Raw genomic sequence first — 57,671 nt, 5'->3', positions numbered from 1 at the left:
GCACAAGGGGTAGCCAGCGATATGGAAATCAATCTCAAAGAAATGTTGAAACTTAAAAATGAACTTTATGAAATCATAGCCAAACACTCTAAACAACCTTTTGCTAAGGTGTATAAAGATTCTGAGCGTGACTATTGGATGATAGCTCACGAAGCTAAAGAGTATGGTATGATAGACGAAGTATTAGAAAGAAAATAATGGCTAAAAAACAAGTAGAATATTGTTCATTCTGCGGTCGTGCAGAACCCGAAACCGAGATGCTTATACGCGGTATGGCTGGTAATATATGCAACTATTGTGTAGAACAAGCCAATATCATTATAGAAGAAGCATTTGGAGCTAAAGCTCAAAAAGAAAAAGAGACCGTATCAGGTGATATGACTCTCAAAACACCTCAAGAAATTAAACAATTCCTCGACCAATATGTGATAGGTCAGGATTTTACTAAAAAAATACTCTCTGTAGCGGTATATAACCACTACAAACGTCTGCAACAACCCAATGCCGATGATGAGGTAGAAATCCAAAAGAGCAACGTGATAATGGTAGGTGAAACAGGTACTGGTAAAACCTTGGTAGCCCGTACTATTGCCAAAATGCTCAATGTGCCTATCGCTATTGTAGATGCTACAGTGCTTACTGAAGCTGGCTACGTGGGTGAAGATGTGGAAAGTATCCTCACACGCCTCTTACAAGCAGCCGACTATGATGTGGAAAAAGCTGAAAGAGGTATTGTGTTTATAGACGAAATCGACAAGATTGCCCGTAAGAGCGACAACCCTTCTATCACTCGTGATGTATCAGGTGAAGGAGTGCAACAAGCGCTGCTTAAACTTCTTGAAGGATCTGTGGTGAACGTACCTCCTAAAGGTGGACGCAAACACCCCGATCAAAAATATATAGAGGTAAATACCGAACATATTTTGTTCATAGCAGGAGGAGCTTTTGATGGTATTGAACGCGTGATTTCTAAACGCCTCAATATGCAATCTGTGGGTTACAATTCGTCCAAAAATACACAAGTAGATAGGAAAAATTTGGTACAGTATATCATACCAAAAGACTTAAAAGATTTTGGTTTAATCCCCGAAATTATAGGTCGTTTGCCAGTGCTTACTTATATGAACCCATTGGATAAGCACACGTTACGTATGATTCTCACCGAACCTAAGAATGCCATTATCAAGCAGTACAAAAAACTCTTTGAAATGGATGGTATCAATTTTGATATAACTGAAGAAGCTCTCGATTTTATTGTCGAAAAAGCCTTAGAGTATAAACTCGGTGCTCGTGGATTGCGTTCACTATGTGAGAATATCCTCACCGATGCAATGTTTGAGCTCCCTAACTCAGGTGTCAAAGAACTGAAAGTTACTAAAGAGTACGCTGAAGAAAAACTCAATAAATCAACTTTGCAAATTGCTTCCTAACTCTTAACTCTTACCTAAATAACAATGGAAAAAACACAAATCATCCGCAATAGTCTACTAAAAGCTGTTTCCTACGAGACCTATCGCAATCTAATAGATAAGTATGAAGCCGAAGGTAAGTCAAGTGGAGAAGAACAGACTGAAGAACGTGTGTATTACACAGCGCTCAACCAAAAACGCTATAAACGTTTGGATAAAACGATAGAAATACCCGAAGAAAAGGCGCAATTCTTTATAAACTACCCTAAAAGCGTTTGCTTGTTGGTGATTACCGAAAGTTGGTGTGGTGATGCAGCTCAAATTGTACCCGTAGTGCATAAAATAGCTGAACTCAACCCTAAAATCACTATGAAACTCGTTTTTAGAGATGAAAATGAAGAGTTGATGAATCTTTTCCTAACCAATGGTGGTAAGGCAATTCCAATAGTAGTGTTCTTAGACTTAGAGGATAAGGTGTTGGCACATTGGGGCTCTCGTCCGTCAGTGGCTACCAAAATGGTAGAAGAAGAAAAAGCTAAAAATGGCAAACTTTCTCCTGAGTTCAAAGAAGAACTACAAAGATGGTACAACCAAGATAAAGGTGCTACCATTGTAGATGATTTCAAGAAGATTTTAGAAACTATATAATAATAATTTTAATATGAAAAAACTTACTTTTGTTGCAATAGCTGCATTGTCTTTCTTTTCAGCTACAGCCCAAGAAGGAACTTCTACACGCACTACTACGCGTTCTACAACTCAAACGACTTCTATAGAAGTAGTACAAGAGGAAAAAATCCCTACTACACTATCTGAACAGTTTCAGTATATGGTCGATAAGTCGAACTCTTACGAGAGATTTAAACTGATTGATAAAACTAAATTGGCTGTTTTTCAACGCAGTATGAATGATAGTATCAACAGTGTGAAGTCTCGACTTGAAGCAGAAAAGCAAACAGTAAAAACACACGAAAATACTATCAAAACCCTCAACGATAATATCACAGAGCTACAAACAACACTTGATGAAACTAAAAACCAAAAAGATAGTATGAACTTCTTTGGTGCTTTGCTTTCCAAAGGTCTGTATAATACTATTATGTGGGGAATAGTGTTAGTTTTGGCGGTGTTACTCATTTTCTATATCTATAGATATGCTAACGGAAATGTAGTTACTAAAAAATCTATCAGTGACTTAGCTGAATTACAAGAAGAATACGAAAACTATCGCAAAGCAGCTATTGAGCGTGAACAAAAAGTGCGTCGCCAGTTGCAAGACGAAATAAATAAACACCGTTAAACCGATGCGTATTGATATCATATCAGTAGTCCCCGAAATAATGGAGAGCCCCTTTGCCTACTCTATTATGAAGCGTGCTATTGATAAACAATTAGTGGAAGTGCATTTCCACAATCTTCACGACTATGCTAATAATGCTTATCGTCAAGTAGATGATTATCAGTTTGGTGGAGGAGCAGGAATGGTGTTGATGATAGAACCTATTGATAAGTGTATTTCAGCCTTAAAAGCTGAAAGAGATTATGACGAGGTAATATTCCTCACCCCCGATGGCGATACACTCCAACAAAAGATGGCTAATCAGCTTTCGTTAGCTGAAAATATTATTATTTTATGTGGGCACTTCAAAGGGGTAGACCAGCGTGTGCGCGACCATTTTATCACTAAAGAAATCTCCATAGGCGACTATGTGCTTTCAGGGGGAGAATTAGGGGCAGCTGTGCTCTGCGATGCAATTATTCGTCTCATCCCTGGTGTTCTCTCCGATGAAACTTCAGCCCTTACTGATTCGTTTCAAGACAATTTGTTAGCACCTCCAGTCTATACGCGTCCAGCTAACTACAAAGGTTGGGAAGTACCCGAAATCCTCACCAGCGGTAATACACCTAAAATAGAACAATGGCGTGAAGATATGGCTTATAAACACACTAAAGCCAAACGCCCTGATTTGTTGGAGTAAAAAATAATCCTTATGAATAAAAACTTAGCTTACACTTATGGAGCTTCTGATGTCTCTCTTTTAGGAGAAACAATCGACCAGAACCTCCGCCGAACAGTAGAAAAATTTCCTCATAAAGAGGCGCTTATCTCCGTACATCAAAACTATAGAGTTACTTACACTGAATTTTATGAGCAAGTAACAGCAGTAGCCAAAGGGCTCATTGCTTTAGGTGCAAAGCCAAGTGATAGAGTAGGTATTTGGTCTCCTAACTGCTATGAGTGGACACTCTTGCAATATGCTACTGCCAAAATAGGCGTGATAATGGTGAATATCAATCCTGCTTATCGTACCAGTGAACTGATTTATGTAATCAACCAATCAGGAATATCATTTATTTTTGCAGCTCCTGAGTTTAAGAGTAGTAACTATAAAAAAATGATTGATGATGCGCGTGAATTTACTGAAACCCTTAGAAAAGAAGTCTATTGGGGAGATAGCTGGGAGCGTTTCTTAGAGAATGGTAAAAAAGTTACAGACGAGAAATTACTTTCTTTTGAAGAAAAAGTACAGTTCGACGATCCTGTAAATATACAGTATACTTCAGGTACTACAGGCAACCCCAAAGGAGTTACTCTTTCCCATCACAATATCCTCAATAATGCCTATTTTATTGGTATCCGTATGAATTATACCGAGAAGGATAGGGTGTGTATTCCAGTGCCTTTTTACCATTGTTTTGGGATGGTAATCGGAAATCTCGCTTGCACAGTTCACGGGGCTACAATGGTAATCCCTAACGATAGTTTTGATGCTACCAAAACTCTTGAAGCGGTAGAAAAGGAAAAGTGTACATCGCTTTATGGAGTGCCAACAATGTTCATTTCAGAACTCTATATATTAGACAAACATCCTTACGATTTGTCGAGTTTGCGCACAGGTGTAATGGCAGGAGCTTTGTGTCCTCCAGAGATTATGAAACGCGTGAAAGAGCAAATGAATATGCACGAAATCACGATATGTTATGGTATGACCGAAACCTCTCCTGTATCTACACAAACCAAAATAGGAGCACCTTTCGAGAAACAAATTCACTCAGTGGGTACTATCCACGACCATTTGGAGATTAAAATTATCAATCCTGAGACTAAAGCAATTGTAAAACGTGGAGAAAGTGGAGAACTCTGTACACGTGGCTATTCAGTGATGTTGAAGTATTGGAATAGTCCGCAGGCTACACAACAGGTAATAGATGAACAACGCTGGATGCACTCAGGTGATTTGGCGATGATGGATGAAGATGGTTATATCCACATTTCAGGTCGTATCAAAGATTTGATTATTCGCGGAGGTGAGAACATTTCTCCTAAAGAAATAGAGGACTTCCTCTACACGTATGAAGGGGTGATGGATGCTCAAGTTATTGGAGTACCAAGCAAGAAATACGGTGAAGAAGTAATGGCTTGGATCAAAACTAAAGAAGGAGTAACCCTCACTGAACAAGAACTCCACGATTTCTGTAAAGGTCGTATTGCCCACTATAAAGTACCTCGTTATTGGAAGTTTGTCGAGGAATTTCCAATGACTATCTCGGGTAAAATACGCAAGGTGGAAATGCGTGAAATATCCGCAAGAGAACTTGGTTTAGATACCGAAGAAGAATTATAGATAAAAAGGATCAATAGTTTTTGTAACTAAACTATTTGCTATCAAGAGTTGGTTTTCTGGTAAAGCCAACTCTTTATTTTTGGTAATCAAATCATCGGCTTGGGCAATGAGGGCGTAGAGATAATCAGTGATAGAATGTACCCAGCAGCTGATAGGTATTTTGGCAATAGCACGCAATTGGCGGAGGAGTACAATCATTTCAAAGCTATTCGCAGGACTATCTACTAAAATGCGCAGTTTGTCGTTAAAAGGTAACTCTCTGATAAAATCTTGTTGAGTACTGTTTTCTAAAAGAAGGGAAGCAGGAATATAAGTGTATGTTTCTTCACAAGTAAGTACTTGAGGTAGTTCTTCAAAAGTACTAACAACCATTAGTTCATCGGTGATAATGCGCAAAGGGGGCACTTCTTTTAAATACCCCATTGCGTGAAATCCGCGTTCATAAGGTGGCACGCCAGCTATGGCATTATGCGTTTCTGTCATAGTCTTCTTGTTTTAAGCGTTTTTCAAAAGGTTCCCACAAGCGTTTGAGCTCTAATACTTCAGATGATTTTTTTTTGCTAAAAGGATAGAAATCCCAATCTTTACGGCTGTATAAATCTATGGGAGGTAAAGAAGCGCACTGCTCATTAAAAAGTGCTTGCTCTCGTTGTGATTTCTGTTTTATGTCCTTTATCAAGCTAAAGTTTTTTGTGATAGCAGAAAGTCCGCCCTTTTTTGTAATCTGGTCTAGCATCACAAGGGCTTTTTTGTACATTTCATAACTGAGACTTTCTATAGCATACATCCCATTAAGCAGAGTAGCGTTGCGTGTAGCTGTGATGTTTTGAATGGTTGCTACATTCGCTTTTTCAGTATTTAGATTGTTATTTTTAAAGAAAAGAGGATTTTTAGGCAGTAGATAATCAGCACCTCCTAACACGGCAGCTTCATAAGCTAATTGTACATAGTTTTCGTTGTACGATGATTTCAGTAGCGATAAACCTCTACTTGATACTTCAGCGATAAGGCAAAGGGGTAGGGTAGGGGCTTGCTCACTTAGTAACCGGCGAAAAGCACGCAATTTAGCTATTTCTAATAAAAAAGTGCCTCCTACTGCTACTTTTACATTGAGTACATCAGCAGTGTGAGGATTTTCTTTGATTTGGGCTACCCCAAAGGCAATTTGTTGCACCATCGAGGCGCCTGCTTTTTGGTAAATTGTAGTGTTAATAGCAAATGAGTTAGTAAATAAATACTGCAAGTTTGCAGGTAGCCATTCTTCTACTTCTTTTTGAGTAAATTTAGGATGTATATCCAACAAAAAGAAAGATACCGATTGGTCTTGCCAAAAAGCGATACGCTTGAGTGTTGCTTCTTTATCAGATATGAAAAGAGGGACAGCTACTTGCGTTTTAGTGTTGATAGCATAAGGACTTTTTATATTTTCAGCAGTGTAAAAAGGCAAAATAGGAATATCTTCTGCTGAAGTGAATATAAGCGACTCGTAGTCTCTTCCCTCCAGCAGATATTGCAATTGTTGTTTCCATTGTTTTGCAACGATATCCATTCCTATTTATCTATTACCTAACACCTATTGTCTGTCGCTCTATCCTTTTGCTTTTTCGTTGGGGCGCAACACCATACGATATGATTGGTCTTTACTGATATAATAACCTACCCAGTTGTACAAAGCTCTCATTTTGTTACGGAAGTTTACCAGTGACATAATGTGTATAAATGCCCATATAGCCCACGCGATAAAGCCTTTGAGGAAGATATTCTTAGGCAAATCGGCAACGGCTTGGTTGCGACCAATGATTGCCATTGAACCTTTATCTACATAACTGAAAGGGGTAGGGTTTACAAAATCTTTATTGAAGTTCTTTCCTAAGTTGTTTGCTTGTTGTATGGCTACTTGCGCAAGCTGTGGGTGACCTTCAGGGAAGTTGGGGTCGGCAGTCATAATGCTTGAGTCGCCTACTGCATAGATGTTATCAAAGCCCTCCATTTTGTTATAAGCATCAGTTTTCATACGTCGTCCGCGACCTAAGTATTGTTTATCGTCAATTCCTTTAAAGGCTTTAGCCGAAATTCCTGCTGCCCATATCAGGTTGCGCGCATCGAGTATAGTGCCGTCCGAAAGGTGTACTTCGTCATTTACAAAATCGGTTACGAGTACTCCTAATTTGAGTTTTACCCCTTTTTTAAGCAAAGATTTTTCGGTATATTCTTGCGCTTTTTTACTCATTGGGGCAAGTACAGTATCTTGTCCGTCGATGAGGTAGATGTCGCCTAAATCATCATAAGTGAGTTCAGGGTAATCTTTGCGCATAATGTTCTGTTTCATTTCAGCAAAAATACCTGAAAGTTCTACTCCAGTAGGTCCTGCTCCTGCAATGGCAAAAGAGAGCAATTTGCGGCGTAATTCTTTATCTTGAGTACGGGTAGCACGCTCTAAGCGGGTGTATACTAAGTTGCGGAGCATCAAAGCATCACCTACGGTTTTCATAGGCATAGCTTTTTCTTCTACATTCTTGTTGCCAAAGAAGTTAGATTCTGCTCCCGTAGCCATTACTAATATGTCGTACTGCAATTCGCCATTGCTCAAAATAATTTTGTTTTCTGAAGGAACGACTTCTTGCAAAGTAGCCATCCTAAAACGTGCGTTTTTATACTTTCGGAATAAGCGACGGAAAGGGTAAGAAATGGATGAAGGCTCCATAAATCCTGCTGCCAATTGGTATAATAAGGGTGGAAAGAAGTTGTAGTTATTCATATCCACCAAGGTAATTTTATATTTTCCAGAGCGGTTTAGTTCTTTTACTAACTCTAAGCCAGCAAAACCACCGCCTACAATCACAATATGTTTTTTGTTTTCCATAATGATTATTGCTAATTAGTCAATTTGCCAATTTGGTAAAGACTAATTGTTGTTTCTTTTTATTATTTTGATTATTAAATATTAAACTGATTTTTTACTTTTCGCTGTTTTCTTCTTCTTCTTCTTCTTTTGGGAAAATCTCAATTTTGGGCTCTTTGATAGTTTCTTTGTTAGACAAGCTGCGTTCTAACGACAAAAGTAAACTTGGTAAGAGCAATAAGTTGGTCATCATTGCAAAGAGCAAAGTAGCCGATATGAGTCCGCCGAGGGCTTTGGTACCCCCAAAGCTGGAGAGCAAAAATACTGAGAAACCGCAGAGTAGTACAATAGAAGTGTAGAACATACTTACCCCTGTTTCGCGCAAAGCAGCATATACTGATTTGCTAATCTTCCAATTGCGCGCTACCAATTCCAAGCGGTATTTAGCCAAGAAGTGAATGGTATCATCTACCGAAATACCAAAGGCAATACTGAACACAAGGATAGTAGAAGGCTTGAGCGGAATACCAAAATAGCCCATCAGTCCTGCGGTGATGAGTAGCGGTAATAGGTTAGGAATGAGCGAAACTACTATCATTTTGAATGAACGGAACATATACGCCATAATGAGTGCAATGAGCAAAATGGCTAAGGCTAATGACCAAATCAGGTTGGTAGCCAAATAGCTTGTTCCTTTGGTAAATAAATAGGCTTTTCCTGTTATTTTTACATCAAAACGATCACTAGGGAAGAGCTTTTGGGCTTTGGTGTAGATGTTTTCCTCTATTTGTTGCATCTTTTCAGTACCAATATCCTTCATAAAGGTAGTGATACGTGCTGTTTGCCCTAAAGAATCTATATAAGCAGAAAGCATATTGGCATTGCCTTTAGAGTTCTTTACATACGAAAGAATGAAATTTTGCTCTTGAGTAGTAGGTAAACTGTAATATTTAGGGTTGCCGTTGTAATAGGCTTGTTTGGCGTATTTTACTAAGTTTACTAAGGATAGAGGTTTTGATATTTCAGGGATTTCCTCAATATGAGTGCAGAGTTCATCAATGCGTTTGAGGTTAGCTAATTTAGTAACGCCATTTTTTTGTTTAGTATTAATGGTGATTTCCAAAGGCATAATCCCTCCATAATTTTTCTCAAAGAAGCCAATATCATCAAAGAAAGCAGCTGATTTAGGCATATCTTCAATGAGACTCCCTGAAATTTTAATTTTGTAAATGCCTATGATACTGAGAATAAGCAACGCAATAGCGCTTGTAAATACCGCAATGCGATGGTGTTTAACTGTATTTTCAATGAATTTGATGAGTCCGCCAATCCAGTTGCGGTGCAAATGCCTAAGGTGTTTTTCCTTAGGAATACTCATATAGCTATAAATAATGGGGATAACTAATAGTGAGATGAAGAAAATAGATACTACATTGATAGAAGCAATCACCCCAAACTGCTTGAGCAAAGTACTTTCAGTAAAAATGAAGGTAGCAAAACCGATAGCAGTAGTGAGATTGGTGAGCAGGGTTACATTCCCCACATTACGGATAACCCTAATAAGCGACTTGGCTTGGTTGCCGTGTTTACTAATTTCTTGCTGATATTTATTGATGAGAAACACACAGTTAGGGATGCCAATTACAATCACTAACGGTGGAATCAATCCTGTGAGAATAGTAATTTCGTAACCGAAAAGCCCCAAAAATCCAAATACCCACATTACCGCAATAGATACAACGCTCATAGAGATAAACATTGCTCTGAACGAACGGAAGAAGAAAAAGAAAATGGCTGAGGTAGAAAGTAAGGCAGCCAAGATAAATAGCCCTATCTCATCCATTATATTTTGAGCGCTAAGGGTACGAATATAAGGCATACCCGAAGTGTGCACTTTGAGTCCAGTTTGCTGTTCAAATTTTTTGACAATAGGAATGAAATCGTTGAGGATAAAATCCTTGCGAGCTTGTGTATTGACAATTTTCTTGTTCATATACACGGCTGTTTGCAAGGTGTTATTTTTCTTGTTGTAGATAAGACCTTCGTAGAAAGGCAATTTTTCGGAGAGTATTTGCTGGAGACTATCAGCTTGCGCTTGAGTTTTTACTTCTCCTTCAATGAATTTATGAGTAACAAAGCGTTGCTGAGCTGTATCCTTTACCAAAATAGGCAGATTATTAATACAGATAACAGCATCTATTTGCTTAAATTGCTTTAATTCATTACTAAGAGCAATCCATTTGTTGAGCACCTCAGGCGTATAGATTTTTTTATCGTCTAACGCCATTAATATCAAGTTACCTTCTTCGCCAAACTTTTTGAGGAAGTGTTTGTACTCCATATTCACGAGGTGATCATCAGGGAGCATATTCGCCTCGGTGAAGGTAAAGCGAACGTTTTTCCACTGAGAAACTAACCCCCCAGTGATAGCAATTATGAGTAGTAGAAAAGCAATTCGGTTGCGCAATATTAAGCCAGCTATGGTACTCCAAAAACTGGCTTTTATCCATTTAAACATTTGGGTCTCTTCTTTAAATTAGCGCGCAAAAATAAGAATAATTTGCCAATTAGCAAATTTAAGTTACACCTTTCTATCCATTAGCTTTAGAGCAAATTCTTTTAGATAATGACGTTTTTCATCACTGATGGTAAGCTCGGAAAGTGTACTGAGAGCTCTACGGGTAGTATGCTCTATTTCTTGGCGTACAGCTGTAGTTGCACCAGTGGCTTCGAATAATGCTTTTACTGTGTTGATTTTCTGCTGACTATCTTCGGTAGTAGCGTAGTGTTGTAACAGTGTTTTTCGCTGTTGTTCATCGGCTAATTTTAAGGCAGTTAGATAAAGGATTGTCTTCTTATTTTCGATGATATCACCACCTATACGTTTGCCAAAAGACTCATCGCCAAAAGCGTCTAAATAGTCATCTTGCAGTTGGAATGCTAAACCTAATTCTTCGCCAAAAGTATAGATTGGCATTTGATTTTCAGGAGAAGCATTAGCTATGATAACCCCCATTTGTAAAGCAGCCCCTATTAGTACAGCTGTTTTGTAACGTATCATCTGTAAATAATCGGGGATACTTACTTCGGTTTGAGTTTCAAAATCCATATCCCATTGTTGTCCTTCACATACTTTTAAAGCAGTACGTGAAAGTATTTTAGTAAGAAGAGAAAAAACATCAGAAGGATAGTCGTCTAATAATTGATAGGCTTTAACCAGCATTGCATCGCCAGAGAGGATAGCAATATTAGTGTTCCATTTTTTGTGTACAGTAGTCTCTCCACGTCGTAAAGAAGCCTTGTCCATAATATCATCGTGAACGAGGGAAAAATTATGGAACATTTCTATAGCCATAGCTGCATTAAGAGCTTTGTGGTAATCAGCATCAAAAAGATCGGTTGCTATGAGAGTGAGAATGGGGCGCAATCGTTTGCCTCCCAATTGCAAAATGTAACGCATAGGTTCATACAAATTGCGGGGTTCTTTTACAAAAAGTTTAGAGTTGAGATGGTCTAAGAAGGCTTCTCTGTATTGTTCTACTGTTTTCATAGGGCAGATTTTTTTAATTGTTGGATTACTGTTCTCACCGACACAAAACCTATTTTTTCTTCAGGTATTTCTTGAAGTTTGAACCATTCTAAGGCTTTGATTTCGTCGGGGGCAACAATGTGTACTTGTTCTTCAGCTAATTTGCACTCAAAGAAAATATCCATAGTGCGGTAAGGTACGTTTTTGTACAGATAGTTGTTAGGAAAAGTAGTGATAAATCGCAATTGTTCAGGCTTTATAATCATTCCCATTTCTTCTTTTACTTCACGGCAAGCAGCTTCTTGAGCAGTTTCCTCGGGGTCGATAAATCCTCCTGGGAGGTCTAGTTTGCCTTTATCGGGATCCATATTGCGCACTGTAAAGAGTATTTTATCTTGATGGCGAAATACTACAGCTACAGCAGCAGCAATATTATGAAAATAGGTAAAACCACAATCGTGGCAGAGAAAGCGTACGTTGTTAGGAAACTCTATATGAGTAGAAGTACAATTAGGACAATGTTTAAAAATACTTTCCATAAAAAATAGTAATGTATAAAATCAGGCGACAAATATAGTGAAAAAAGTATTATACTCACTATAAAATTTCTTTTTTAGTTGAATTAATATGAAAGAGACTGTCTAAAAAAGTTAAAACTAAACTTTTTAGACAGCCTCTTTCTGTAAGAAAATCTATTTACTAAATATTATTTCTTTTTAGCAGCTTTTTCAGCTTTGGCAGCGTCTTGAGCAGCTTTCATTGCAGCACGAGATACTCTTATTTGGCAAACTACAGTGTTATCTGGGTGCATAATTTTGTAGTTTTCTTGAGCCAATTTAGTAACATATAATTTGTTACCCATTTCCAAACCTGAAATGTTTACAGGAACGAAGTCAGGCAAGTTATCAGGAAGTGCTTTTACTTTGAGTTTGCGGTTAACAATACGCAAAGTACCACCAGCCATAATACCAGGAGAAGTTCCTTCGATTTGGATAGGTACTTCAATAGTAATTTCTTTGTTCTTGTTCAACTGATAGAAATCGATGTGGATGATTTTATCAGTTACAGGGTCAAACTGAATGTCTTGTAGAATGGCATCGTAAGTTTTACCATTTAATTCAATCGCAGCGGTGTATACATTAGGAGTGTACACGATGTTTTTGAATGCTAATTCAGGTGCTGAAAAATGCAGAACATTGTCTCCTCCGTATAGTACGCAAGGAACCTGTCCAGCATTACGTAAGGCTTTGCTAGCTGCTTTGCCCACGCTTTCTCTTTGAGATCCTTTGATTGTAATTGATTTCATTTATTTATATATAGTTATTAAGTTACTTATTTTTAGCTAATCCCTAATTTTTACATTATAAATTTAGAACTGATAGGTTCATTGTGGTGTACTTTGTGCATTACGTCGGCGAATAGTTCAGCACAGCTCAATACTTTTATTTTGCTTGAAGGTTGTTTTAGAGGTATTGAATCAGTTACGATTAATTCTTCTAAAGCTGAATTTTCTATGCGTTCGTGAGCATTACCACTAAGGATAGGGTGAGTAGCAACAGCTCTTACACTTACAGCACCTCTATCTTTCATTAGTTGGGCAGCTTTTACTAAAGTGCCAGCAGTATCAACCATATCATCGACTAATACTACATTTTTACCTTCTACATCTCCAATAAGTTCCATTGTTTCAATCACATTGGCTTGTTTGCGCTGTTTGTAGCAAATTACTACATCACATTTTAAAAACTTAGAATACGCATAGGCTCTTTTAGAACCACCCATATCAGGTGAAGCGATACACAAGTTATTTAAATTCAAACTTTGCAAATAAGGTAAGAAAATACTTGAAGCAAAAAGGTGATCTACGGGGCGTTCAAAGAAACCTTGAATTTGGTCGGCGTGCAAATCCATTGTCATAATACGAGTAGCACCTGCCGCTTGTAAGAGGTTAGCTACCAATTTTGCTCCTATGGGCACTCTAGGTTTATCTTTTCTATCTTGGCGAGCCCAACCGAAGTATGGCATTACCGCAGTGATATGGCGTGCTGAAGCGCGTTTGGCAGCGTCTATCATTAGCAAAAGCTCCATTAAATTATCCGAATTAGGGAAAGTAGAGCATATTAAGAAAACGCGTGCCCCTCTAATTGATTCCTCAAAAGAGGGCTGAAACTCGCCATCACTATAATAAGATAGTTTAACTTCACCGAGCTGAGTGCCGTATTTTTCTGCAATTTTCTCAGCAAGTTCTATGCTTTTAGAACAAGCGAAGATTTTTGAATTAGGGATGGTTTCACTAAACATTTTTATCAGTAAGCATTAAGGTATAAAAACTTCTAATTTTTCAGGGCGCAAAATTACAAATATTAATGATAATAGCAACTATAACCTTAAAAAAATATTCTGTTTATTACTTTTTTTCTTGACTACGACGTTTTTTTTCTGCTCTTAGAAGAGAAAGCTCGCGTCCTGTTTGTCCGGCTACTGAGGTATTTTCTTCAGCTCGACGTATTAAGTAAGGCATCACCTCACGTACAGGTCCGAAAGGTAAGTATTTAGCTACATTATAACCTTCCTTAGAAGCATTGAAACTAATATGATCACTCATTCCGTATAGTTGAGCTATCCATATACGTTTGTCGTTAGGTTGTAATCCTTTTTCTTTCATTAAGTCCATTACAAGAGCAGCACTTTCTTCGTTGTGAGTACCTGCAAAAAGCGCAATTCGGTCGATATGTTCAATGATATATCGTACAACAGCGTTGTAATTATCATCAGTAGCTTGCTTATTAGGACAAATAGGGGTAGGGTAACCTTGTTCGGCTGCACGTTCATTTTCTTTTTCCATATACGCACCCCGTACGATTTTTACACCTATATAGAATCCTTTGTTTACGGCACGTTCATAGAGACCTTTTAAATAAGGTAAACGGTCGTGACGATACATTTGCAAAGTGTTGTATACGATGGGTTCTTCTTTGTTGTACTTTTCCATCATTTCTTCTACAAGGTTATCGGCAGCGGTTTGCATCCAGCTTTCTTCAGCATCTACTAAAATAGGTATTTTGTACTCGTAGGCACGTTTACAAGCAGCATCAAAACGTGCTTTAATACGTTCCCATTCTTTTGCTTCTTCATCAGTGAGGGGTTTATTTTCAGTGAGTTTTTGAAAGATAGCAAAACGTCCAAATCCTGTAGGTTTAAATACTACAATAGGGATGCCTTCGTCGCGGTGGAGATTGCCAAAATCAATGGTTTCCATCGTCTTTTCAAAAGTAGCTTCGATAGAGCTCTCTTCGTCTTTTCCTTCTACAGAGTAATCGAGCACAGAGCCAACGCCTTTTTGGTGCATTTTTTTGATTACAGGTAGACAGTCTTGTTCGGAGATGCCACCACAGAATTGTTTGAAAACTGTGCGCTTGATTAGCCCTTCTACGGGTAGGCGCAGTTTTAGAGAGAAGTTAGTGAGGGCAGTGCCCACACGAGTAAGGGTGTTACTACCTATGAGTTTAAAGAGGCGGTAAGCCCAGTTGAGTTCAGATTGGCTTTTGAGGGCAAAAGCCGTTTGAGTGTCGGAGAAACGTGTACTCATAACAATTTTTCAATTAACAGTTGATGAGGCAAAAGTAATATTTTGCTTTTGATTATGCAAATTTTATTTTCGTTTTCATAAAGAAAGAAAGAGAGGGAAGTTTTTTTTAATTGTTTTTATAGGTTGGATTTTATCAAAGATTTAAATTTAAATAAAATTTATTGTGTTGATAATCAGTATTTTTTTATTGTAATAGCTGCTTATTTTTTAATAAGGGCTTATAGTTTGTATGAAGAGCAAAAAAAATCACTACTTAAAAAAGTAGTGATTTAAAATTGTACTCGGAGCGGGACTTGAACCCGCACAGGCATTACTGCCCACTGGATTTTAAGTCCAGCGTGTCTACCGATTCCACCATCCGAGCTTTTTTATGATAGACATAAAAAAAGAGCGAAAAACGGGGTTCGAACCCGCGACCTCAACCTTGGCAAGGTTGCGCTCTACCAACTGAGCTATTTTCGCTTGTTATTTGTTTCAGTAAATTTGCATTTGAGGAGTTACTTTGTTTCTCATTTGCGGTGCAAAGGTACGACAAATATCTATTCCTGCAAATTTTTGAGCAACTTTTTTTTAACTTTTTTTATATCTTTTTTATAACCTACATTCTTTCAGGTACTTGTATTCCTAACATTTTAAAAGATTCTGCGATGATTTCGCCTATTTTTTTGCTAAGAGCTACTCTAAAATGGCGTTTGTTAGCGTCTTCTTCACCTAAAATGGAAACGTTTTGATAGAATGAATTGAAGTCTTTTACCAAATCGTATACGTAATTAGCAACTACAGCGGGGCTATAGTTATCAGCGGCATCTTGCACAATAGAAGGAAAAAGAGTGATGCTTTTCAGTAAGTTTTTTTCTTTTTCTTGTAGAGCATCAGGTTGTATAACAGTTATTTCTTTGCTATTGTTCGTTTCAGCATATTTACGCAAAATAGATTGGATACGAGCGTATGTGTATTGGATAAACGGACCTGTGTTTCCTTGAAAATCGATAGATTCTTTAGGGTCAAACAAGATGCGTTTTTTAGGATCTACCTTTAATATATAGTATTTCAAGGCTCCTAAGCCAATAGTGTGATACAAATCTTCTTTTTGAGCTTCGGTATAGCCATCGAGTTTGCCGAGTTCCTGTGAAATTACTTTGGCAGTCTGTTCCATTTCAGCAATTAAGTCATCGGCATCTACAACGGTTCCTTCACGGCTTTTCATCTTTCCACTAGGCAAATCTACCATACCATAGCTGAGGTGGTACAAGTGTGAAGCCCAATCGTAACCCAATTTTTTCAAAATAAGAAAAAGTACTTTGAAGTGATAGTCTTGTTCGTTACCCACAGTATAAACCATTCCTTTCACATCGGGATAGTCCTTTACACGTTGGATGGCAGTACCCATATCTTGGGTTATATATACTGAAGTACCATCGGCGCGGAGTACTAATTTCTCATCTAAACCATCGGCGGTGAGATCGCACCAAACAGAGCCATCTTCTTTTTTGAAGAATACCCCTTTTTGTAGACCTTGTTCTACGATGTCTTTTCCTAATAAATAGGTATTGCTTTCGTAGTAGTACGAGTTGAAATCTACTCCTAAATTCTTATAAGTAACCGCAAAACCATCGTATACCCATCCGTTCATTTGTTTCCAAAGTTTCATTACTTCAGGGTTGCCTGCTTCCCATTGGCGAAGCATCTCTTGAGCTGCTACAAATATAGGTGCTTGTTTTTCAGCTTCTTCTTTGGATTTTCCTTGAGCTATTAGTTCTTGTATTTCTTCTTTATACGCTTTATCAAATGCAACATAGTAGTTTCCTACCAGTTTATCTCCTTTTAATCCTGTGTTTTCAGGAGTTTCTCCATTGCCAAAACGTTGCCAAGCTACCATAGATTTGCAAATGTGTATTCCTCTATCGTTGATGATTTGGGTTTTATACACTTTATGTCCGGCAGCTTTTAAGATTTCGGCTACTGAATAACCTAAGAGATTGTTACGGATATGTCCTAAGTGCAAAGGCTTATTAGTGTTAGGAGATGAGTATTCTACTAAAATAGCCTCTTTGCTATTAGGCGTTGCTAATCCAAACTGAGGATTGTCTTTTATTTCTGTTAAAAAGTTGAGGTAATAAGTATCAGCGATAACAAGGTTTAGAAAGCCTTTAATCACATTGAAATCGGTTACTAAATTACCTGCTTTTTCTTTGAGGTAAGTTCCTATTTGTTCGCCTATTTGCACAGGATTGCCTTTGATGTGGCGCAAAAGTGAGAAGACTACGAGGGTCACATCACCTACAAACTCTTTTTTAGTTTGTTGCAATTCTACATTTTCTAAACTTACGTTGTACAGTTCTTGTACGGCTTGTAGTATATGTTGTTTTAGGATGTCATTTAAATTTTGCATATATTAATTTATCAATCTCAAGGGTTATTAACTTTTGTAGCGTATTCTGAAATAACTCGTTTGTCAAAATAAGGTTCTTCATCAATATGTAGTAATACGGGCAAGTTAGTATGGTGTAAAATCACTTCTTCAGTAGATGGGGTAGGGGATCCGCTAAATACTATACTATGAATGTTTAAGCCTCTATTTTTTAGTGTTTCATAAGTGAGTAATGTGTGGTTGATACTACCCAAATAATGACGAGAAACTAAAATGACTTTATCAGTAGGGTGAATTAGATCAAGCATCATATCTTTTTCATTGAGAGGAACATACAATCCACCAGCTGCTTCTATAACAAGTGTATTATTGGTTTCAGGGCGTACAATTTTAGAAAGTTCAATTCGTATACCGTCTAATTGAGCTGAAAGATGTGGACTTGCAGGGGTATGTAGCCCATAGCTATTAGGGTGAAATACAGTGCGTGTATTGCTGATGAGTCGTTTAACCTTGTCAGTATCTGAGTTCTCTAAGTCCCCTGATTGTATAGGTTTCCAATAATCAGCTTGAAAAGCCTCTGTAAGAATTGCTGAAACGATGGTTTTGCCAACTTCGGTGGAGATACCCACCACGAAATAAGTATCTTTCATTTTGAATGGTTTGTTTTGAGAGCGCAAAAGTACAAAGTAATTGGCAAATGAGCAAAAAATAGCGATTAGTTTTTAGTTTTTAAAATCCAAAAATTTTCTTAAAAATATTTGCATAATTATTAAAAACTATCTACTTTTGTGGCGTGAAAATAACCATTGATTGAGTTTTTTATAACTCATCATCTTTAAATAATAGATTATATGAAAGTTACAGTAGTAGGCGCAGGTGCCGTAGGAGCAAGTTGCGCAGAGTACATTGCTATTAAAGACTTCGCGTCTGAAGTAGTATTAATTGACATCAAAGAAGGTTTTGCAGAAGGTAAAGCTATGGATTTGATGCAAACCGCTTCCCTCAATGGGTTTGATACTCGTATTACAGGGGTAACCAATGATTATTCAAAAACTGCAGGCAGTGATGTAGCTGTGATTACCTCTGGTATTCCTCGTAAACCAGGTATGACTCGTGAAGAGCTTATTGGTACCAATGCAAACATTGTAAAATCAGTTGTTGAACAATTGGTGAAATATTCACCTAATGTGATTGTAATTGTAGTGAGCAACCCTATGGACACTATGGCTTATTTGGTACACAAAGCTACTAAATTACCTAAAAACCACATCATCGGTATGGGTGGAGCACTTGATAGCGCACGCTTTAAATACCGTTTGGCAGAAGCGCTTAATAGTCCGATTTCAGACGTAGATGGTATGGTAATCGCTGCTCACAGTGATAGTGGTATGTTGCCTCTTACACGTTTGGCAAGCTATCGCGGAGTGCCAGTAACCGAGTTTTTGAGTGCTGATCGTCTTAACCAAGTAGCTGAAGATACTAAAGTAGGTGGAGCAACCCTTACTAAACTTTTAGGAACTTCAGCTTGGTATGCTCCAGGAGCTGCTGTATCAGCCTTAGTACAAGCAATCGCCTGCGACCAAAAGAAACTTTTCCCTTGCTCAGTATTACTAGAAGGCGAATACGGACAAAAAGATGTGTGCGTAGGGGTTCCTGTAATCATCGGTAGAGATGGTGTTGAAAAAATTGTAGAGGTAAAACTTAACGATGCTGAAAAAGCTAAATTTGCAGAAAGTACTGAAGCAGTACGTGAAGTAAATAAAGCTTTAGCAAGTGTGTTATAGTCTGCCTTAAGACCTTAAAATTAGAATAAAAGCGACTTTTCCGAAAAAAAGTCGCTTTTATTTTATTTGGTATTCCTGTTCTCCGAAGGGGATAATTCACAAAAAATACTTATAACTTTTAAAAATTCTTTTATTTATGAAATATATTCTTGCATTTTTTGTCACTTTTATTGCTACGGCACAACAAACTGATTTTGTGCTCCTCAAAGGTCTTTCTTCCGATTTTGTATTTGATATGAAATATGCAACTCCTGATAACTTTCTTAAACAAGCTGTTTATGAGTGTGGAGAATGCTATCTGCGCAAAAAAACAGCGGAAGCCTTGGTAAAAGCTAATGAGGAGTTTAAAACTTTGGGATATCGCATTAAATTATTTGATTGCTACAGACCTCTTGAAGTACAAAAAAAGATGTGGAAAATACTTCCAGGAACTCATTATGTAGCTAATCCTGCCAAAGGTTCTAAACACAACCGTGGAGCAGCAGTTGATCTCACTTTAGTAGATAAGGATGGTAAAGAATTGGATATGGGGACTCCTTTTGATTTTTTTGGTGAGAAAGCTCATCATACTTGTACCACTCTTCCTAAAAAAGTACTCGAAAATCGCAAGTTGCTAAAAGATATACTCAACAAATACAACTTCAAATCTATTTATTCGGAGTGGTGGCATTACGAATACCGCCCTGAAATGCAATCCAAAGTTGAAAACTTCCAATGGCAATGTGAATAATTACGAATTACGAGGTGTTATTTGAGATTGTTAGGGAGTTCTAAAATCTGTATACTCTTAACTCTAATTGCGTTGTTTATCAAAGCACGAGTATATTCAGGGTAAGGTTGTCCTGCTGCTGGAGCCCCCATATTACATTCACCATCGGAACCCCCTCCACCATTAATCCACAAATAAGCATCGGCGTGTGCCCCAGTAGTTTTGGTAGTGCTACGCGGACCTAAAGCTGCATTGAAGTTGTTGCAAGAGTTATAAGGAGCATTGGCATTCTGGTGTTTAGGACGGTTGATGCCACTGCGACCTGTGTCAATCACGTAATGCACATTTTTAAAACCTTTAGTAGCTAAGTAAGTTACAAATTTTTCAGCTGCTGCTTGTTCTTCGGCAGTACCTCCCAAACCTGAAACATTCAATGCAAAACCTCGCATATATTTTAAACCTCCGTCTATAATAGCAGTAGCAATAGCTTCAGGATTATTAGTAACTAAAGGACCATTCCCTGCGTGGATATAACTCATTACTTTAGGGTTGTTCTTATTTAATTTTTCGGCAGCGTACCTTAGCAATTCAGCACGCTCATTGTATTTAGCCGAGCCTTTTTTATGTCCGCAGTAGTTAATGGCATCGGGTTCTATAATTACTATAGCACGACGTTGCCCAATGATAGCACTCACACGATCAATCCACGCTTTATAAGAAGCCGCATTAGGGTGCCCACCTTTAGAAAATGACCCACAATCACGTTCAGGAATACCATAAAGTACTACTATAGGTGTTTTGTGAGCACGTTCAGCTCCCTCTACAAAGTTTTTCAGCCAACCATTGTTCTTCTCACTATTAGGACTCATACCGTCATACCATCCGCCACAAGGGATACCATACACTTGGTAATAGAGTTTTTTCAGTTCTACGTTAGGTTCTTTCTTTACAGCATTCAAACGAGAAGGTTCTAAATAGAAATCCCAATCATAAGGGATGTTGTTTTGTGGTGGTTGAGGAGGGGTAGGGGGAGTAATAGGAGGACTTGTAGGAGTTTGTGTAGTTGTGCTTTGTGTAGTTGAAGTCTGCGTAGAGGGTTCGTTGTCTTCCCCTGATTTTTCACAGGCGATAATGAGCCATAGAAAAGCTACTAAGGATACTAATTTATTCATAATTTTCTTTTTTTAATGTTTTAAGACTACAAAGGTAGTACTTTATTTTTGATTTTGCAAATTTACTAATCTGTAAATTTGTTATTTTCAAATAAATACTATACCTTTGCCAAAGTTTTTCACTTTTTTACCTAATGAAAAAAACATATATCACTTTTTTAGCATTTTTATGCTGTTTTGTTTTAGGCAATAATTGGTTACAAGCACAAGAGTTAGTGCCCATTCTCAGTCAGGCTCGTTTGCACAAAGATAATTCTAAATCAGGCTTTGATGGACCTTATATTTTTTATACTGATAAAGGAATTGTTGTAAAACAAGTTAGTGAAAAAAAAGGTGTAGTAGCACCCTCTATTCAAACATTTACTAAAGATATAAAAGGTAAAAAATTTACGGCACAACTCAGTGAGAAAGAATCTTTTAGTTTTAAAATAAAAAAAGAACTAAAGAATGAAACAGCTGTGTATAATATGCCTGAAAAACTCATTGCTATTTCGGATATTGAAGGAGAATTTGAGGCTTTTAAGCAGTTTTTGATAGCTAATGGAGTAATGAATGCTAAATACCAATGGAAATATGGTAAGGGGCATTTAGTGACAGTAGGTGATTTTTTTGATCGCGGACTATGGGTTACACAAACACTTTGGCTTATCTATCATTTAGAACAACAAGCTGAAAAAGCAGGAGGTAAAGTACACTTTATACTTGGCAACCACGACTTGATGAATATGAATAACGACTTCCGCTATGTGCGCAAAAAATACTTCCAGAATGCTTCTTTATTACAAGATGAATATCTACACTTCTACAAACCTAATACAGAATTAGGACGCTGGTTGGCTACCAAAAATATCGTTGAAAAAATAGGTGATTATGTGTTTGTACACGCCGGTATTTCTATAGAAATTGCCAATTTAGGACTCACTGTACAAGAACTAAATGATAAAGCTCGTGACTACTATTTTGATAATCTAAAAGCACGAAAACGCAAAGATAGTTTGTATAGTATTCTCTATCAGTTTGGTATAAGTCCTACGTGGTATAGAGGTTGGGGCAAACAGACTATTGATATTACTGAAGCTGAAACTATTTTAGAACGTTGGCAAGTAGGTAAGTTTGTTATAGGGCACACACTTCATAGCGAGGTAACTTACCTGATGAACAAATGCGTTATCGACCTTGATGTAGCTCACGCTAAAGGAGTGATACAAGGTTTGCTGATAGAAAATGGCAACGAATATAAAGTAGATAACCAAGGTAATAAAACAACAATAATAGAAAACGCTTCTATCCCTGAAGACGATGACTAACAAATAAAAACTAACAACAAATGAAAGGAATTATATTAGCAGGAGGTTCAGGTACACGCCTTTACCCTATTACAAAAGGAGTTTCTAAACAATTGCTCCCTATTTATGATAAACCAATGATTTACTACCCACTATCGGTATTGATGTTATCGGGTATTCGTGAGATATTGGTAATTTCTACCCCTCAAGATTTACCAGGTTTTGAGCGTCTATTAGGAGATGGCTCTGATTTTGGCATTCGCCTTAGTTATGCCGAACAACCCAGTCCCGATGGCTTAGCTCAAGCGTTTATCATAGGCGAAGAGTTTATAGGGGATGACGATGTGTGCTTGGTATTAGGAGATAATATTTTCTACGGACAGAGTTTTTCAAAAATGCTTTCTCAAGCAGTAGAAAATGTAACAAAAGAGCGTAAAGCTACTGTTTTTGGCTATTACGTAAAAGACCCTGAACGCTATGGAGTAGCCGAGTTTGATAATGCAGGTAATGTGCTTAGCATTGAGGAAAAACCAGCACACCCTAAATCTAACTATGCAGTAGTAGGGCTTTATTTCTATCCTAATAAGGTGGTGAAAGTAGCTAAAAACATCAAACCTTCAGCTCGTGGAGAATTAGAGATTACTACGGTAAATCAGGAATTTCTGAATGATGGAGAACTAAAAGTACAACTTTTAGGGCGTGGTTTTGCGTGGCTTGATACAGGTACTCACGATTCACTTAGCGAAGCATCTAACTTTGTAGAGACCCTAGAAAAACGCCAAGGACTCAAAATTTCTTGTTTGGAAGAAATAGCCTATCGCAAGGGGTGGATTACCGCCGAAAAACTGCAAGAACTCGCCAAACCAATGCTCAAAAACCAATATGGACAATACCTTTTGCAGATAACAAGTAATAGGTAACAAGTAATATGGCAAAACTAAAAACAGCATATTTCTGTCAGAATTGCGGTGCGCAATATAGCAAATGGCAAGGACAATGTTACACTTGTAAGCAGTGGAATACCATTGTGGAAGAAGTCGTACAGAAAGACACGGCTCCTGCTTGGCAAGAAAAAGAATCTCCTATCAAAAATAAGGCTCCTAAGTACATCCCTATTTCCCAAATCGATACCCAGCAAGAGCCACGCCTCAACAGCAACAATCACGAACTGAACAACGTGCTAGGTGGGGGCATAGTGCCAGGGTCGGTAACGCTTTTAGGCGGGGAACCAGGGATAGGCAAGAGTACACTATTATTGCAAATAGCTCTTAACTTGCCCTATCGTACGCTCTACGTATCGGGGGAGGAAAGTGAGAAACAGATAAAAATGCGCGCTGACCGTATTCCGCATAAGCTCGATAATTGCTTTATTCTCACTGAAACTAAGACGCAAAATATCTTTCAGCAGATAAAAGAACTCTTGCCCGAAATCGTGATTATCGACTCTATCCAAACCCTTCAATCCGATTATATAGAGGCTTCGGCGGGGAGTATTTCTCAAATTAGGGAATGTACTTCTGAACTGATTAAGTTTGCTAAAACTACTCATACCCCTGTAATACTCATTGGACATATCACTAAAGACGGACAAATAGCAGGACCTAAAATATTAGAGCACATGGTGGATACCGTTCTGCAGTTTGAAGGCGATCGCAACCACGTATATCGTATCCTGCGTTCTCTCAAAAATCGTTTTGGTTCTACTTCCGAATTGGGCATTTACGAGATGCTTAGCAACGGATTGCGCGAGGTAAATAACCCTTCAGAAATTCTCATTTCCAAAACCGATGAAACTATTAGTGGTACTTCTATAGCAGCCACCTTAGAAGGTATGCGTCCGCTAATGATTGAAATACAAGCCTTGGTGAGTACAGCGGTTTATGGTACGCCTCAACGCAGTACTACGGGCTTCAATGCCAAACGCCTCAATATGCTTTTGGCAGTGCTTGAAAAACGGGCAGGATTTCGCTTAGGGGCTAAGGACGTCTTCCTAAATATCACGGGGGGCATCACCATCGACGACCCTGCAACCGATTTAGGGGTGGCGATGGCTATACTATCGTCCAACGAAGATATAGCCATTGAAAAAAATGTGTGTTTTGCTGGTGAAGTGGGTTTAGGCGGTGAAATACGCCCTGTACAACGTGTAGAGCAACGCATTACTGAAGCTGAAAAATTAGGATTTAATACGATTTTTGTTTCTAAATACAACAAAATAGCTCTTAAAAATACGAAGATAAAAGTTATAACGGTCGCTAAAATAGAAGATGCGATACAAGAATTATTTGGATAAGAAGAACGCCTTATGTTGAGAAAACTCTTTAAAGATACCATTATTTACGGCATTGCTACTGTACTTCCTCGTGTGCTAACCCTATTGCTCACAAGGCTATACGTAAATAAACTTGATACTGCTGATTTTGGTATCTATTCAGGGTTGTTTGTCTACCTTATCTTGGGGAATGTACTGCTGTCTTATGGTATGGAAACAGCTTTCTTCCGTTTTATGAATAAAGGAGAACAGAAGAAAAAAGTGCAATCTACCGCGCTTACTTCGCTTACTATTAGTTCCTTAGTTTTTTTATTACTAGCTTATCTACTTAGGTATGCTATTGCCTCTTGGCTGAACTATGATGTACAGTATATTGTCTTTGCCATTTATATATTGGTGCTCGATGCCTTAGTGGTCATTCCTTTTGCTTGGCTCAGAAATAAAGGTAAAGCCAAACTCTACGCAATGGTAAAGATAGGGAATACAGCCTTAAATTTAGCGCTTAATATCTATTATCTAAATTATTTGTCTGCTGAAAAACTCGCAACAAACGGTGGTGTATACTACATTTTTTTAGCCAATGTGATTGCTAGTTTAGCGACATTTATTGTGTTGCTACCCATCTACCTCAAAATACGTTTCAAATTCTACTATCCTCTTTGGAAAGAGATGATGATCTACGCTTTTCCCGTACTTTTGGCGGGCATCGCTTTTGCAGTGAACGAGGGTTTTGACCGTGTGTTTTTGCGTATGCTCCTCCCTGCTGATACAGCCGATGGAACGATAGGTATCTACTCGGCTTGCTACAAAATGGGAGTGTTTATGAATCTTTTTGTGACAGCCTATAAACTTGGTATAGAACCTTTCTTTTTCAGTAGTTCCCAAGATAAGAATGCACCTAAAACTTATGCACGTATCACGGAATACTTCATTGTGTGCGGAGGCTTTATCTTGCTCTTTATTACCGTATTCACCGATGTTTTTAAACTTATTTTGATACCTAATAAAGCCTACTGGGATGCGCTCTGGATTGTGCCTATTATCTTGTTAGCCAACCTATGTTTAGGTATTTATCACAGTCTTTCGGTATGGTACAAAGTAACCGATCGCACGAGCTTTGGAGCGATTGTATCCTTGATAGGAATGGCTATCACGGTAGTGTTCAACTTTGCACTTATTCCTTGGCTTAGCTATAAAGGAGCCGCTTTGGCTACCCTCATCACCTATGCTGCAATGATGAGTATTTCGTATTACTACGGACAAAAATACTACCCGGTACCCTACAAAAAAAGGAAGATAAAAATCTTCCTTGGTATGAGTGTACTCTTCTCTTTTATAAATTTCTATGCCTTTGGCAATAGCATTTATATAGGTATTTTGTTTCTGCTTATCTATGGCTATTTAGCGAGCTTTGCAATCAAGCTAAAAGCGTTGCGGTCAAAAGCGTAGCGCGATAGGCAGTTAAAGTTGGTCAAATAGCAACATCATTTCCTCTTCTTTTTGTCGCATTAGCGCACTGTCTTTGGGGGTTTTATCTTTATACCCACAGAGGTGCAACAACCCGTGTGCCAATACTCGCAACAGTTCTCTTTGGAAAGGCACTTTAAAGATTTCGGCGTTTTCCTTTACGCGTTCTACCGAAATATAAATATCCGAATGGAGTACTTTTTCCTCAGTATAATCAAAGGTGATGATATCGGTGAGGGTATCGTGTTGCAAATACTCTACATTTATTTTATGCAAATACTCATCATCGCAAAAAATATAGTTGATATTGCCTGTCTCTTTACCTTCAGATTTAGCAACGCTTTTCACCCAGCGTTTTACCGAATTCTTATTATAAGGGAAGACAAAAGGAGTTTCGTTAAAAAAAGAAGTCATAATCTAACTATTTTTTTCTTTAGGCTTATAGGTGCTGATACCTAATAGCGCATAAATAGGAGAAAAATTGATGAGAATGGTTACCAATAGCAAAATAGAAACGCCTGATAACACCGATGCAATAGTTATAGAAAACTCGTTGAAATACCCCAAAATTGCCGTAATCACGATAATAAGCAAGCGGATATTCTTGTCTAAAGTGCTTATATTTCTTTTCATATAGTTATGTTTTTTAACAATTTGAGGACAAAGGTACAAATAATTTGTAAATTAGCAAATTTGCAATTAGTAAATTCATTAAACTCTTCTATGTGTAAAAAATACAATCTCATTATCAAGTGTTTAATAAAAATGTTACTATTTTTATGGTAAAAAATTAACAGAAAATTTGCACACTACAAATATTTGTTGTAATTATGCACCCTAAAATATAGAAAAGATAAGAAGCGTTAGCTTTTGTCCTGTCGTGCTGGAAACTGGAAACTTTCACTACAACACAGAGCAAAAGGTTTAATGCTCATCGCCTTTATAGGCGTGAGTGAAACCTATTTGTGTTGTAAGGTGATTCCAGTACCTCAGGCGGCAAACAGTGTTACTCACGCTTTTTTTATTGTCTTCTATTTAAATTATATCGCAAAAAGCGTTAGCTTTGTTCTGTTGCCTGAAAACTGGAAATTTTCAAAATTGCAACACAGAATAGGTTAGCCACTCAGTGCAAAGGAAGCACCAAAAAAGTGCTTTCCTTTGCCGTAAGCAACTTCTTCTAAATTTAGAATAAAGTCCTCTTCGCTTTTTTACGTGTATCGTAAACAATTCTAAATAATTATACTAATGAAAAAGATGTTTTTTATAGCAGTAGCTATGTTTGCAATGCTTACCAATGTGAGTTGTGGTAAAGAAACCATTACCGAGCGTATAGAAGTACGCAAAGGCAACCTTATTCACTCTGGTTATGGAGTTCCCTCAGCTTCTTTGGGAGAAATAGGCGATTATTATATCGACCTACAAAACATACATCTCTACGGAGCCAAAACCTCACAAGGCTGGGGTACCCCTATCAACCTAAAAGGTGAAAAAGGCGACCGTGGTGAAAAAGGTTTTATGGGGTGGCAAGGTGATAAAGGTGATAAAGGCGATCGTGGGCAAAAAGGTGACCAAGGTGAAAAAGGTGACCGTGGACAAAAAGGCGACCAAGGCGAGAAAGGTGATCAAGGAGAAAAAGGAGATCGTGGAGAAAAAGGAGATAAAGGCGACAAAGGTGAAAAGGGTGAGATAGGGCAAAAAGGAGACAAAGGAGCTAGCACTGGTGAGAAAGGAGACAAAGGAAAAGATGGCGCTAGAATTTATGGAGGAACCTCTGTACCTAATCCTTCTTTAGGAGTAGAAGGTGATTGGTATATTGATACCTTAAACAAAAAACTCTACGGACCTAAAACTAATAGTGGTTGGGGGCAAGGTGTAAGTATTTTTAACAATTAAACAACAAACACAATGAAAAGAAGTATTATTATAACGGTGTTTTGCACTTGTGTAGCTTTCCTCTTTTGGCAGTGTAACAAAGAAAGCGTTGTAGAAAAAGTAGAGTACCAGCGAGGAAACATAGTACATTATGGCAGTGGAGCTCCTTCTTCTACCATAGGCGAAATAGGGGATTACTATTTTGACCTTTCAGTATCCGATCTCTATGGAGCTAAAACCGAAAGCGGTTGGGGTGATCCTGTTAGCCTAAAAGGAGATCGAGGTGAGCGTGGAGAACAAGGAGCACAAGGAGAGAAAGGTGAAAAAGGAGAAGCAGGTGACAAAGGCGAAAAAGGCGATAAAGGAGCTCAAGGTGATAAAGGACTTATAGGCGACAAAGGGGAACAAGGTAACAAAGGAGAGCACGGAGAAAAAGGTATTAAAGGAGACAAAGGTTACCAAGGAGATCGTGGTGAAAAAGGAGCAACGGGAGATCAAGGAGAGCACGGTGGCACTAAAGGGCAAAAAGGAGCAGATGGAGCACCTGCTACACGTATTCATTTAGGGCAAGGAGCTCCCGATAGCAATATAGGAAACATAGGAGATTGGTATGTAGATAGCCAAAACAAACGTATCTATGGACCTAAAAAATACAATGGTTGGCAAGAGTACATAGATGAATATGAACATTCTATAATTAACAGTTCTGATTATACGCTTAACGAAGATAAAACTGAATTGATACGTTGGAATAATTTGAGAACTACTTTTATAGATATGAATATTATTTCAGACTTTAAAAATGTCAAGATAATAAAAGCAGGGGCTTTTCAAAATTGTAAGAATTTGGTAAATATAAAAATATCTGATAAAGTAACGACTCTTGAAGATTCTTATTATAGAAATTATTATGATCATAAGGAAGGTGTTTTTGATAGTTGTATTTCTTTGAAATCTGTTACTATTCCTAATAGTGTAACAAGTATAGGAAGTAATGTTTTTAGAGGTTGTACTTCTTTAAAAACTGTTACTATACCTAATAGTGTAACAAGTGTAGGAAGTCATGCTTTTAATGGTTGTACTTCTTTAATATCTGTTACTATTGGTAATGGTGTAACAAGTATAGGAAGTAATGCTTTTTGGGGGTGTACTTCTTTAATATCTGTTACTATTGGTAATGGTGTAACAAGTATTGGGTATTCAACTTTTGAGAGATGTACTTCTTTGAAATCTATTACTATTCCTAATAGCGTAACAAGTATAAAAAATTGGGCTTTTAACGGTTGTACTTCTTTAGCATCTGTTACTATTCCTAATAGTTTAACAGATATTTCAGGAGTCTTTGTTGGTTGTACTTCTTTAGCATCTGTTACTATTCCTAATAGTGTAACAAAAATTTCAGGAGCCTTTGGAGGTTGTACTTCTTTAGCATCTGTTACTATTCCTAATAGCGTAACAGATATTTCAGGAGCTTTTAATGGTTGTACTTCTTTAGCATCTGTTACTATTCCTAATAGTGTAACAAGTATTGGGGAGAGTGCTTTTTCAGGTTGTACATCTTTGAAATCTATAGTTATTCCTAATAGTGTAATAAGTATTGAGAAAAATGCTTTTAAAGCTTGTACATCTTTGAAATCTATAGCTATTCCTAATAGTGTAACAAGTATAGGGGAGAGTGCTTTTTCAGGTTGTACATCTTTGAAATCTATAGTTATTCCTAATAGTGTAATAAGTGTTGAGAAAAATGCTTTTAGAGATTGCTCTAACTTAACAACTTTTACACTTCCTGAAAATATTGAAACTATTGAAGAATATGCCTTTTCAGGTACTAAAATAACATCTGTTACAATTCCTAGAAAAGTTAAAAAACTGAGTAATTATGTGTTTTCTAATTGTAGAGCATTAGAAACTGTTACAATACTTTGTGACAATTACAATATTGATAAAGAAGCTTTTGTCAATACTAATGTTAAACAATTAATTTTAGGGAATGAATCAATAAGTTTAATGAGTATTTCTATGGAAAATGTCGAGCATATTATCTTACTTAATGGAGTAGAAAAAATTTATTCTTTTCCGAAAAAATTAAGTAATCTAAAGGAAGTCTCATTTTCTAACACTGTAACACATATTTATAGTCGTGTTTTTAATGGATATAAATCTTTAAAAACTTTAACATTTCCTAGAAGTTTAATATATATTCAAGCTTCCCTTTTTGATGAAAGTGGGGTTGAAACCTTAATTTTTGAGTCTACTATTCCTCCTACTATAGTAGATAATTCCTTTTTCTACAAAAATACAGAAAATAGAATATTAAAAGTTTATGTTCCAGAAGGAAGTGTTTATAGGTATGAAAGAAAATGGAGAGAAACAATTCCTAGATTAGGTAGATATGTCAGAATTTTCTCAAAATAACTATGATTTATATTCTATAACCTATAAGATAATGTATAAAATGAAAGTAGCAATACCCCAAGAAAAAGTAGGTTCGATCTACAAAAGCAGAGAACCTCCAAGAGAAAAAGCTGTAAATACTAAAACTAACTTTTTGAATTGTTTTACAAAAACGTTTAAATACTTTTTAAACTGCTTGTAAAATTTCTAACTGAGTACAAACCATAACAATAAAATAACAAGTATGAAAGTAATACTTATTCAAGGAAAAGCAAATACAGGTAAAACTACATTGTGCAACAGAATAGATGAGTGGTTGCTAAATAATAGAATATATGAACTACAACAATTAATAAATAATAGGAAAAATGGGCAAAATTTTTCTATTAAAGAAATTACTAAAATAGAGGTTATAAAACAGATTTTACCTAATAATGATTTCTATGCTGTATATGATATACAGTTTTCTATAGGAGGGAATAAACGAGTTATTATTAATACTTTGTCAGACTATAATACAATAACTGAGTTTGTAAATTTTTATAATAATAACAAAAATAAAGGTTATGATATATTCATCACTACAATAAGAGATGAAGGTCGTCCCAAAGAAGTTATTGAAGAATTCTGCAAAGAGGAATTGAAAAAAATCAATCCCCCTACACAAACAAAAGAAATTATTGATTTGAATAAAAATCCTATAACAAATGTAGTAGAATCTTATGCAATGTTGTATTATGAGTTCATTCCTTTGTTTGAGAAACTTATCTAAAGCTGTTTTATAACTTGTTTAAACACTTTTTAAACCAACTATAACCCTCGCTGTGCGGAAATGCGGCGGGGGTTTCTTTTGTGCTATAGTGTCTATAAACTTAGAGGGGGTATCAAATACTTTTGTATAAAACTCTTCAAAATTGTTGGTTATCAATATAATCAACTTTGCGAAAGGTCATAAAATTTCATTTTTCACTTTTCACTCTTCATTTAATAGTTCCATTTGAGTCCTAATGAGTAGGTTCTACCTTTTGAAATGCTGGAGTAGAAACTGGTAGTAGGGGTGATGTAGTTGAAAAGGTTGTCAATTCCAGCGGTGAGGGTGAGGTGGTAGGGCAGTTTGGAAAAAACTTGTAACTGCCATATACTATAAGGTTCGTAATAGGTATAGAGTTGGTTGTTGCTGGTGTCGGTTTCGTGAATACGGGTAGCACTTACGTACTTGCCACTAAACACTATATTAGGAATGTATAGAGCGTTGTGTTTGGGTATATATTCAGCTTTTAGGGTAAGAGTATGCGGACGGTTTTCGTTCGCGCTATTGCTAATGTAATAGTACGCATACGAGGCTTTGAAACGCAATGCTTTAGTAGGACGATAAGTAGCTGCGAGTTCAGAGCTTATAATTTGTGTTTTGTCCTTGAAATTGATATAACGGATGGTGTCGCTGGCAACTGTCCAACGATAGTCTATTTTGTCTTTCATCAGTGAGAGTTGCGTCATAGCGGTAATATTTACTTTGGGACTATCAAAATCTACGGAAAAATTAAAATTGTTACTACTTTCGGGTTTGAGGTCTTTGTTACCTATTATTTGGAAACCACCTCCCCAAGGGTGAAACCAATTGGTGTAGAGTTCTTTAAGGGTAGGGGAGCGGAAGCCCGAAGAAAAGCCCCCTCTAAAGGTGAAAGATTCTACTTTTAGCATTCCCGAAAGACGATAGGTAAAATGTTCTTTAAAGAGAGAATGGTAGTCTACACGCACCCCAGTAACCAAAGTAAAGGCGGGAGAGAGCGTCCATTCTTGTTGGGTGAAAAGGGTATAGTTTTGAGCATTTTCTTTAGCTTCAGTACCTGTTTCGTTGAAACGGAAGCTGAGGAGTTCATCTGAAAATATTTCAGCTCCTGCTACTAAGGAATGTTTCGTCCATAACGATTGGTTGTATTGTGCTCCTGCACGTGCTAAAGTGTTCTCGTAATTCTTTTCTTTTTCTTTTAATAAGGGGAAATAGTTAAACTTGTCGTAGCGATCAAAAGCTCCTGAGAGACTTAGTTTTTTGCTTTCGGTGAGAGCTGTATTTAGTTTAGCCGACATAGTATAATTGTAGTAGCGTTCTCTTTTTCTTTCGGCATCACGGTCGCCTTGGTTACGTTCGCTGAAATAGTAGTTAGGTGTAAGAGTAAGGTCGGTTTTAGGAGATAAATTAAAAGAGAGTTTTGGGGTAACCCCATAGGTTGTAAAACCAGCAATGTTCAGTTCACTTTTAGGAGAGGGTTCTGCTACACCATTTTTGTAGGTAATGAGTGGTTCACGATCTTTTAAGAGATAAGGTTCGCGGAAATTATAGAAAGAAGTAAGGCGGATATTGCCCCATCGTTGTTTGCTTCCAATACCTATGTTAGCCCTATGACTTTCAATAGTTTCATACTGATAGCTGAGGTCGCCTTCAAAAGATTTTTTGGCATTTTTAGTAATGATATTGATAACACCTCCCAGTGCATTCGATCCATAGAGAGAAGAACTCGCCCCTTTGATAATTTCAATGCGCTCTATATCCTCCAAGTTGATTCGGTTATAATCGATATTATCAAAAGTTTCACCTGCCATACGCTCACCATCTATTAAGAAAAGCACGTATTTACCTCCAAATCCCATCATATTGATGTTAGGCATTCCCCCATTGTACGTAAAGTTGATACCAGCAAACTCTGTTTCTAAAAACGATTGAAAGTTGATTGCTTGTGATTTACGGATACCTTCAGCAGTTACAACTTGTACTGTAATAGGTACATTTTTTAAGTTTTTTTGAGCACGTGTAGCTGTTACGATCACTTCTTTTAAGTTGATAAGGTCGTTTTGAAGTGTATCGTTTTGAGCGAAGATAAGTGAGGAATATAAAAATATAAAGGCAGCAATATAAAACTTTTGCATATTGGGTAGATTTATAGAAAAGAGGCTGCCTATAGCAGACAGCCTCAGTTATAAAGCTTGTTTTTAAATATTATTTAAACTCGTTTTTATCGTTAGCGATTTGGTATTTAAAGGTTATGTAACCTGTTTCATCTTTGGCATTTTTATAATCAGTAAGTTGGATTTTAACAAATTTACCAGCAGGTGTTTTTACTATATATACCCAATTGTTATAGGTGTAACTAGGGGCAAGTTGATTTCCATTGGGTTTATAGTCCATTGTGAGCCAGCCATTGTTGTGAACGATAGAGGATTTATCTATTTTTGCAACATTAGGCATTCTAGAAATCATATTCCAGAAGTTTTCTCCGTGTGCGCCAGATATTACGCGAGAGGCATTTGTAGTCCCTAATCCTCCTTGATTGTTTTGACCTCTTTCAAAAACATAGATAGAGCCATCTACTGTAAAGGAAGCGGTAGAAGAAGCGGTAGCAACTTTGTCCCAATCGGTTTCATTAGTAGTTAGTGCGCCACCATTACCACTGCCAGAAGTACCGCTGTTAGTTCTTACACTATAACGATTGAAAGCGATATCCCAATCGGTAGTGGTAGGGGTTGCTGTAGTGGAAGTTACTACACCATTTTCAAAAGAAAAGTACACCCATTTGTCATAAGATGAAGCATCAACTTTTTGCTCTTTGTAAGGGAGTTTAGGAGCTTCCGTTTTTTTGTCGTCTTTACTACAAGAAGTAGTAAACATCATTAATCCTGCTATAATTGCAGGGGCTAAAAATTGTAATCTCATATTTTTTAGTTTTTATATGTTTTAATTTTAACGGTGCAAAGATAGTAATTATTTAGAATTATACAAAACAGTTTAGTATTTTATTTTGTAATACAGGGACTAAATTTTTCTATCGATTACGTAATTTACCATTAAGGTAAGAGCTTCTTTATAAGAGGAAGCAGGGAAATCGTTGAGAATATTGAGAGCTTTTTGTTGAAACTCTTTCATTTTGGCAGTAGCATATTCTAATCCGTTGTGAGTTTTCACAAAGGAAATCACTTCTTTTACACGCTTTTTGTCTTTGTTGTATTTCTTTACCGAATTGATGAGCCATTGCTTTTCTTTTTCTGTACAAGTATTGAGTACATAGATAAGAGGGAGGGTCATTTTCTGCTCTTTGATGTCTATACCAGTAGGTTTCCCGATTGCATCTTCGGTATAATCGAAGAGGTCATCTTTTATTTGAAAAGCCATTCCTATATACTCGCCAAAGAGGCGCATTTTTTCTATGAGTTCAGGTTGTTCGGGCTGTACTGAGCAAGCTCCCATTGCACAACAAGCCGCAATGAGGGTCGCTGTTTTTTGACGGATAATTTCGTAGTAAACATCCTCTACAATATCTAACCGGCGCGCTTTTTCTATTTGTAAAAGCTCACCTTCACTCATTTCGCGCACAGCAACTGAGATAATGCGCAATAGATCGAAATCACCATTGTCTATAGAGAGGAGCAAGCCTTTAGAAAGCAGATAATCACCTACTAATACAGCTATTTTGTTTTTCCAAAGTGCATTAATGGAAAAGAAACCACGGCGTTTGTTACTATCGTCTACCACATCATCGTGCACCAAAGTAGCGGTGTGAATGAGTTCTATAACTGAAGCACCCCTATAAGTACGTTCACTTACTTTACTATCATCAGAAAGCATTTTGGCTACTAAGAAAACAAACATAGGTCGCATTTGCTTGCCTTTGCGATTTACTATATAATAGGTGATGCGATTTAGCAAGGCTACTTTAGACGACATTGAATTGCGGAACTTCTGTTCAAAAAGTTCCATTTCTTCGCGTATAGGTTCTTTTATTTGAGCAGTTATTTTCATTTTGTTTTATATAAATAAGGCTTCCTTTTGTAAAAGGAAGCCTTTTAAAACTCTATTCTGTTGGAGAAGTATTTTCAGTTTTTAAAGGAGTTTCCTCTTCATTACTATTGTGAGGGTCTTTAAACTTGCGTTTTCCAAAAATATTCTCAAGGTCATCTCGGAAGATAACTTCACGATCTAATAGCAAGTTAGCCAAAGTGGTGAGTTTATCTTTATTCTCGGTGAGGATATCAATAGCACGTTGGTATTGCTCTTCTATGATTTTAGAAATTTCTTCATCGATGAGGTGAGCTGTTTTCTCACTATACGGTTTGGTAAAACTATAATCGGACTGGGCAGAATCGTAGTAGGTAAGATTGCCAATTTTTTCGTTAAGCCCATAAATAGTTACCATTGCGCGGGCTTGTTTGGTTACTTTTTCGAGGTCGCTGAGAGCACCTGTAGATATTTTATTGAATACTACTTTTTCTGCAGCTCTACCGCCAAGGGCAGCACACATCTCATCGAGTATTTGTTCGGTGCGTACAATTTGTCGCTCTTCCGGTAGATACCAAGCTGCACCGAGTGACTGCCCGCGAGGCACAATAGTTACTTTTACCAATGGAGCAGCGTGTTCTAACAACCAGCTTACGGTAGCGTGACCTGCTTCGTGGAAAGCAATAGCCTCACGTTCTTCAGGGGTAAGGATTTTAGTTTTCTTTTCCAAACCACCTACAATTCTATCTACTGCATCAAGGAACTCTTGTTTGCTCACAGCTGTTTTACCTTTACGCGCTGCAATAAGGGCTGCTTCGTTACAAACGTTGGCAATATCAGCACCTGAGAAACCAGGAGTTTGTTTGGCTAAGAAATCGATATCTAAGGTTTCAGCAGTTTTTATAGGGCGCAAATGTACTTGGAAAATCTGTTTGCGTTCGTTTAGGTTAGGAAGTTCCACATAAATTTGGCGATCGAAACGACCAGCACGCATTAGGGCTTTATCCAAAATATCGGCGCGATTAGTAGCAGCAAGCACAATTACATTGGTGTGAGAGCCAAAGCCATCCATTTCAGTAAGTAATTGGTTGAGCGTATTTTCACGCTCATCGTTAGCACCAGTCATTGCATTTTTACCACGAGCACGACCTATAGCATCAATCTCGTCTATAAAAATAATAGATGGAGATTTTTCTTTAGCTTGCTTGAAGAGGTCGCGCACGCGAGAAGCTCCCACTCCTACGAACATCTCTACAAAATCAGAACCAGACAGAGAGAAGAAAGGTACTTGAGCCTCACCTGCTACCGCTTTAGCAAGGAGTGTTTTACCTGTCCCTGGAGGACCTACAAGCAGAGCTCCACGAGGTATTTTCCCCCCTAATGAGGTATATTTGTCGGGGTTTTTGAGGAAGTCTACAATCTCTTGTACCTCTTCTTTAGCACCTTCTAAACCAGCTACATCTTGGAAAGTTACGCGAGTTTCTTTCTTTTCGTCGAACATACGCGCTTTAGATTTCCCGATACTGAATATTCCACCAGGTCCGCCAGCACCTGCCATACGGCGCATAACAAATATCCATAAACCTATGACAACTATAATAGGCAAGAGAGTGAATAGCAAATCGCCAATTACATTTTGTTGGGTTTTATTCTCACGAGTAGTGCTAAGGTTGTTATCTTTTACAATTTGGTCGAAGCGATTTTCGAAATTGCTCAAGTCACCTAATTCAAAGCGATATTGAGGTACTTCGCCCGCATTAGCCCCCTGCATAAGAGAATTGCCCGTAGGTTTCACCTCTTTGTGTTCTTCTTTTTTAAGGGCATCCTCGGTGAGGTATACATTAGCCTCTTTGCGGTTTAAGATGATGATTTTAGCTACATCACCATTGCTGAGGTATTCCTCAAATTTAGATTGAGGAATTTCTTTAGGTTGAGACCAAAAGCTCGCTCCTGAATAGTAATTGAATCCTATGAGAATGAGCAGTAATACGCCGTATAGCCAGTAGGCTGAAAAGCGATTTCCGTTACTTTTGTTATCCGACATATATTTAATAGTTAGTTTCTAAATTGATAAATTTGGCATCACCCCAAAGACCTTCGAGGTCGTAATGCTCACGTACTTTTGTTTGGAAGATATGAACGACTACATCTACATAATCGATGAGAATCCATTCGGCGTTGGCTTCGCCTTCAACGTGCCAAGGGTGTTGATGTCCATCGGCTTGGCTAACCATTTTTTGGATAGCTCCTGAAATAGCTGATACTTGGGTGTTAGAAGAACCATTACACAAGATAAAATAATCGCATACGGTATTTTCAACCTCGCGTAAATCCATAATAGTGATATCAGTGCCTTTTACTTTTTCTATACCAGCAATAATATTGCTAATAAGCTGGTTTGATGATATTTCTTTATTCAATGTTTTTTGTTTTTATAGTTTAAATTTACAAGTGCTTCTTGAAAGCGCGCAAAGATAATACTTTCCTTTCATAAAAGCAAAAGATTTTAATAGATAGGAAGTAAAAGATAGAAGGTAAGAAGTGAAAAAAGCTGTTTAGTATTATACTAAACAGCTGATTTTGTGATTTTTGATTTTTATATTTCTTTATTAAGATGCTTTGAAACTTTTGAAGAGAGCTTCCATTTTTTCTTTTTCTTCTTCGGCTAAAGCAGCATCCACTAAAATACGTCCGCTATGTTCATCAGTGATGATTTTTTTACGAGAAGCAATTTCCACTTGAACTTGTGGAGGGATAGTGAAGAAAGAACCACCAGAAGCACCGCGCTGGATAGGTACTACTGCCAATTTATTCATTACACTGCTGCGGATGCGTTGGTAGGCTTTTAGCAAACGATCCTCTATTTTAGCTGCATATTCTTCAGCTTTTTCTTTAAGGAAGGCTTCTTCTTTTTCAGTTTCGGCTAATACCGAGTTGAGTTCTGCTTTTTTGTGTTTGAGATGGGCATCGCGTTGGGCTTTGCGTTCGTCTACTTGTTTGATAGCCTCTTTCTTTTGGTCAACTTGCGCTTTACCTTCTTTGATGCGTTTTTCAGCCAACTGTACTTCCAATTCTTGGAATTCAATTTCTTTAGACAAAGAAGTGTACTCGCGGTTGTTGCGGACATTTTTTTGCTGGGTAGTGTACTTTTTGATGAGGGCTTTAGCCTCTTCAATTGTTGCTTTTTTCTCAGCGATACCCGCTTGTAAAGCATCTAATTCTTCTTTGAATTTAGCGTGACGTTTTTTGAGTCCTTCTACCTCATCTTCAAGGTCAGATACCTCTAAAGGTAGTTCGCCACGAGTGTATTGCAACTCGTCAATTTTTGAGTCGATTAGCTGTAAATCGTACAGAGCTCTTAGTTTTTCTTCTACAGTAATATCCACTTTTTGTGCCATATTTACGAATAATATTTGATAGGATTGGTATCCACATTTGATATTGAGAGGGCAAAGGTAGGAAAAATTTTTGAAAGATAGTCAAATAAAAGTGATTTTATGTATTGTTCACTTTCAAAATGACCTATATCGGCAAGGAGAATTTGCCCTTCAGCCTTGAAAAATTCGTGGTATTTGAGGTCGGCTGTTATATAAACATCAGCTTTTGCACGTTTGGCATTTTCTATAGCAAAAGCACCACTTCCACCTAAAACTGCTACTTTTTTTACATCTTTACCAAGCAATGCCGAGTGACGCACTACACTCACTTGCATACGTTCTTTGAGGTAAGCTAAAAAATCTTTTTCGGGCATAGATTTATTAAGTTCACCTATCATTCCCATCCCGATATGTTGGTGTTCATTTTCGAGTGTATATATCTCAAAAGCTACTTCTTCATAAGGGTGATTTTGACGAAGAGCCTGTAATATTTGTCGTTGTAAGTGTTTAGGGAAAATTACTCCTATTTGAGTTTCATCTTCAGTATGGAATACATTAGGTTCGCCAATGGTAGGGTGAGAATCCTCATTCCCTTTATAAGTGCCTTTGCCTTCAAGATTGAAGCTACACTCAGCATAGTTGCCTATATTGCCCGCACCTGCTGCAAAAAGAGCCTTGCGAAGGTTTTCGGCGTCGGATTTTGGTACATAAGTGATAAGTTTTTGAATGGTATGAGGTTGAGGAATGAGAATACGTCTGTTTCGCAATTCTAAACGATTGCAGATAGATGCATTTACTCCTAAGAACTGATTATCAAGAGCCGTGTGCATACTATAGATCGCAATTTGATGCTGAATGGCTTTCATCACCACACGTTCTACATAGTTTTTTCCTGTGAGAGATTTGAGTCCGCTAAAGATAATAGGGTGAAAACTCACAATAAGGTTGCATTTTTTGGCAATAGCCTCATCTACAACTGCTTCGAGAGTATCTAAGGTAATGAGTACCCCTTTTACTTCAGCATTGGCATCACCTACTAATAAACCAACATTGTCAAACCCTTCAGCATATTGCAGAGGAGCGAGTTTTTCTAATTCTTGAATAATGTCTGTTATTTTCATTGCATTCCTAAATGTTTACGCACTTCTTTAACTGTGCTTTCAGTGAATAGTGCTTCTAAGTTTTTCCATACACTATGGTAGCCATAAGGACCATTAAGCATTTCTTTTTTAGCTTGTTCTATCGTCCAATTGTGATAAATAATACGATACATTGCCACCATTATACCTGTGCGGTCGGCACCGTGATAACAATGAATTAGTACAGCTCCTTGTTTTTGGTGTTCGCGTATAATTTTCAGTGTTTGTGCTATTTCAGGAGCTTTGATACGCCAAGTGAGCAAAGGGTGATTGATGAGCTTGATATTATCTGAAGCGTTGAAAATCTTTTTGTCACCTGAACGGGTGAAATAGCGTAGATTTACAATTGATTTGATAGGAATATTCTTAATAATAGCCTTATCCTCAGTTACTAATTGTTCGCTTCTGTAGAGCAAACTATCCACTTTGTACAAATTAGCATCGGCGTGAATGAGCGTTGCCTTATGTTGTGACCATAGAGGTAGCAAAGCAAATAAAATAAAGCAAATTAGAAGTGTTTTTTTCATAAGGTATTTTTTATTTCTTCATATCGTGTAAGGACATCATCCACATTGCGAATTGATTGTTTTGTCCAGTGAATAAGCGTATTAAGTCGTTCTTCATCGCTGAGTTGCCAAGCTACTTCACTGCGACGGAGTTTATCGGTGAGCTGTTGCAAGACAATAGCCACGGCTACTGAGATGTTTAAACTTTCGGTAAATCCGACCATTGGTATTTTTAAGAAAGTATCGGCTTGTGAAAGTACTTGTGCTGAGAGTCCTTCTTTTTCAGTACCAAAGAAGAAAGCACTTTTTTTAGTAATATCAAAATCATTGAGAAAATAGGCGTTTTTATGCGGAGTGGTGGCAACAATTTGGTAACCTTGTGTGCGAAGCGTATCTATACAACTTTGAGTGTCATTATAACGGAATACATCTACCCATTTTTGAGCTCCCATTGCTATTTTGGCATCAAGGCGTTTGCCAAAGCGCCCTTCAATGCTATGTGCTTGTTGCACGCCAAAAACCTCGCAGGTACGCACAACGGCACTAGTGTTGTGCATTTGGAATACATCTTCCATCGCTACCGTAAAGTGATTGGTACGCTGTACTATAATCTCTAAAAAACGCTCTTTGCGCTCTTCAGTAATAAATCGTTCTAAGTAAGAAAGTAGTTTTTTGTTCATAATATTTTTTCAAAAGCTTTACGGGAACTTCCTCTGAAAGTAACTTCACCACAATACTGATAACCTAATTTCTCAAAGAGGTGTAACATAGGGGTATTGTCAAAATTGGTATCAGCGCGCAGAGAGTGAATGCCATTATCGCAAGTGAATTGTTCTATTTGTTGCAATAGTATTTTTGCTAAACCTCTTCCTAAATGATTAGGTGCAATAGCCACCCTATGAAAAACTACAAAATCGCCAGAGGTGAGCCATTTGCCTTTGATACGGGCATATTCGGGTTCATCGTTGATAAGCAAGGCACAATAACCTACTATTTCGTCATCTTCTACAAGTACATAGCCATAACCTTTGGCAATATCGTTCGCTATTACTTGTTCATTAGGGTAACCATCTTGCCACTGATTGCTACCTTCGGTTTTGCGACGCTGGATAGCAGCGGATAAGATTGCCCAAATGGCAGAAGCATCGGCTGGGGTTGCTACTTTGAGTTGTATTTTTTGGGTCATATTCAATTAGGTAATCAGGTGATAGTAGGTAGGTAACAGAGGGCAAAAATAGAAAAAACTTTGCTCATTGACAAATTTTCGCTAACTTGCCCCGCTTTTAAGTTTTTTATGTTATGAATACAACCCCCAATGCAATTGAGGTACAACACCTCAGCAAACAATATAAAGAATCTACAGTTCTTGCCTTGAATGATGTATCATTTGAGGTGAGGAAAGGAGAAGTTTACGGTATTTTAGGACCTAATGGGGCAGGGAAAACGACCCTAATGTCAATACTTTTTGGAAGTATTAAGCCTACAATGGGGAGTTTTACTATTGCAGGACTTACCTATAAAGACCCCTCTTTAAGATATAAAATAGGCGTTGTGCCGCAAGAATATGCATTATACCCCACACTTACCGCAAGAGAGAATTTACATTACTTTGGGAGCCTATATGGACTCAAAGGGAAGGAGCTAAAAGCAAAAACAGATGAAGCTCTTGAGCGTGTTGCTTTATCAGCTGTAGCCGATAAGAAGATTGCTCATTTTTCAGGAGGAATGAAACGCCGTATTAACTTAGTAGCGGGGATACTACATACGCCCAAAGTGCTTTTTTTGGACGAACCTACTGTAGGGGTAGATGTACAATCTAAAAACATAATCATTGATTATTTAAAAGAGTTGAATGCAAGAGGAATGTCGGTATTGTATACTTCACACCATTTACAGGAGGCGCAGGATTTTTGCGACCGCATAGGGATATTGAGTGAGGGGCAGTTGATAAAAGAAGATACTCCTGAAAACCTTATCAAAGAAGTACAAGCATTTAATTTAGAAGAAGCGTTTATTCAGGTAACAAATAAAGCCAGTGAGGGCTCACAGCTGGGTATGTGAGTAATAGGTAATAAAAAAAGCTACCATTTGGTAGCTTTTTTATTTTCAATTCTATTTGATAATATCTTTGTAATCTATATTTAGTGCTTTATAACTATCTACTTTTTGAGAGGGTACATAAATATTACGTAAGTGTGTTTGAATAAATGCCTTTTTATTTATACTAAAAGCAGTAGGGTTATGTGCAATTAGAGTGTGCAAATTCTTACATTGCATAAAGGCCTGATCTTCTATTTTATTTACTTTTTCAGGGAGTATAACAGTTGTAAGTTTATAACAACCTATAAAAGCTCTTTTACCGATAGTAGTAACACTTGAAGGAATATCTATATTTTGCAAATGATTACAATTAGCAAAAGTTTGTTCCTTTATTTCTGTAATCTGTGTAGTTTTATTTTCATCAGCTTCAACAGTTGTTAATCTAAAACATCCATTGAAAGCCTTAGCTCCTATACTTTTCACTTTGTTTCCAATGACAAAAGTTCTCAATTCATATGACACTTGCTCTCCATTAAAAGCTAATTCAGCTATATTTTCAACATCTTTTAACTTAGGGTCTGCGTTCATATCAATAAAATGAGTATTGGAATTTTTCCATTTTAGAAGTGTTTTGCCGTCAGGGCTAAGCTCATAATCGGTAGTGATTATTTGTTGTGCAGAGAGAGATATACCAGTAGAAGGCCAGCCAGTATTGGTTTTAGGTCCATAGAATATTTTAGCTTCGGTATCAATGTAGTAATCGCCTTCTCTACCAGTATTAACAGGCGGATTACCTTGGCCTGCATATATTTTAGAGCCGTCTTTACCAGGGAGTCCTCTTTCGCCTTGATCTCCTTGAGCTTTTACTCCTGTATTTTCAGTTCCTATATACCAATAGCCATTTTTGATGTTTGGTTTAGGTGCATCAGCTCCATTTTGACCGTCATTACCTTTTTCACCTTTAGCTTTAGTGTTTGATTTTATGCCATTGATTACCCAGTAGCCATCATTATCAATTGTAATAATAGGAGTTGTACCATCTTTACCATTAGTTCCATTCTCGCCTTTATCTCCTTTTTCACCTTTGGCTTTAACATCAGTTTTTGTGCCATTGATTACCCAATAACCATTATTATCAATTGTAATGGTAGGAGTCGTACCATCTTTACCATTAGTGCCGTTCTCACCTTTATCTCCTTTTTCACCTTTGGCTTTAATATCAGTTTTTGTACCATTGATTATCCAATAACCATTATTATCAATAGAGATGATAGGGGTAGTCCCATCTTTACCGTTAGAGCCGTTTTGCCCGTCATTACCTTTATCTCCTTTTTCGCCTTTGGCTTTAACATCAGTTTTTATGCCATTGATTACCCAATAACCGTTATTATCAATAGAAATAGAGGGAGTTGTGCCATTTTGCCCGTCATTACCTTTGTCTCCTTTTTCACCTTTGGCTTTAACATCAGTTTTTATGCCATTGATTACCCAATAACCATTATTATCAATAGAGATAGAGGGAGTTGTGCCATTTTGACCGTTAGTACCATTTTGACCATCATCACCTTTGGCTTTTACATTAGTTTTTTGACCATTTACTATCCAATAACCATCTTCAGAGATAGTAGGAGTAATGCCATTAGTACCATTAGTTCCTTGAGCTTTTACAGTAGTTTTAGTATTGCCTATATACCAATAACCATCATTTCCGATATGTGGAATAGGAGCATCTTGACCATTAGATCCTTTTTCTCCTTGTAACCCTCTAAGACTTACGGGGGTTCCCCAGCCTTCAGCAGTTTTAGGTCCGTATAGGTTTACGGAAGTAAGATCTATATAGTAATCGCCTACACTACCTATAGTAGCAGTAGGGACTGTAGCGCCTGAGAGGATAGTATTAGTACGCTCACGCTCTACAATACGTTCTTCTATAGTTTTAGTACATTGTACGGCTGTAAGACTAAAACTTATAAACATTGTTAAAAAAACAATCTTTTTCATAAATGTTAGAATGATAATAATCTTGAATTATTAATAAATGTTAAAAAACAAATTTGTTACTATCATCAAAAAATGTGCCATAGTGATTTTTTTATTTGTTATTTCTGTACTCTCTTGGGCTTAACCCAGTAGCTAGCTTAAAAGCAGTGCTGAAATATTTAGATGAGTTGAAACCTATATCAGTAGCGATATCACTGATAGATAAATCGGTAGTTTTGAGGAGTTGACAAGCTACTTCTATACGGTATTTATTTAGGTACTCGGCAATACCTAAACCTGTAATTTGTTTCATTTTGTTGTACAAACTGGCACGACTCATCGCCATTGCTTCAGCTATATTATTAGCATCAAGGTCAATTTCGTTGTAGCGTTTTTTGATGAGCTGGTTGAGTTTCATCATAAACTGTTCGTCGGCATTACTAATGGTAGTGAGGGCAGGCGAGGGGAGAAGCACTTCTTTTTCGTATCGTTGCTTGATGAGCTCTTTCTGTTTAAGCAAATTACCTATCACTGATAGCAATAAGTCAATGTCAAAAGGCTTAGAAAGATAAGCATCAGCACCTAATTTATAGCCTATTTTCTGACTCTCACCATCACTCTTAGCAGTGAGTAATATTATTGGTATATGACTGATGTTGAGCTGTTCTTTTACTTCTTTACACAACTGATATCCATTCATTATAGGCATCATCACATCGCTTACGATAAGATCGGGTTGGTGAGTTTTTAAAAGCAATAGAGCTTCTTCTCCATTCACCGCTTTAAGCACATTCTTAAACAACGGACGAACTTCACTATAAAGATAGTTGAGAAAATCGGTGTTGTCATCTACTAAAAGTATACTGTATTGACTCATATCACTCACAGCAGTTTTTTCGGGTACTTGGATATCTGTTTCTTCGTTGTCGAATTTCTCTAATACATTACTATTATTGTAAGGCAATTCCACATAAAAAATAGTTTGTGCTCCTTCGTCATAAGCTCCTATTCTGCCATCGTGTTTTTCTACTAATTCTTTACAATAAGCAAGACCTATACCGCTACCACCTTGCTGGTGTTTTCCTTGCTGAAAACGACTAAAGAGTTTGTTGGGATCTATGTTTTGGAGTCCGATACCTGTATTTTCTACTTGAAAACGTACTATTTCGGAAGTATGAGTACTGTGTAGTCTTATAGTGGCTCCTTCATTGCTAAATTTTACGGCATTCATAAGTAAATTAGAGAGCACTACACGTATTTTAGCTGTGTCAATAGCTATAGGCGGTAAGTTTTTGTCTAATTGTAGGTTTAATTGTATATGTTTGCTTTCAAATTCTTGTTCAAAATCCTTACTACAATCAGTGATAAGATGATTGAGATCTGTATAGGTTTTAGAAAGTGTATTTTCTAATGAGGTAGAGCGATTGTAGTCTAATATCCAATTGATGATGTTTTTCATTGTATTGGCTTGTCTAAAAGCTCCTTCTAATTGTGTTTTTTGGGCAGGAGGTAGTGTGGAGGTATTGTTATCACTTAGTAGTCGTTTCAAAGGGGCATAGATAAGAGTTAGAGGCGTGCGTAGTTCGTGACTTACATTGGTGAGAAACTGAATCTTATCTTCGTTCAGTTCTTGCTGATGAAGAGCAATTTGCCATTTCAGTTGTTGCTTTTTGCGGCGCAGATAGCCCCATATTACTCCTGCTGTGATAGCTAATAGCAACAAACCCACGCTTACAAAAAACCAAGTCCGTTGATACCATACAGGTAATACTTCAAAAGAAAGCAAAGGTGTATCGGGAGTCCACGATCCATTTTGAGTCATACAAGCTACTGCAACTTGGTATTTGCCTACTGATAGAAGAGAGATATCAAGGCGATTGTCGTAAGTTTCAATCACAGAAGTCTGTTCTTTATTCTTAATTTTGAAACGGAAAAGCAAACGGCGGAACATATCCTTTTCATTAAGACCTACATTTATTTTCAATGAGTTAAAATAAGGAGGTATTTCTTTAGGAAAATTGTGAGCGCTGTATATTTTGCCATTTAGTTCAATGTTTTGTAAGAAGAGTAAGGGAGAAGTATTCTCACTTGAGCGTATCGCTTTATTGATTTTTGCTAATCCTCCCACTCCTGCCATATAGATGTAAGGAGAAGCTTTAGTCTGTACATAACCTGTGAGTACCTCGTTAGGCAAAAATCCATCATTGTCATCCCATATCATTATTTTTTTGTCGGGAATATGGTAAGAAAAGAGTACATTGCTAGCATTTATCCATAAGCGTTGTGCATCATCTAATTGCATATAGCTGATTTGCCTAAAAAGGTTTTCAGTGGCTACATTCACAAGTTTTTTATTGGATAAGGTATAGCTAAAAAGCCCCTTATCAGTTGCAATCCAAAAGGTATTTTGAGTGCTATCATAACACACCGCACTGATGTTACACTCATTCTCTAAACTAAGAAAAAATTTTAGGTCAGGATGCTGTACATCCATTTGGTAAAGAGTGTTGCCTTTGCTAAGATAGAGAGTGTTACCTACTTCTGTTTTTAATTGTAGAGCTATTTTAGGAGCGACATTTGGGGCAAAAGATATTTTAGTGAACTGCTTGTTACTTAGTCGATAGAGATAGGTATTTTTAGCAGTGATAAGTATTAGATTATCGCTAATTCGGTATACAAAAGGAGTAAACCCAGTGTGACATTCTTGCTGGTTAGTCGTTTCATCACGAAGTAGAAAAGGTTTGTACTTACGAACGGTAGTGTTGTATATAAAAAGCCCTTTACTATAGAGAGATACTAAAAGCTCATTAGGTGAAAAGTAGGTGATAGACGATACCTTGTCGGTATAAGTGTTTAAATGATGTGTAAAATGTTCTTTTTGAGGGTTAAAAGCATTGATACCTCCACCATCAGTACCTATCCATAGTATGCCATTAGGGGCTTCATAGAGGCTGATGACAGCGCGTTCCGAAAGTCCATTATTACTACCCAAGGCACTATCAGTATAGGTTTTGATATAGGTTTCTTTAAAGAGAAAAATACCATCGCGCACGGTACCCGCCCACATATTGTGATTAGGGTCTTCGTAAAGTACAGTGATAGAGTTTACAGGAATGGAGTGCACATTACCCGCACTATGTTGTATGTTGAAGAAATGCTGATCAGCAGGATTGAATACTGATACCCCTCCGCCATCAGTGGCAAGCCATATTGTATTTTTATAAGGCTTGATATCTAAAATAATATCATTAGGTAAGGAACTGTTTTGAGTGTGGTAATGCCCTATAAATGCTCCTGAAAGACTATAGCGAAAAAGCCCTTTTTGAAAAACTGAAAACAATACTTCTTTGCGATTAGTGTCGTAATAAAGACTGCTCAACGGACTAGCATTTTCAGTGATAAAAGCCTTTAGCAATTCATCTTTAAAAGAATAAAGATATAAACCATCACTTTCTGTACCTGCTAAAAGTGTATCGCTATCTATAGGAAATAAATGTGTGATGAGACATTCTTTATCTTTAGAGAGAGGGTCTTTGCGCAGAGGTAAACGCTCAATCTTCTTAGTAGCGTAATCATATTGATAGATAGCAGCATAACCTCCAAAGTACACACCTTTTTGGGTAGTACAGATAGAAAATAACTGCTGGTTGATAATAGGAAGAAAAACATCTTGGTCTGAATTGTAGCGTAATACACCTTTGGGGGTGATAGCCCAAAGGTTTTGTTGAGCATCTTCCAAGAGCTGGTAAACATAATCGTCAATATACTTCTTAAGGTGATTCCTATCCACTCTATTGATGCCTTGTCGAGTGCCTATCCACAAAAGCCCTTTATGGTCGCGTACCATAGTAGTAACTCCTGATTGTGACAAACCGTGTTCTATAGAAATACGTTTAAAATAGTATTCAGTAGTGGGGTTTTGAGTATGTCCTACTAATGAAAAAAAGAAACTTAATATTAAAAGAAAAGAAACTGGTAGTATTTTCATTATCATCTTCATTTATTTGAAGTGCAAAGGTAGTAATAATTTGTTAATTTGCAATTTAGTAGGTCTTACCTGTCATTGTTCTTTTGTTTTTTTAATAATATTCTCTAAAAGATTAAAACTTTCTATTTAATTCTACAACGAAAGTAGAGCAAACTTAAGTTCATTTCTTCTAATATCTATACTATTAACAGCTTTTGAGAAAAATAAAATTTTGGGTGTTAGGTTATTTTTATTTAAAATATTTGCATGGTTTCGTTTGATGTCGTATATTTGCGACCTCATACCACAAAAAGTTAATATGAAGGTACTAAATTTAAAAACACTCTTGCTGTTGTGCATTTTTGTACTTCTAGCTCAATGGGCTGCTGCCCAAACACGAACAGCTACTACTACTCAAACCACTACTCAGACTACTACTACAGCACAAGCTCCTATGAATACTAATACTCGAGGGGCTACTTCTATATCGGGTAGTACGAAGCCTCTATGGGTGCTCAATGGAGTAGTGTTAGAAGGTTCAATAGATCTCAAACCTGAGGATCTTGTGTCAGAAGATGCTAAAATGCTTATTGCTGCAGCTATACCAGGGCTTACTGCCGAAAGTATAGAGAGCTTTAAAGTGCTTAAAGATGCTTCGGCTACGGCTATCTATGGACAGCGTGCTATAGGCGGTGTGGTCGCGATTACCACTAAACGAGGTACTACGGGCGGTAGTAGTATTACTTATACTAATGAATCTACCTTTCGATTTATACCTACTTATGGGGAGTATAATATTATGAACTCGCAAGACCAAATGTCGGTGATACAAGAACTCATAAGAGGTGGGCACTTTAAGTCCGAAAACCAATCAATTACTGAAAATAAAGGAGTCATAGGGCGAATGTACGATTTGTTTTATGTATTAGACCGCAATGGTAATTCGGTAGTACCTAATACTGAAGCAGGGCGTACAGCTTATCTACAAGCTGCTGAACGCAGAAATACAAATTGGTTCAACAAATTATTTCAAACTAGTATAATGCAGAACCACACTCTTTCTTTTTCTTCAGGAACAGAGAAATCAACATATTACGCTTCTTTAAGTGCATTGTTCGACCCAGGATGGACAAAAGGAGACAAACTTAGTCAGTATTCAGGAAACCTAAATGCCAATTATAATTTATCTCCTAAGTTTAAACTTAATGTTATTTCAGATCTTTCCTATCAAAAACAAACTACCCCTAAGCAAGATATCTATGACTATGCTGTAACACACTCACGTAGTATCGACTCTAAGGAGTATTACGTAAATGATTTTGCTCCTTACAATATTTTCAACGAAATAGATAACGCTTATAAAAATATCAATATAGCCAACCTCAGACTACAAACAGAACTTACCTACAAGATTACTAAAAAAGTAGAAGCTACAATGATGGGGGCTATTAGATATTATACTAATCAACAAAATACAGAATATAAAGAAAACTCAAACTACGCACTATCGTATAGAGCAATGCCTAACTCATTAGTACGTAGCTATAATCCTAGACTCTATGATGATCCTAATGACCCTTACGACCTACCTAGTGTAGTATTACCTGAAGGAGGAATACGTGAGCGAAGAGATCGTACTATTACCAGTAACCACTTCCGTGCAACATTGCGTTATAATGATAGTTTTAAAGGAGGACTTCATAATGTATCGCTATATGCTGGAGCAGAAATGGATAACTACAAAAGTACCGATGATAAAAACCAAAACTATGGAGTACTATTTAGTTCTGGTAATTATAGCTATTATACCTATTTGTTTTTTAAAAAACTACAAGAGGAAAATAGTACTTACTATAGTATCTACAATACTACAAATAACTATCAAGCATTCTTCACTAATGGTAGCTATACTTTCGGTAATCGTTATACTATAAATGGAACTTTGCGTTATGATGCTTCTAACAAGTTTGCTGAATCGCGCTATATACGCTGGATGCCTACTTGGAACGTAGGGGTGAATTGGAATGTAACTAATGAAAAATTCTTTGATAAGCTAAAACCTCTTTCTCATTTATCGTTCAAAGCCTCTTTTGGGGTAACAGCTATTTCACCATCAGTGAGCAATTCACTCTCTCAAATTTACACTAATATGCCTTGGCGCAACTCTTCTAAACGCGAAATTGGATTGAACATAGTGGATAATGCTAATCATGACCTTACCTATGAAAAAAACCAAGAGTTAAACCTAGGTACTCAGTTTGGATTGTTTAACAATCGTATTAATATATCAGCTGAATGGTTTAATCGCAGAAGTTATGATTTGATAGGTAACATCGTAACACAAGGGGTAGGGGGTACTATTACCAAGAAGGGAAATATGGCAGAGTTACGTATACACGGAGTAGAACTCGGATTAGAAACTACTAATTTCAAAACCAAAGATTTTAGTTGGAAAACCTCATTCATCTACTCACGTTCTAAAAATGAGATAACCAAACTGCTAACCAATCCTACTGTACGCAATATGATAGGTTACTCAAGTAGTTCTAAATCAGTAGGAGGATTTGCCAAAGAAGGTTATCCACTCCGTTCTATTTTTTCAGTGCCTTTCAATGGATTGAATGATAAAGGATTGCCCACATTCTTAGATGCTAATGGCAATAGCACAGTAAGTGGAATCCGTTTTGACAATCGCAATGTAGATTTCTTAGAATATTCAGGTACACTCATCCCTACCGATAAAGGTAGTTTTAGCAACTATTTTACCTATAAAGGGATTTCATTAGGTGTTGTGTTTACTTATTCTTATGGTAATGTGGTACGTTTGCGTAAACTTACAAATTCGTACAACGACTTTTGGGTAGCACCTCGTGAACTAAACAATCGTTGGCAGTATCCAGGTGATGAGCATCGTACTAATATACCTGTACTCTACACTACTTATATGTATGACCTTTACGGTGGGTATAACAACATCATACAGGCTTATAATACTTATGATTACTCTAATGTTCGTATAGCTAAGGGCGATAATATAAGATTGAAAGAAATTTCTATAGGCTACACTTTTGATAGAGATTTTCTAAAGAGAAATAAATTACGCCAACTCAGTATGAAGCTACAAGGTACTAATCTTGCCTTGCTTTACGCCGATAAAAAACTAAATGGCGATGATCCCGACTATTTAGCTAATGGTTATTCGCCTATCGCTGCTAAACGACTTATTTTTACCTTACGAGTAGGACTTTAATTTTTAAATACAAAAGAAATGAAAAAAACATATATATTAATAGCTGTCTTAATACTAACACTTACTGCTTGTAATTCATTACTTGATGAGCTACCCGATAACCAAGTGCGTATTGATACTCCCGAAAAAGTAAGAAGGGTAGTTACAAATGCATATCCTACTGCTAGTACAGCAGTAGTAAGTGAATTGTCGTCAGATAATATAGCTGATATAGGTACAATAATATCCTATTCGAATTTCTTAAGCCAAGAATCTGCTTATTGGCAACGTATACAAGAATACTCTGACTCCGATGGACTTCAGAATATTTGGACAAGCCACTATAAGGCTATCAATCATGCAAATACCGCTTTGGAAGCAATTGAAAAAATGGGTAACCCCGAAGCTACTAAAGCTAGTAAAGGGGAAGCCTTAGTAGCAAGAGCTTATGCACACTTTTCGTTAGTTAATCTTTTTTCTAACCCCTATAATCCCACTACAAGTGCTACTGATTTAGGTATTCCTTATATGTTAGTTCCTGAAACAGAATTAGATGGTAGATATAGTAGAGGAACAGTAGCTCAAGTATATGCACAAATAGATGCCGACCTAACTGCGGGTCTGCCCTTGATAGATGATAGCAGTTATGAGATGCCTAAGTATCACTTCAACAAGAAAGCGGCCTATGCTTTTGCTGCACGTTTCTATCTGTATTATCAACAATGGCAAAAAGCCTTAGATGCTGCTAATGTAGTGCTTACTACTAATAACAATACTACTAAAAATATGTTGCGTAATTGGCAAGATTTTAGAGATGCTACCAAAACTGGAGGTACTGATATAGAGAAATTTGCTATTTATTATACCCGTGAAGATGAGACAGCCAACTTAATGTTGCATCCAGTTATTTCAGTGATTTCAACATCGTATTTTTCAACCTCTAACGCTAGACGATTTATTCACAATCATCGTATAGCAGGTGAGACATTAGCAACTACTAATCTATGGGATAAACAAGGTAATTCAGGCAAACCTAACTACGGCTATGAATTCTACTGGTTCACTCCTTTTGATGTGTTTGATAACAGACGTGATGCAGTAATCTATGGCAAGTTCCCCACATTCAAAGACAATAGTACTCGTACAATAATGATACCTTTTACTACTGATGAAACCTTATTGGTGAGGGCTGAAGCCAAAGTGCTTTTAGGGCAGTATGATAGTGCCATAACCGACTTGAATATGTTTACCTCTAAATTTATTCAGCAAACCACTATCAATGGTTATACTAGCAGCAATACAGTAACGAAAGCCGAAATCGTAGATTTTTATAATGGTATAGCCTACTCAGAAAGTACGGTAAATGGAGCTACTCAAAAAAAGCATCTTAGTCCTTCATTTACTATCAGTAGCGATGGAGTACAAGAGCCTCTATTGCACTATGTACTACAGTGTCGACGTGTACTTACTTTAGGAGAAGGTTTGCGTTGGCAAGATGTACGCCGCTATAATATAGAAGTAGCCCGTTATCAGAACGACAACTCAAATCGTAATGATGCTACTGTGAAAGCAGTATTACCTGCTAATGATTTGCGAAGAACAATTCAGCTGCCCGATGCAGTAATAGGCAAAGGAATGCAAGCAAACCCAAGATAACAAAAATATAAACTATGAAAAAAATACTATACATATTTTTAGCCTTATCATTTTTAGGCTGTGATAATGATGACAAACTTGCTGATGAGAGTGTTATTATTCGCAATGGAGAAGAGAGCCAAAGTTTGAATCTACAAAATGATTTGGACAAGTATTTAGATGAGACTTTTGCTAAACCGTATAACATACAGATATTATACCGTTTTTTGGAACGAGAAATCAGTAGAATTTATACTTACACACCTACTAAATACAACAAAGCAATAGAGTTTGCTAATGTGTTCAACTATCTATTTATAGAACCTTATGTAAAGCTTACCTCTAAACCTTTTATGAAAGAGCATTCATTCAATACTCTTATTCTAATAGGGGAGCCTGCATTTAACCCTACAGGTACTAAGTTAGTAGGACTTGCTGCGGCAGGTATAAAAATACACCTAACTGATATAAACCACTTAGAGCCTAATAATATCTATTGGTTGAACGACAATATCTTGGCTACCCTCTACCACGAGAATGCTCATACTTGGCATCAAGCAAAGTTATATACTACCGATTATGAAAAAATATCTGCAAGTGATTACAAGAACGATCGCTGGGTAAACGAGTGGAACTTAAATACTAAGAACTATCTAAGAGCAGGCTTTATAACTGCGTATTCAAGTTTTGACCACGATGAGGATTTTGTAGAACTATTAGCACGTTACATAGTCTACTACAACGCTACTTTGGATTGCAATTGTGCTACTACCGATAGTAGTTTAGATACTAATGGCGATGGTTTTAACGATGCTTTATATACCGCTTGGAAAGCTAAATTCAGCAACTATGGTAATCTCATTTCAGAAGATTATACGCCTTATGAATCAACTAGTGTATGGGAAGAGGTACTGAAAAAAGCAGATAGAAAAATAAGACCTACTGAAACATATACAGGCAAACAGAAAATAGAACAAAAAATAGCCATAATGAAAAAATACCTACAAGACGAATGGAATATCAATCTTGATGAACTACGTGCCGAAATACGTAGCAGATATCCTTACGTAGCAGGTAAGACCTTTGATGGCGTACCCGTACAAAGAAAAGATTTCACCCGATTAACACGTTAATACAACAATGAAAAAATATATATTCTTATCACTCTCATTTCTCATCTTTGTAAGCTGTAATTATAAAGAGGAAGAGACTTTTGAGCAAAAGGCTTCAGAGCGTACTGTAAACTCACTCAATAGTTACAAAAAGACTTTAGAAAATGATAGCTATTGGCTGCTGACTTACTATCCTGAGCAATACCGTGTAGGTTATTGGGTATATCCCTATCAACCAGAGGTCTTTGCTACCGATAAAGATTTTCCAAAAGCCCACAGAAGTATAGGAGGCTACAATTTTTTGATAAAGCTGAAAGATGGTCAAGTAACAGCTTCATCAGAAGCAAGTTATACTAATGATGAAGAAACTTCATACTTTTCGTATGACATAACTGAAGGTCCTACTATTAGTTTTGATACTTTTAATAGTGTATTGCATCATTTCCGATTTGTCTCATCGTCATTTCCTAATGCTCGTGGAGGTGAAACCGACTTTATAGTTCTAAAGTACGAAAATGATACCTTTACTTTGCGAGGTCGTACCTCTAACAATATTATGACCTTGAAAAAATTCACAGGTGATAGAGAAACCTATTTGAATAAAATACGTGATAATAGCACTACTCTTCAGTACAAAGGTCTTTCTCCTATAAATGTAGGAGGCACTGAGGTAACCCTTAAATTATTTCCTAGTTATAGGCAGCTCACTTTTATATATGACAACAATCAAAAATATGTACAATCAGCTTTCATCATTACTGAAAAAGGTATTAAATTGTATGAACCTATAAACATTAATGGGGTAACCTTTGATGAATTTTATTTTAATCAAGGTAAAACTGCCTTAGTAACCACTGATGGAAACATAACCACTAACTTTGTGAACTCTCCTATCACTATCAGTAGTAATGCTTTATATGTAACTTTTGATACATATAACGCTTCTGAAAAAATAATGGATATTTTCAACAAGGCTAAGAGAGCAGTAGAACAATCAAAAAACAAAACCCACACCCTACTGAATTATATCAGGTTAGTAAATATAATGGGGAATGATCAACAACAAACAGCAGGAATGCACGCTTACGTAGCTGAAAAAAATAATCTTGATAATACAAGTAGTGTATACTATGAAATGGACTTTGTAGGCGTTGCTAATAATGCTAATGAAGAACAAGTTGAAATTCTTATAAAAGATATGCCTAATGAAGGTGATAGCACTTACAAAAATAGTCTTTACTACTACAGAGAAGCAGAACGATTATTTTTAGACTTAGCTAAGTTAGGTCCTTATAAAAAATCAGTTTATAACGCTAATTACACATATCTAATAAGCGTGAAAGACCCTGATATTTGGTTTTTAGTATATACCCCTTAAAAAATGTTAAAAATATTTTTTTATTACAATTTTTATGCGTACATTTGCAGCGTTTTTCAGAGGAACTTTTACCTTGTCTAAAACTCAAAAAACATAAGTTAGTAAATTATAGAATTTTAAATAAAAAATTTAAGACATTATGAGTAAACCAAAAACACTTTCCGTTGATAAATACGGAATTAAAAACGCTAATGTTCGTTACCAATTGTCTGCTGACGAACTTCACCAAGAAACTTTGGACAAAAAATTAGGTGTTGAAGCATCTTCTGGAGCTATCGCTATCAACACAGGTGAGTTTACTGGTCGTTCTCCTAAAGACCGCTTCATCGTAAAAGATGATATCACCAAAGATCGCGTATGGTGGGGTAACATCAACATCCCTTTCGAACCTGAAAAATTCGATAAACTATACGAAAAAGTAGTAGCTTATCTTTCAAGTAAAGAAATTTACGTTCACGATGGCTATGTTTGCGCCGACCCTAAATACCGCACCAATATCCGTACTATTACTGAACTTCCTTGGAGCAACCTTTTCGCTTTTAATATGTTCTTACGTGTAGAAGATAGCGAACTCGCTTCTTTCAATGAAGATTGGTTAGTTGTTAATGCTCCTGGTTTCAAAGCTGACCCAGCTGTAGATGGCACTCGTCAAGCTAACTTCGCAATCCTTAACTTTACTAAAAAAATCGCCCTTATCGGTGGTACTGGTTATACCGGCGAAATTAAAAAAGGTATCTTCTCTGCTATGAACTTTGAATTGCCTGTGTTCCGCAACACTATGCCAATGCACTGTTCTGCTAACGTTGGTAAAGACGGCGATACTGCTATCTTCTTTGGTCTTTCTGGTACTGGTAAAACTACCCTTTCTGCTGACCCTAACCGCCACCTTATCGGTGATGACGAACACGGTTGGACTCCTGAAAATACCGTATTCAACTTCGAAGGTGGTTGCTACGCTAAAGTAGTAGACCTTACCGCTGAAAAAGAACCTGAAATCTTCGCCGCTATCAAAAAAGGTGCTATCCTCGAGAACGTAATTATGGATGATAAAGGTGTTGTTGATTTTGCTCGCACTGATATCACTGAAAACACTCGTGTTTCTTATCCTATCTATCACATCGCTAATATCCAACCAGGTTCAATAGGTCATAACCCTAAAAACATCTTCTTCCTTACTTTTGATGCTTATGGTGTATTGCCTCCAATCTCTAAATTGACTCCTGAACAAGCTGCTTACCAATTCGTTTCTGGTTATACTTCTAAAGTTGCTGGTACTGAGGTAGGTATCACTACTCCTCAAAAAACTTTCTCTGCTTGCTTCGGAGCAGCCTTTATGCCTCTTCACCCAGCTGAATATGGAAAACGTTTGGCTGAAAAAATCAAAGAAACTGGCGTAAACGTATGGTTGGTAAACACCGGTTACAATGGTAAAATGAAAAGATGCAGCTTGAAAGATACCCGCGCTCTTATCACTGCGGCTCTTACTGGCAAACTTAACAACGTTGAGTACAAAGAATTACCTATCTTCGGTTTCAAAGTACCTCAATCTTGCGAAGGTGTTTCAGATCAAAGCATCTTGAACTCAGAAAACACTTGGGACGACAAAGCTCAATTCAGCGCTAAACTCAAAGAATTGGCTGAATCATTTGTACAAAACTTCAAAGATAAAAAATTCGCTGAAGGTGCAAGTGCTGACGTCCTCGCTGGTGCTCCTAAATTGTAATTTAACTTTAAAGGACATAGTTTGAAAAAGGCTGCTTCCCATCGGGAGCAGCCTTTTTCTATCTCTTATTTCCTGATACCTAATACCTGAAACCTGTCCCTAACTTTGGCATAGTTGTTGCCTAATCATTTTATGATATAAAAACAAATTAGTAAAACAAAGAATATGATGAAAAATTATGTAACAATGATAGCTACTGCCTTCCTTGGTGGAGCTATGACCTTAGGAGGGTATAAACTCTTTATAGATAAACACGACGCTAAACAAGAGGCACTTGATTTGCTCTCGCGTCCTGCTTTGGTACAAACGAATCACACTACTCCTCAAAGAACAGTAGCAGGTGAAACCAACTTTGTGGAAGCAGCTAACAAAACGGTAAATAGTGTTGTGCACGTAAAGAACACTGTAAAATCACAAGGAGGCGTTACCTCTATCTTCGATCTTTTTTACGGTAATGGGGGAGACGAACAAACCCAAGTAGGTACAGGTTCAGGA

General features: G+C 37.2%; 48 protein-coding genes and 2 tRNA genes (2 of these 50 only partly in view). 22 read left to right on the top strand and 28 right to left on the bottom strand.

The features are described 5' to 3' along the window. The 6 genes in view from clpP to DR017_RS13865 are tightly spaced (at most 24 nt apart) and all read left to right on the top strand, a layout consistent with a single transcriptional unit that may run on beyond the window. Nucleotides 1–198, top strand: partial view of an ATP-dependent Clp endopeptidase proteolytic subunit ClpP gene (clpP, locus tag DR017_RS13890; RefSeq protein ID WP_002678897.1) — the end only. It extends 462 nt beyond the left edge of the window; the window shows 198 of its 660 coding nt (coding positions 463–660); the start codon falls outside the window, past its left edge; its stop codon occupies nt 196–198. Next, on the top strand, nt 198–1,430 hold the full coding sequence (gene clpX / locus DR017_RS13885) for an ATP-dependent Clp protease ATP-binding subunit ClpX (RefSeq protein ID WP_002678811.1): 1,233 nt from the start codon (nt 198–200) through the stop codon (nt 1,428–1,430). Before clpP ends, clpX begins: the two co-directional genes overlap by 1 nt. Before the next feature lie 24 nt (nt 1,431–1,454). After that, nucleotides 1,455–2,057 carry a thioredoxin family protein gene (locus tag DR017_RS13880; RefSeq protein ID WP_002678643.1) on the top strand — a complete coding sequence of 201 codons (603 nt, stop codon included), beginning with the start codon at nt 1,455–1,457 and terminating at the stop codon, nt 2,055–2,057. 13 nt (nt 2,058–2,070) lie between these two features. Further along, nucleotides 2,071–2,709 carry a hypothetical protein gene (locus DR017_RS13875; protein WP_002678912.1) on the top strand — a complete coding sequence of 213 codons (639 nt, stop codon included), beginning with the start codon at nt 2,071–2,073 and terminating at the stop codon, nt 2,707–2,709. Nucleotides 2,710–2,713: 4 nt separating this feature from the next. Further along, on the top strand, nt 2,714–3,388 hold the full coding sequence (gene trmD, locus DR017_RS13870) for a tRNA (guanosine(37)-N1)-methyltransferase TrmD (RefSeq protein ID WP_002678674.1): 675 nt from the start codon (nt 2,714–2,716) through the stop codon (nt 3,386–3,388). A gap of 12 nt (nt 3,389–3,400) precedes the next feature. Continuing rightward, the gene (locus DR017_RS13865) at nt 3,401–5,035 is read left to right on the top strand and encodes an AMP-binding protein (RefSeq protein WP_002678858.1); all 1,635 of its coding nucleotides are present in this window, start codon (nt 3,401–3,403) and stop codon (nt 5,033–5,035) included. Here DR017_RS13865 and DR017_RS13860 read toward each other — a convergent pair. The 13 genes from DR017_RS13860 to bioD form a co-directional block, all read right to left on the bottom strand. After that, on the bottom strand, nt 5,030–5,518 hold the full coding sequence (locus tag DR017_RS13860; RefSeq protein WP_002678724.1) for a hypothetical protein: 489 nt from the start codon (nt 5,516–5,518) through the stop codon (nt 5,030–5,032). The two genes, DR017_RS13865 and DR017_RS13860, sit on opposite strands and share 6 nt — an antisense overlap. Further along, nucleotides 5,502–6,584 carry a methylmalonyl-CoA mutase family protein gene (locus tag DR017_RS13855; RefSeq protein ID WP_002678743.1) on the bottom strand — a complete coding sequence of 361 codons (1,083 nt, stop codon included), beginning with the start codon at nt 6,582–6,584 and terminating at the stop codon, nt 5,502–5,504. Before DR017_RS13855 ends, DR017_RS13860 begins: the two co-directional genes overlap by 17 nt. Nucleotides 6,585–6,623: 39 nt before the next feature. Beyond that, nucleotides 6,624–7,898 carry an NAD(P)/FAD-dependent oxidoreductase gene (locus DR017_RS13850; RefSeq protein ID WP_002678906.1) on the bottom strand — a complete coding sequence of 425 codons (1,275 nt, stop codon included), beginning with the start codon at nt 7,896–7,898 and terminating at the stop codon, nt 6,624–6,626. 94 nt (nt 7,899–7,992) lie between these two features. Continuing rightward, entirely contained in the window at nt 7,993–10,395 is a 2,403-nt protein-coding gene (locus DR017_RS13845) for an efflux RND transporter permease subunit (RefSeq protein ID WP_002678764.1), read from the bottom strand. Nucleotides 10,396–10,458: 63 nt separating this feature from the next. After that, on the bottom strand, nt 10,459–11,427 hold the full coding sequence (locus tag DR017_RS13840) for a polyprenyl synthetase family protein (protein WP_002678654.1): 969 nt from the start codon (nt 11,425–11,427) through the stop codon (nt 10,459–10,461). Then, on the bottom strand, nt 11,424–11,945 hold the full coding sequence (locus tag DR017_RS13835; protein WP_002678754.1) for an NUDIX hydrolase: 522 nt from the start codon (nt 11,943–11,945) through the stop codon (nt 11,424–11,426). Before DR017_RS13835 ends, DR017_RS13840 begins: the two co-directional genes overlap by 4 nt. 167 nt (nt 11,946–12,112) lie before the next feature. Next, nucleotides 12,113–12,712 (bottom strand): 50S ribosomal protein L25/general stress protein Ctc, encoded by a 600-nt coding sequence (locus DR017_RS13830; RefSeq protein ID WP_002678801.1) that lies wholly within the window; start codon nt 12,710–12,712, stop codon nt 12,113–12,115. Between the two features lie 50 nt (nt 12,713–12,762). Continuing rightward, nucleotides 12,763–13,707, bottom strand: a complete 945-nt coding sequence (locus tag DR017_RS13825) for a ribose-phosphate pyrophosphokinase (protein ID WP_002678647.1) — start codon at nt 13,705–13,707, stop codon at nt 12,763–12,765. Nucleotides 13,708–13,813: 106 nt separating this feature from the next. Then, a complete protein-coding gene (locus tag DR017_RS13820; protein ID WP_002678819.1) occupies nt 13,814–14,995 on the bottom strand; it encodes a proline dehydrogenase family protein in 1,182 nt (393 codons plus the stop codon). 278 nt (nt 14,996–15,273) lie between these two features. Next, nucleotides 15,274–15,359: transfer RNA gene (locus DR017_RS13815), tRNA-Leu, on the bottom strand. A gap of 25 nt (nt 15,360–15,384) precedes the next feature. Continuing rightward, a tRNA-Gly gene (locus tag DR017_RS13810) sits at nt 15,385–15,457 on the bottom strand. Between the two features lie 136 nt (nt 15,458–15,593). Then, nucleotides 15,594–17,387 carry an arginine--tRNA ligase gene (argS, locus tag DR017_RS13805; RefSeq protein WP_002678787.1) on the bottom strand — a complete coding sequence of 598 codons (1,794 nt, stop codon included), beginning with the start codon at nt 17,385–17,387 and terminating at the stop codon, nt 15,594–15,596. 17 nt (nt 17,388–17,404) lie between these two features. Next, the gene (gene bioD, locus DR017_RS13800; RefSeq protein WP_002678894.1) at nt 17,405–18,016 is read right to left on the bottom strand and encodes a dethiobiotin synthase; all 612 of its coding nucleotides are present in this window, start codon (nt 18,014–18,016) and stop codon (nt 17,405–17,407) included. A 201-nt stretch (nt 18,017–18,217) separates the two neighbouring features. Here bioD and DR017_RS13795 point away from each other — a divergent pair, with 201 nt between their 5' ends. Together DR017_RS13795 and DR017_RS13790 are read left to right on the top strand one after the other, a co-directional pair. Further along, entirely contained in the window at nt 18,218–19,150 is a 933-nt protein-coding gene (locus tag DR017_RS13795) for a malate dehydrogenase (RefSeq protein ID WP_002678807.1), read from the top strand. Nucleotides 19,151–19,286: 136 nt separating this feature from the next. Beyond that, nucleotides 19,287–19,880: a M15 family metallopeptidase gene (locus tag DR017_RS13790; protein WP_002678663.1), complete on the top strand. Its 594-nt coding sequence runs from the start codon at nt 19,287–19,289 to the stop codon at nt 19,878–19,880. Nucleotides 19,881–19,897: 17 nt separating this feature from the next. On the opposite strand, the gene DR017_RS13785 is transcribed toward DR017_RS13790, so the two are convergent. After that, nucleotides 19,898–21,031, bottom strand: a complete 1,134-nt coding sequence (locus tag DR017_RS13785) for a glycoside hydrolase family 6 protein (protein ID WP_002678857.1) — start codon at nt 21,029–21,031, stop codon at nt 19,898–19,900. 134 nt (nt 21,032–21,165) lie between these two features. On the opposite strand from DR017_RS13785, the gene DR017_RS13780 reads away from it, so the two are divergent. Genes DR017_RS13780 through DR017_RS13765 form a run of 4 tightly spaced genes read left to right on the top strand, consistent with a single transcriptional unit; the run spans nt 21,166 to nt 26,038 of the window. Beyond that, nucleotides 21,166–22,338: a metallophosphoesterase gene (locus tag DR017_RS13780; protein WP_002678747.1), complete on the top strand. Its 1,173-nt coding sequence runs from the start codon at nt 21,166–21,168 to the stop codon at nt 22,336–22,338. Between the two features lie 20 nt (nt 22,339–22,358). Then, nucleotides 22,359–23,237: a glucose-1-phosphate thymidylyltransferase RfbA gene (gene rfbA, locus DR017_RS13775; protein WP_002678866.1), complete on the top strand. Its 879-nt coding sequence runs from the start codon at nt 22,359–22,361 to the stop codon at nt 23,235–23,237. 8 nt (nt 23,238–23,245) lie between these two features. Then, nucleotides 23,246–24,610 (top strand): DNA repair protein RadA, encoded by a 1,365-nt coding sequence (gene radA, locus DR017_RS13770; protein WP_002678693.1) that lies wholly within the window; start codon nt 23,246–23,248, stop codon nt 24,608–24,610. A gap of 12 nt (nt 24,611–24,622) precedes the next feature. Beyond that, the gene (locus tag DR017_RS13765) at nt 24,623–26,038 is read left to right on the top strand and encodes an oligosaccharide flippase family protein (RefSeq protein ID WP_002678683.1); all 1,416 of its coding nucleotides are present in this window, start codon (nt 24,623–24,625) and stop codon (nt 26,036–26,038) included. Between the two features lie 12 nt (nt 26,039–26,050). Here DR017_RS13765 and ybeY read toward each other — a convergent pair whose 3' ends face one another. Together ybeY and DR017_RS13755 are read right to left on the bottom strand one after the other, a co-directional pair. Beyond that, on the bottom strand, nt 26,051–26,470 hold the full coding sequence (ybeY, locus tag DR017_RS13760; RefSeq protein WP_002678662.1) for an rRNA maturation RNase YbeY: 420 nt from the start codon (nt 26,468–26,470) through the stop codon (nt 26,051–26,053). 3 nt (nt 26,471–26,473) lie between these two features. Next, nucleotides 26,474–26,689, bottom strand: a complete 216-nt coding sequence (locus tag DR017_RS13755; RefSeq protein WP_002678703.1) for a YgaP family membrane protein — start codon at nt 26,687–26,689, stop codon at nt 26,474–26,476. Between the two features lie 612 nt (nt 26,690–27,301). On the opposite strand from DR017_RS13755, the gene DR017_RS13750 reads away from it, so the two are divergent. From DR017_RS13750 to DR017_RS13740, 3 genes are all read left to right on the top strand, one after another. Beyond that, entirely contained in the window at nt 27,302–27,949 is a 648-nt protein-coding gene (locus tag DR017_RS13750) for a collagen-like triple helix repeat-containing protein (RefSeq protein ID WP_050772795.1), read from the top strand. Nucleotides 27,950–27,961: 12 nt separating this feature from the next. Beyond that, the gene (locus DR017_RS13745) at nt 27,962–30,343 is read left to right on the top strand and encodes a leucine-rich repeat protein (protein WP_002678645.1); all 2,382 of its coding nucleotides are present in this window, start codon (nt 27,962–27,964) and stop codon (nt 30,341–30,343) included. A gap of 223 nt (nt 30,344–30,566) precedes the next feature. After that, entirely contained in the window at nt 30,567–31,094 is a 528-nt protein-coding gene (locus DR017_RS13740) for a hypothetical protein (protein WP_002678816.1), read from the top strand. A 212-nt stretch (nt 31,095–31,306) separates the two neighbouring features. Here DR017_RS13740 and DR017_RS13735 read toward each other — a convergent pair whose 3' ends face one another. From DR017_RS13735 to DR017_RS13690, 10 genes are all read right to left on the bottom strand, one after another. Beyond that, complete coding sequence (locus DR017_RS13735; RefSeq protein WP_002678881.1) at nt 31,307–33,247, bottom strand: TonB-dependent receptor plug domain-containing protein; 1,941 nt, start codon at nt 33,245–33,247, stop codon at nt 31,307–31,309. A 70-nt stretch (nt 33,248–33,317) separates the two neighbouring features. Next, nucleotides 33,318–34,031, bottom strand: coding sequence for an HmuY family protein (locus DR017_RS13730; RefSeq protein ID WP_002678900.1), 714 nt, complete (start codon nt 34,029–34,031; stop codon nt 33,318–33,320). A 99-nt stretch (nt 34,032–34,130) separates the two neighbouring features. Further along, on the bottom strand, nt 34,131–35,114 hold the full coding sequence (locus DR017_RS13725) for a polyprenyl synthetase family protein (RefSeq protein ID WP_002678688.1): 984 nt from the start codon (nt 35,112–35,114) through the stop codon (nt 34,131–34,133). A 52-nt stretch (nt 35,115–35,166) separates the two neighbouring features. Then, nucleotides 35,167–37,134, bottom strand: coding sequence for an ATP-dependent zinc metalloprotease FtsH (gene ftsH, locus DR017_RS13720; RefSeq protein ID WP_002678652.1), 1,968 nt, complete (start codon nt 37,132–37,134; stop codon nt 35,167–35,169). A gap of 4 nt (nt 37,135–37,138) precedes the next feature. Continuing rightward, the gene (rsfS, locus tag DR017_RS13715; RefSeq protein WP_002678748.1) at nt 37,139–37,510 is read right to left on the bottom strand and encodes a ribosome silencing factor; all 372 of its coding nucleotides are present in this window, start codon (nt 37,508–37,510) and stop codon (nt 37,139–37,141) included. 189 nt (nt 37,511–37,699) lie between these two features. Next, nucleotides 37,700–38,488: a zinc ribbon domain-containing protein gene (locus DR017_RS13710; protein WP_002678914.1), complete on the bottom strand. Its 789-nt coding sequence runs from the start codon at nt 38,486–38,488 to the stop codon at nt 37,700–37,702. A gap of 2 nt (nt 38,489–38,490) precedes the next feature. Further along, complete coding sequence (locus DR017_RS13705) at nt 38,491–39,588, bottom strand: Nif3-like dinuclear metal center hexameric protein (RefSeq protein ID WP_002678648.1); 1,098 nt, start codon at nt 39,586–39,588, stop codon at nt 38,491–38,493. Beyond that, a complete protein-coding gene (locus DR017_RS13700; RefSeq protein ID WP_002678860.1) occupies nt 39,585–40,133 on the bottom strand; it encodes a tyrosine-protein phosphatase in 549 nt (182 codons plus the stop codon). The genes DR017_RS13705 and DR017_RS13700 overlap by 4 nt, the downstream gene beginning before the upstream one ends. Beyond that, nucleotides 40,130–40,792, bottom strand: coding sequence for a TrmH family RNA methyltransferase (locus tag DR017_RS13695; protein ID WP_002678665.1), 663 nt, complete (start codon nt 40,790–40,792; stop codon nt 40,130–40,132). Before DR017_RS13695 ends, DR017_RS13700 begins: the two co-directional genes overlap by 4 nt. Then, nucleotides 40,789–41,298, bottom strand: a complete 510-nt coding sequence (locus DR017_RS13690; protein WP_002678783.1) for a GNAT family N-acetyltransferase — start codon at nt 41,296–41,298, stop codon at nt 40,789–40,791. The genes DR017_RS13695 and DR017_RS13690 overlap by 4 nt, the downstream gene beginning before the upstream one ends. A 113-nt stretch (nt 41,299–41,411) precedes the next feature. Here DR017_RS13690 and DR017_RS13685 point away from each other — a divergent pair, with 113 nt between their 5' ends. Next, complete coding sequence (locus DR017_RS13685; protein WP_002678854.1) at nt 41,412–42,173, top strand: ABC transporter ATP-binding protein; 762 nt, start codon at nt 41,412–41,414, stop codon at nt 42,171–42,173. Nucleotides 42,174–42,224: 51 nt separating this feature from the next. Here DR017_RS13685 and DR017_RS13680 read toward each other — a convergent pair whose 3' ends face one another. Both DR017_RS13680 and DR017_RS13675 read right to left on the bottom strand, forming a co-directional pair. Continuing rightward, nucleotides 42,225–44,129: a leucine-rich repeat protein gene (locus DR017_RS13680; RefSeq protein ID WP_232501550.1), complete on the bottom strand. Its 1,905-nt coding sequence runs from the start codon at nt 44,127–44,129 to the stop codon at nt 42,225–42,227. A 115-nt stretch (nt 44,130–44,244) separates the two neighbouring features. Further along, nucleotides 44,245–48,120 carry a hybrid sensor histidine kinase/response regulator transcription factor gene (locus tag DR017_RS13675; RefSeq protein WP_040361035.1) on the bottom strand — a complete coding sequence of 1,292 codons (3,876 nt, stop codon included), beginning with the start codon at nt 48,118–48,120 and terminating at the stop codon, nt 44,245–44,247. Between the two features lie 298 nt (nt 48,121–48,418). On the opposite strand from DR017_RS13675, the gene DR017_RS13670 reads away from it, so the two are divergent. From DR017_RS13670 to DR017_RS13645, 6 genes are all read left to right on the top strand, one after another. Next, a complete protein-coding gene (locus DR017_RS13670) occupies nt 48,419–51,349 on the top strand; it encodes a SusC/RagA family TonB-linked outer membrane protein (RefSeq protein WP_002678691.1) in 2,931 nt (976 codons plus the stop codon). Nucleotides 51,350–51,367: 18 nt separating this feature from the next. Next, on the top strand, nt 51,368–52,984 hold the full coding sequence (locus tag DR017_RS13665; protein WP_002678803.1) for a RagB/SusD family nutrient uptake outer membrane protein: 1,617 nt from the start codon (nt 51,368–51,370) through the stop codon (nt 52,982–52,984). 14 nt (nt 52,985–52,998) lie between these two features. Next, nucleotides 52,999–54,096, top strand: coding sequence for a substrate import-associated zinc metallohydrolase lipoprotein (locus DR017_RS13660; protein ID WP_002678729.1), 1,098 nt, complete (start codon nt 52,999–53,001; stop codon nt 54,094–54,096). Between the two features lie 7 nt (nt 54,097–54,103). Next, nucleotides 54,104–55,453, top strand: a complete 1,350-nt coding sequence (locus DR017_RS13655; RefSeq protein WP_002678813.1) for a DUF4302 domain-containing protein — start codon at nt 54,104–54,106, stop codon at nt 55,451–55,453. A 139-nt stretch (nt 55,454–55,592) separates the two neighbouring features. Then, entirely contained in the window at nt 55,593–57,176 is a 1,584-nt protein-coding gene (gene pckA, locus DR017_RS13650) for a phosphoenolpyruvate carboxykinase (ATP) (RefSeq protein ID WP_002678871.1), read from the top strand. A gap of 165 nt (nt 57,177–57,341) precedes the next feature. Beyond that, nucleotides 57,342–57,671, top strand: partial view of a S1C family serine protease gene (locus DR017_RS13645; RefSeq protein WP_002678798.1) — the start only. The gene runs 1,086 nt beyond the window's last position; only the first 330 of its 1,416 coding nucleotides appear in the window; the start codon lies at nt 57,342–57,344; its stop codon lies beyond the right edge, outside the window.

The sequence above is a fragment of the Capnocytophaga sputigena genome (assembly GCF_900446695.1).
In the GTDB taxonomy this organism is placed as follows: domain Bacteria; phylum Bacteroidota; class Bacteroidia; order Flavobacteriales; family Flavobacteriaceae; genus Capnocytophaga; species Capnocytophaga sputigena.
This window is presented reverse-complemented; position numbering and strand designations above follow the sequence as displayed.

Coding starts and splice junctions, on each gene's coding strand:
- clpX (WP_002678811.1), top strand. CDS start 198: ATGGCTAAAAAACAAGTAGAATATTGTTCATTCTGCGGTCGTGCAGAA.
- DR017_RS13880 (WP_002678643.1), top strand. CDS start 1,455: ATGGAAAAAACACAAATCATCCGCAATAGTCTACTAAAAGCTGTTTCC.
- DR017_RS13875 (WP_002678912.1), top strand. CDS start 2,071: ATGAAAAAACTTACTTTTGTTGCAATAGCTGCATTGTCTTTCTTTTCA.
- trmD (WP_002678674.1), top strand. CDS start 2,714: ATGCGTATTGATATCATATCAGTAGTCCCCGAAATAATGGAGAGCCCC.
- DR017_RS13865 (WP_002678858.1), top strand. CDS start 3,401: ATGAATAAAAACTTAGCTTACACTTATGGAGCTTCTGATGTCTCTCTT.
- DR017_RS13860 (WP_002678724.1), bottom strand. CDS start 5,518: ATGACAGAAACGCATAATGCCATAGCTGGCGTGCCACCTTATGAACGC.
- DR017_RS13855 (WP_002678743.1), bottom strand. CDS start 6,584: ATGGATATCGTTGCAAAACAATGGAAACAACAATTGCAATATCTGCTG.
- DR017_RS13850 (WP_002678906.1), bottom strand. CDS start 7,898: ATGGAAAACAAAAAACATATTGTGATTGTAGGCGGTGGTTTTGCTGGC.
- DR017_RS13845 (WP_002678764.1), bottom strand. CDS start 10,395: ATGTTTAAATGGATAAAAGCCAGTTTTTGGAGTACCATAGCTGGCTTA.
- DR017_RS13840 (WP_002678654.1), bottom strand. CDS start 11,427: ATGAAAACAGTAGAACAATACAGAGAAGCCTTCTTAGACCATCTCAAC.
- DR017_RS13835 (WP_002678754.1), bottom strand. CDS start 11,945: ATGGAAAGTATTTTTAAACATTGTCCTAATTGTACTTCTACTCATATA.
- DR017_RS13830 (WP_002678801.1), bottom strand. CDS start 12,712: ATGAAATCAATTACAATCAAAGGATCTCAAAGAGAAAGCGTGGGCAAA.
- DR017_RS13825 (WP_002678647.1), bottom strand. CDS start 13,707: ATGTTTAGTGAAACCATCCCTAATTCAAAAATCTTCGCTTGTTCTAAA.
- DR017_RS13820 (WP_002678819.1), bottom strand. CDS start 14,995: ATGAGTACACGTTTCTCCGACACTCAAACGGCTTTTGCCCTCAAAAGC.
- argS (WP_002678787.1), bottom strand. CDS start 17,387: ATGCAAAATTTAAATGACATCCTAAAACAACATATACTACAAGCCGTA.
- bioD (WP_002678894.1), bottom strand. CDS start 18,016: ATGAAAGATACTTATTTCGTGGTGGGTATCTCCACCGAAGTTGGCAAA.
- DR017_RS13795 (WP_002678807.1), top strand. CDS start 18,218: ATGAAAGTTACAGTAGTAGGCGCAGGTGCCGTAGGAGCAAGTTGCGCA.
- DR017_RS13790 (WP_002678663.1), top strand. CDS start 19,287: ATGAAATATATTCTTGCATTTTTTGTCACTTTTATTGCTACGGCACAA.
- DR017_RS13785 (WP_002678857.1), bottom strand. CDS start 21,031: ATGAATAAATTAGTATCCTTAGTAGCTTTTCTATGGCTCATTATCGCC.
- DR017_RS13780 (WP_002678747.1), top strand. CDS start 21,166: ATGAAAAAAACATATATCACTTTTTTAGCATTTTTATGCTGTTTTGTT.
- rfbA (WP_002678866.1), top strand. CDS start 22,359: ATGAAAGGAATTATATTAGCAGGAGGTTCAGGTACACGCCTTTACCCT.
- radA (WP_002678693.1), top strand. CDS start 23,246: ATGGCAAAACTAAAAACAGCATATTTCTGTCAGAATTGCGGTGCGCAA.
- DR017_RS13765 (WP_002678683.1), top strand. CDS start 24,623: ATGTTGAGAAAACTCTTTAAAGATACCATTATTTACGGCATTGCTACT.
- ybeY (WP_002678662.1), bottom strand. CDS start 26,470: ATGACTTCTTTTTTTAACGAAACTCCTTTTGTCTTCCCTTATAATAAG.
- DR017_RS13755 (WP_002678703.1), bottom strand. CDS start 26,689: ATGAAAAGAAATATAAGCACTTTAGACAAGAATATCCGCTTGCTTATT.
- DR017_RS13750 (WP_050772795.1), top strand. CDS start 27,302: ATGAAAAAGATGTTTTTTATAGCAGTAGCTATGTTTGCAATGCTTACC.
- DR017_RS13745 (WP_002678645.1), top strand. CDS start 27,962: ATGAAAAGAAGTATTATTATAACGGTGTTTTGCACTTGTGTAGCTTTC.
- DR017_RS13740 (WP_002678816.1), top strand. CDS start 30,567: ATGAAAGTAATACTTATTCAAGGAAAAGCAAATACAGGTAAAACTACA.
- DR017_RS13735 (WP_002678881.1), bottom strand. CDS start 33,247: ATGCAAAAGTTTTATATTGCTGCCTTTATATTTTTATATTCCTCACTT.
- DR017_RS13730 (WP_002678900.1), bottom strand. CDS start 34,031: ATGAGATTACAATTTTTAGCCCCTGCAATTATAGCAGGATTAATGATG.
- DR017_RS13725 (WP_002678688.1), bottom strand. CDS start 35,114: ATGAAAATAACTGCTCAAATAAAAGAACCTATACGCGAAGAAATGGAA.
- ftsH (WP_002678652.1), bottom strand. CDS start 37,134: ATGTCGGATAACAAAAGTAACGGAAATCGCTTTTCAGCCTACTGGCTA.
- DR017_RS13710 (WP_002678914.1), bottom strand. CDS start 38,488: ATGGCACAAAAAGTGGATATTACTGTAGAAGAAAAACTAAGAGCTCTG.
- DR017_RS13705 (WP_002678648.1), bottom strand. CDS start 39,588: ATGAAAATAACAGACATTATTCAAGAATTAGAAAAACTCGCTCCTCTG.
- DR017_RS13700 (WP_002678860.1), bottom strand. CDS start 40,133: ATGAAAAAAACACTTCTAATTTGCTTTATTTTATTTGCTTTGCTACCT.
- DR017_RS13695 (WP_002678665.1), bottom strand. CDS start 40,792: ATGAACAAAAAACTACTTTCTTACTTAGAACGATTTATTACTGAAGAG.
- DR017_RS13690 (WP_002678783.1), bottom strand. CDS start 41,298: ATGACCCAAAAAATACAACTCAAAGTAGCAACCCCAGCCGATGCTTCT.
- DR017_RS13685 (WP_002678854.1), top strand. CDS start 41,412: ATGAATACAACCCCCAATGCAATTGAGGTACAACACCTCAGCAAACAA.
- DR017_RS13680 (WP_232501550.1), bottom strand. CDS start 44,129: ATGTTTATAAGTTTTAGTCTTACAGCCGTACAATGTACTAAAACTATA.
- DR017_RS13675 (WP_040361035.1), bottom strand. CDS start 48,120: ATGAAAATACTACCAGTTTCTTTTCTTTTAATATTAAGTTTCTTTTTT.
- DR017_RS13670 (WP_002678691.1), top strand. CDS start 48,419: ATGAAGGTACTAAATTTAAAAACACTCTTGCTGTTGTGCATTTTTGTA.
- DR017_RS13665 (WP_002678803.1), top strand. CDS start 51,368: ATGAAAAAAACATATATATTAATAGCTGTCTTAATACTAACACTTACT.
- DR017_RS13660 (WP_002678729.1), top strand. CDS start 52,999: ATGAAAAAAATACTATACATATTTTTAGCCTTATCATTTTTAGGCTGT.
- DR017_RS13655 (WP_002678813.1), top strand. CDS start 54,104: ATGAAAAAATATATATTCTTATCACTCTCATTTCTCATCTTTGTAAGC.
- pckA (WP_002678871.1), top strand. CDS start 55,593: ATGAGTAAACCAAAAACACTTTCCGTTGATAAATACGGAATTAAAAAC.